Origin of the sequence: Algibacter sp., assembly GCF_039977455.1 — a bacterium.
Taxonomy (GTDB): Bacteria; Bacteroidota; Bacteroidia; order Flavobacteriales; family Flavobacteriaceae; genus Algibacter_B.
Genome location: NZ_JBDWDG010000022.1, coordinates 346028 through 403698, shown reverse-complemented (window position 1 = coordinate 403698; position 57671 = coordinate 346028). Strand labels below are relative to the sequence as shown.

Annotated in this window: 45 protein-coding genes (2 of these 45 running past the window's edge); 35 read left to right on the top strand and 10 right to left on the bottom strand. The window is 33.5% G+C overall.

What is annotated here, in order from left to right:
• From ABJM36_RS10650 to ABJM36_RS10635, 4 genes are all read right to left on the bottom strand, one after another.
• A protein-coding gene (locus ABJM36_RS10650; protein WP_348451430.1) for an alpha-amylase family glycosyl hydrolase crosses the window boundary here: on the bottom strand, positions 1–2603 show its 5' portion. Its footprint begins 289 nt before the window's first position; only the first 2603 of its 2892 coding nucleotides appear in the window; the start codon lies at positions 2601–2603; its stop codon lies beyond the left edge, outside the window.
• Positions 2604–2689: 86 nt separating this feature from the next.
• Positions 2690–4117, bottom strand: coding sequence for a SusE domain-containing protein (locus ABJM36_RS10645; protein ID WP_348451429.1), 1428 nt, complete (start codon positions 4115–4117; stop codon positions 2690–2692).
• A 20-nt stretch (positions 4118–4137) separates the two neighbouring features.
• Complete coding sequence (locus ABJM36_RS10640; protein WP_348451428.1) at positions 4138–5685, bottom strand: RagB/SusD family nutrient uptake outer membrane protein; 1548 nt, start codon at positions 5683–5685, stop codon at positions 4138–4140.
• A gap of 12 nt (positions 5686–5697) precedes the next feature.
• Entirely contained in the window at positions 5698–8802 is a 3105-nt protein-coding gene (locus tag ABJM36_RS10635; RefSeq protein ID WP_348451427.1) for a SusC/RagA family TonB-linked outer membrane protein, read from the bottom strand.
• A 321-nt stretch (positions 8803–9123) separates the two neighbouring features.
• On the opposite strand from ABJM36_RS10635, the gene ABJM36_RS10630 reads away from it, so the two are divergent.
• The 10 genes from ABJM36_RS10630 to ABJM36_RS10585 all read left to right on the top strand — a co-directional run bounded on the left by ABJM36_RS10630 (position 9124) and on the right by ABJM36_RS10585 (position 26260).
• A complete protein-coding gene (locus ABJM36_RS10630; RefSeq protein ID WP_348451426.1) occupies positions 9124–10197 on the top strand; it encodes a LacI family DNA-binding transcriptional regulator in 1074 nt (357 codons plus the stop codon).
• 198 nt (positions 10198–10395) lie between these two features.
• Positions 10396–11757, top strand: a complete 1362-nt coding sequence (locus ABJM36_RS10625) for an MFS transporter (RefSeq protein WP_348451425.1) — start codon at positions 10396–10398, stop codon at positions 11755–11757.
• A 4-nt stretch (positions 11758–11761) separates the two neighbouring features.
• Positions 11762–12439, top strand: coding sequence for a beta-phosphoglucomutase (gene pgmB / locus ABJM36_RS10620; protein ID WP_348451424.1), 678 nt, complete (start codon positions 11762–11764; stop codon positions 12437–12439).
• A 143-nt stretch (positions 12440–12582) separates the two neighbouring features.
• On the top strand, positions 12583–14892 hold the full coding sequence (locus ABJM36_RS10615; protein WP_348451423.1) for a glycoside hydrolase family 65 protein: 2310 nt from the start codon (positions 12583–12585) through the stop codon (positions 14890–14892).
• A gap of 39 nt (positions 14893–14931) precedes the next feature.
• Positions 14932–17049 carry a glycoside hydrolase family 97 protein gene (locus ABJM36_RS10610; RefSeq protein ID WP_348451422.1) on the top strand — a complete coding sequence of 706 codons (2118 nt, stop codon included), beginning with the start codon at positions 14932–14934 and terminating at the stop codon, positions 17047–17049.
• A gap of 11 nt (positions 17050–17060) precedes the next feature.
• Positions 17061–19040 (top strand): glycoside hydrolase family 13 protein, encoded by a 1980-nt coding sequence (locus ABJM36_RS10605; protein ID WP_348451421.1) that lies wholly within the window; start codon positions 17061–17063, stop codon positions 19038–19040.
• 29 nt (positions 19041–19069) lie between these two features.
• Complete coding sequence (locus tag ABJM36_RS10600; RefSeq protein WP_348451420.1) at positions 19070–20251, top strand: alpha/beta hydrolase-fold protein; 1182 nt, start codon at positions 19070–19072, stop codon at positions 20249–20251.
• 1 nt (position 20252) lies between these two features.
• Positions 20253–22130 (top strand): alpha-amylase family protein, encoded by a 1878-nt coding sequence (locus ABJM36_RS10595; RefSeq protein ID WP_348451419.1) that lies wholly within the window; start codon positions 20253–20255, stop codon positions 22128–22130.
• Between the two features lie 4 nt (positions 22131–22134).
• Entirely contained in the window at positions 22135–23787 is a 1653-nt protein-coding gene (locus tag ABJM36_RS10590) for an alpha-amylase family glycosyl hydrolase (RefSeq protein WP_348451418.1), read from the top strand.
• Between the two features lie 100 nt (positions 23788–23887).
• Complete coding sequence (locus ABJM36_RS10585; RefSeq protein ID WP_348451417.1) at positions 23888–26260, top strand: GAF domain-containing protein; 2373 nt, start codon at positions 23888–23890, stop codon at positions 26258–26260.
• A 55-nt stretch (positions 26261–26315) separates the two neighbouring features.
• Here ABJM36_RS10585 and ABJM36_RS10580 read toward each other — a convergent pair whose 3' ends face one another.
• Positions 26316–27512, bottom strand: a complete 1197-nt coding sequence (locus ABJM36_RS10580; RefSeq protein WP_348451416.1) for a Pycsar system effector family protein — start codon at positions 27510–27512, stop codon at positions 26316–26318.
• A 190-nt stretch (positions 27513–27702) separates the two neighbouring features.
• On the opposite strand from ABJM36_RS10580, the gene msrB reads away from it, so the two are divergent.
• The 8 genes from msrB (at position 27703) to trxA (ending at position 37385) form a co-directional block, all read left to right on the top strand.
• Positions 27703–28164, top strand: coding sequence for a peptide-methionine (R)-S-oxide reductase MsrB (gene msrB / locus ABJM36_RS10575; RefSeq protein ID WP_348451415.1), 462 nt, complete (start codon positions 27703–27705; stop codon positions 28162–28164).
• Between the two features lie 322 nt (positions 28165–28486).
• Positions 28487–30049 (top strand): protein adenylyltransferase SelO, encoded by a 1563-nt coding sequence (locus tag ABJM36_RS10570; RefSeq protein ID WP_348451414.1) that lies wholly within the window; start codon positions 28487–28489, stop codon positions 30047–30049.
• A gap of 24 nt (positions 30050–30073) precedes the next feature.
• Positions 30074–30568, top strand: coding sequence for a peptide-methionine (S)-S-oxide reductase MsrA (msrA, locus tag ABJM36_RS10565; protein ID WP_348451413.1), 495 nt, complete (start codon positions 30074–30076; stop codon positions 30566–30568).
• A gap of 36 nt (positions 30569–30604) precedes the next feature.
• Entirely contained in the window at positions 30605–31159 is a 555-nt protein-coding gene (locus ABJM36_RS10560; RefSeq protein WP_348451412.1) for a peptide-methionine (S)-S-oxide reductase, read from the top strand.
• Positions 31116–32336, top strand: coding sequence for an alpha/beta fold hydrolase (locus ABJM36_RS10555; protein ID WP_348451411.1), 1221 nt, complete (start codon positions 31116–31118; stop codon positions 32334–32336). The genes ABJM36_RS10560 and ABJM36_RS10555 overlap by 44 nt, the downstream gene beginning before the upstream one ends.
• The gene (locus tag ABJM36_RS10550) at positions 32336–33301 is read left to right on the top strand and encodes an aldo/keto reductase (protein WP_348451410.1); all 966 of its coding nucleotides are present in this window, start codon (positions 32336–32338) and stop codon (positions 33299–33301) included. Before ABJM36_RS10555 ends, ABJM36_RS10550 begins: the two co-directional genes overlap by 1 nt.
• Before the next feature lie 33 nt (positions 33302–33334).
• On the top strand, positions 33335–37024 hold the full coding sequence (locus tag ABJM36_RS10545; RefSeq protein ID WP_348451409.1) for a metallophosphoesterase: 3690 nt from the start codon (positions 33335–33337) through the stop codon (positions 37022–37024).
• Positions 37025–37085: 61 nt separating this feature from the next.
• The gene (gene trxA / locus ABJM36_RS10540; protein WP_348451408.1) at positions 37086–37385 is read left to right on the top strand and encodes a thioredoxin; all 300 of its coding nucleotides are present in this window, start codon (positions 37086–37088) and stop codon (positions 37383–37385) included.
• A 30-nt stretch (positions 37386–37415) separates the two neighbouring features.
• Here trxA and ABJM36_RS10535 read toward each other — a convergent pair whose 3' ends face one another.
• Positions 37416–38258 carry a hypothetical protein gene (locus tag ABJM36_RS10535; RefSeq protein ID WP_348451407.1) on the bottom strand — a complete coding sequence of 281 codons (843 nt, stop codon included), beginning with the start codon at positions 38256–38258 and terminating at the stop codon, positions 37416–37418.
• Positions 38259–38338: 80 nt separating this feature from the next.
• On the opposite strand from ABJM36_RS10535, the gene ABJM36_RS10530 reads away from it, so the two are divergent.
• The 16 genes from ABJM36_RS10530 to ABJM36_RS10455 all read left to right on the top strand — a co-directional run bounded on the left by ABJM36_RS10530 (position 38339) and on the right by ABJM36_RS10455 (position 53084).
• On the top strand, positions 38339–39211 hold the full coding sequence (locus tag ABJM36_RS10530) for an acyl-CoA thioesterase II (RefSeq protein WP_348451406.1): 873 nt from the start codon (positions 38339–38341) through the stop codon (positions 39209–39211).
• Entirely contained in the window at positions 39201–39887 is a 687-nt protein-coding gene (locus ABJM36_RS10525) for a glycerophosphodiester phosphodiesterase family protein (protein WP_348451405.1), read from the top strand. Before ABJM36_RS10530 ends, ABJM36_RS10525 begins: the two co-directional genes overlap by 11 nt.
• On the top strand, positions 39884–41095 hold the full coding sequence (locus tag ABJM36_RS10520) for an NAD(P)/FAD-dependent oxidoreductase (RefSeq protein ID WP_348451404.1): 1212 nt from the start codon (positions 39884–39886) through the stop codon (positions 41093–41095). The genes ABJM36_RS10525 and ABJM36_RS10520 overlap by 4 nt, the downstream gene beginning before the upstream one ends.
• Before the next feature lie 36 nt (positions 41096–41131).
• Positions 41132–41668 (top strand): DUF1697 domain-containing protein, encoded by a 537-nt coding sequence (locus ABJM36_RS10515; RefSeq protein WP_348451403.1) that lies wholly within the window; start codon positions 41132–41134, stop codon positions 41666–41668.
• Between the two features lie 4 nt (positions 41669–41672).
• Positions 41673–42752, top strand: coding sequence for a diphosphomevalonate decarboxylase (gene mvaD, locus ABJM36_RS10510; RefSeq protein WP_348451402.1), 1080 nt, complete (start codon positions 41673–41675; stop codon positions 42750–42752).
• Between the two features lie 28 nt (positions 42753–42780).
• Positions 42781–43710 carry a mevalonate kinase gene (locus ABJM36_RS10505; RefSeq protein ID WP_348451401.1) on the top strand — a complete coding sequence of 310 codons (930 nt, stop codon included), beginning with the start codon at positions 42781–42783 and terminating at the stop codon, positions 43708–43710.
• Positions 43711–43767: 57 nt separating this feature from the next.
• A complete protein-coding gene (locus tag ABJM36_RS10500; RefSeq protein ID WP_348451400.1) occupies positions 43768–44670 on the top strand; it encodes a geranylgeranylglycerol-phosphate geranylgeranyltransferase in 903 nt (300 codons plus the stop codon).
• Positions 44671–44870: 200 nt separating this feature from the next.
• Positions 44871–45713 (top strand): pseudouridine synthase, encoded by an 843-nt coding sequence (locus ABJM36_RS10495; protein WP_348451399.1) that lies wholly within the window; start codon positions 44871–44873, stop codon positions 45711–45713.
• A gap of 559 nt (positions 45714–46272) precedes the next feature.
• Positions 46273–47721, top strand: coding sequence for an arginine decarboxylase (locus tag ABJM36_RS10490; RefSeq protein ID WP_348451398.1), 1449 nt, complete (start codon positions 46273–46275; stop codon positions 47719–47721).
• Positions 47722–47725: 4 nt separating this feature from the next.
• Positions 47726–48661: an agmatinase gene (gene speB / locus ABJM36_RS10485; RefSeq protein WP_348451397.1), complete on the top strand. Its 936-nt coding sequence runs from the start codon at positions 47726–47728 to the stop codon at positions 48659–48661.
• The gene (locus ABJM36_RS10480; protein ID WP_348451396.1) at positions 48648–49625 is read left to right on the top strand and encodes a deoxyhypusine synthase family protein; all 978 of its coding nucleotides are present in this window, start codon (positions 48648–48650) and stop codon (positions 49623–49625) included. The genes speB and ABJM36_RS10480 overlap by 14 nt, the downstream gene beginning before the upstream one ends.
• 2 nt (positions 49626–49627) lie before the next feature.
• On the top strand, positions 49628–51154 hold the full coding sequence (locus tag ABJM36_RS10475; RefSeq protein WP_348451395.1) for a bifunctional GNAT family N-acetyltransferase/carbon-nitrogen hydrolase family protein: 1527 nt from the start codon (positions 49628–49630) through the stop codon (positions 51152–51154).
• Positions 51155–51202: 48 nt separating this feature from the next.
• A complete protein-coding gene (locus tag ABJM36_RS10470) occupies positions 51203–51526 on the top strand; it encodes a hypothetical protein (protein ID WP_348451394.1) in 324 nt (107 codons plus the stop codon).
• Positions 51527–51537: 11 nt separating this feature from the next.
• Positions 51538–51759: a hypothetical protein gene (locus ABJM36_RS10465; RefSeq protein ID WP_348451393.1), complete on the top strand. Its 222-nt coding sequence runs from the start codon at positions 51538–51540 to the stop codon at positions 51757–51759.
• Between the two features lie 22 nt (positions 51760–51781).
• Positions 51782–52567, top strand: a complete 786-nt coding sequence (locus ABJM36_RS10460) for an RMD1 family protein (RefSeq protein ID WP_348451392.1) — start codon at positions 51782–51784, stop codon at positions 52565–52567.
• 136 nt (positions 52568–52703) lie between these two features.
• On the top strand, positions 52704–53084 hold the full coding sequence (locus tag ABJM36_RS10455; RefSeq protein WP_348451391.1) for a hypothetical protein: 381 nt from the start codon (positions 52704–52706) through the stop codon (positions 53082–53084).
• A gap of 33 nt (positions 53085–53117) precedes the next feature.
• Here the strand turns inward: ABJM36_RS10455 and ABJM36_RS10450 are convergent, their stop codons facing one another.
• A complete protein-coding gene (locus ABJM36_RS10450; protein WP_348451390.1) occupies positions 53118–54578 on the bottom strand; it encodes a mannosyltransferase in 1461 nt (486 codons plus the stop codon).
• A 160-nt stretch (positions 54579–54738) separates the two neighbouring features.
• Between ABJM36_RS10450 and ABJM36_RS10445 the strand changes: the two genes are divergently transcribed.
• Entirely contained in the window at positions 54739–55119 is a 381-nt protein-coding gene (locus ABJM36_RS10445; protein WP_348451389.1) for a nuclear transport factor 2 family protein, read from the top strand.
• A gap of 237 nt (positions 55120–55356) precedes the next feature.
• Here the strand turns inward: ABJM36_RS10445 and ABJM36_RS10440 are convergent, their stop codons facing one another.
• The 3 genes in view from ABJM36_RS10440 to ABJM36_RS10430 are tightly spaced (each overlapping or abutting the next) and all read right to left on the bottom strand, a layout consistent with a single transcriptional unit that may run on beyond the window.
• Entirely contained in the window at positions 55357–56847 is a 1491-nt protein-coding gene (locus ABJM36_RS10440) for a cellulose synthase family protein (RefSeq protein WP_348451388.1), read from the bottom strand.
• Positions 56847–57536 (bottom strand): glycosyltransferase family 2 protein, encoded by a 690-nt coding sequence (locus tag ABJM36_RS10435; protein ID WP_348451387.1) that lies wholly within the window; start codon positions 57534–57536, stop codon positions 56847–56849. Before ABJM36_RS10435 ends, ABJM36_RS10440 begins: the two co-directional genes overlap by 1 nt.
• Positions 57533–57671 carry the final stretch of a hypothetical protein gene (locus tag ABJM36_RS10430; protein ID WP_348451386.1) on the bottom strand. It continues 338 nt past the right edge of the window, so the window shows 139 of its 477 coding nt (coding positions 339–477); its start codon lies beyond the right edge, outside the window — the gene reads right to left on this strand; its stop codon occupies positions 57533–57535. The genes ABJM36_RS10435 and ABJM36_RS10430 overlap by 4 nt, the downstream gene beginning before the upstream one ends.

The window sequence follows — 57671 nt, the reverse complement described above, 5'->3', positions numbered from 1 at the left end:
CCAGGAGAAAGATTTATTGAGGTTGTTGAACCATCAATTGTTATTGGTGTGCTCGATTCATTCATTAAATCATACCAATCTTCAGAATATGGGAAATTTGGATTTACAGTTTGATTTGTTACTGAAAAGTTTGCAATTACAATAACATTTTTAAGTTCAGGACCTGAAGTGTTTTCATCTCCAGTATAAATACTTATTCTTGGTGTTTGTATTCCTGAAGTTATATTGTAATCACCTTCAAAAACAGCTTCGTTTATTTTAAGAGCATTTAATCTTGACCAATCCTTGTAAACTTGACTTCTGTTAGCATCACCTAACCAGTTATTGGTCCATTGTGGTTGAGGTTTGGTATCTAATTTGCAATCGCCATCATTATTACTATCATAATCGGTATTAACAACGCCATTAGAACACGTCCAAATAGAATTTTCCATACCTAATTCTGCAAAATGCCAAATCATTTTTGGTCCAGGAATAGTTAGCGATATGGCGCCCAGAGCAGACATTCTTGTTAATGCTGTATTTAAATCTTTGACATCATGAGCAGAGTTTGTGCTAATACCATATTCTGTCATTTCATACATGATCCTGTCCTTATCATGGCTTTCTGGGTAACCAAGGGTACGTTTTTCAGTAAAATTATGAGCATTATGTCCTATTTTGTCAAAGTTTATGTCGGTTGATTGTCCTTGAGCCAAGTTTTTGTAAGGTGTCCACATTTCGCTCCACATCATAACACCCTTAGGAATGGCATCTCCAATTCTGTAATTAGCCCACTGTTGCTCTTCATCATTTGCACCTAAATGTTCAAATATCACATAATGGGTTCCATCTAAACCCCATGAATAATCGGCATACTCTTTTAATACATCAACACGATCTTGCTTGTAGCTATTTGTACAGCCCTCGTCACCAGAAGAGCATTGTTGCGTAAACCCTTTCGTTAAATCCCAACGAAAACCATCAATGTTAAATTCCTCTATCCAATGCTTAACTACGCGTTTTGTATAGACTTTTGTAAACGAGTTTGAATGATCGAAATCAGAACCAACACTATAAGCATGTTTTGCCGTTTCATTAAAATATGGATTTTCTGAACTTGGTTCTCCCCAACCATCATTATCAGGGTCGTTCATCCACATACGTACCATTGGGTTTCTACCAAAAGCATGATTTAAAGCAACGTCTAATATCACAGCAATACCATTTTGGTGACAAACATCAACAAGTTCTTTAAATTTATCTTCGGTTCCATAAAACTTATCTAAAGCCATATGAAATGAGGTGTTGTAGCCCCAGCTTTCATTACCTTCAAATTCCATTACTGGCATGAGTTCTATTGCATTAATATTTAAATTTTTAAAATAATCTATTTTATCAATAAGGTCTTGAAAGTTTCTATCGGCATCAAAATCTCGAATTAATACTTCATAAATAACCAAATCTTCCTTTTTAGGTTTTTCGAAATTGGTAATCTGCCAGTTATATGGTGTTTTTCCTGTTTGTAAAACAGTTACTTCTCGCTCTTGGCCTTCGGGATATGCCGGTAAATTGGGATAGGTAGTTGTTGGAATATAAGGATCATCAAATGGAGATAAAACTAAAGTTGAGTAGGGGTCTGCTATTTTTACTAACGCAGGCGAGTTTGCAATTGGTGTTTTATCAACTACCCAGTATTGATAGGTTTCAATTTGCATTTCGGTTAATCCCGATAAGGTAATCCAAAATTTATTGTTTCGAGAAGGATCTCGTTTCATAGCGTAACTAGCATCTGGTTGCCAATTATTAAAACTTCCTGCCACGTAAACAAAATCTTTACCAGGAGCATAAAGTACTAATGTGGCTGTAGATTTAGTTGGATCTGTATCATCATAAGTTATGCCATCCAAATAGTCTTCAGGCATGATGCTAAATTCTGTGCCAGGGTCAACAATAACAGAAAATGATTTTGTTTTGGTTACGCCACCAACAGTAACTTCAAGGGTGTAATTTTTATTAGTAGTTATATCCATATCTGTATATGAATAAGATGTTATTCCAGACTGTGAATTAATAACGCTACCATCTGCCTTTAAAACATAATTAGCATTTCCTCCAGTATTTGAAGCGGTTATATTAAGATTGCTACCTGATGCTAATATGTTAGTGGTGTTGGTTGGAGCGGTAAGTGATACTTGAAAAGCACCAACATTTTCTAGAATATCTTGAGATTTTTTATCACCAGAACCATCTTTAGCTTTAACTAAAAAGCCAATTCTTCCTATGTTAGTTCTTGAGAAAAAAGATGTAGGTACAAAGGAAATAGAATAGGTGTCTGAACCACTATTATAGGTTAGTTTATTTATTTCACTTGAATTGTCCCAAGCGCCGTTTGTAGGGCAACCTTGTTCGTTGGTTAAATCTGTATCAAAAGACCAAGCCCAAAGATAAAGTTCATGTCCTGTTACGCCCCAAGTAACTTCATTAATGCTACTACCTTGAATAGTAATTGTAATATTATCACTTTCTTCAAAAGGAGAGGGTGAAATAGAATGTGTCACGGTTTGTTGCTGTGAGAAACACCAATTTGTAAATAGAAAAAAAATAAGCACTAGTTTTTTCATAGCTATTCAGTTTTATAAAAAGAGGTTGCAAATAATTAACCTGCAACCTCATTTAGATATTAAAATTTTTATAATTAAATAAAAGATTACTGTCTTTTTCCAAATAAATATTTAGGACCAGAAGGGTCGTTAAAATCAATAGAGATTACATAGTTTCCAGCAACAACAGGGATGTTATTGTCAGCATCTTGATCTAAAACATTGTCTAAATCGGCATCACCATAATCACCACCCCAATCATTATTTTTTCTAATTTTAATTTCACCATCAAGAAGCGTAATGTTTTCAGCAAACCACACACCAGGCTGTATTTCTGTTAACGCAGCATCAGAGACTTTTACATCTGGAGTGTCTACATTACCATCATGATCCCACAGATCTTGTCCCCAATTATTGTACCCAGATCCTGCTAAACCTAAAACTTCAGTTTCTTCAATTGTATAAGAATTGTCTTTTAGATCTAAAGTCACTAAATAATGGCCTTCTGTAACAGCAATATTATTGTCTGCATCAGCATCTAAAATACCATCTAAGTTAGCATCTCCTAAATCACCACCCCAAGTATTATTCATTCTGAATTTTATTTCTCCTTCATAAAGTTTAACACTTGCTTTAAAAGTATCAGTTGTATAATCATAATAAAGTTTTGCATCTGAGACACCAGGAGTATTTCCCCAATTGTTAATTCCGCTACCTACCAGTCCCCATGAGAAAGGTTCAATTGTGTAAGAATTATCATTGGTGTTTATTGTTATTTTATAATCCCCGGCTGTAACAGGAATATTATTTTCTGGATCAGCATCTAAAATGCCATCTAAGTTAGCGTCTCCTAAATCACCACCCCAAGCATTATTTTCACGGAATTTTATATCACCTTTAAGTAAATTAACGTAGGATACTATTATTCCAGGAGTTGCAGTTGTGTAAAAAGGAGCATCTTTTGGAGCAGGGTAAGTACTGCTATCAGCCCAATTATTGTAACCTGAACCTACAATACCCCACGAAGCAACTTCAAAAGCACCACCGCCTCCAACAACTTCTTCAGGTAAAACAACAGTAAGTTCTTGGGTTGCAGAGTAGGTAGGAAGTCCTTCTGTGCCAATAAATCCTTTTACTCTAAAGTAAAGTGTTCCTGTATTTGGTAAATCTGTATTAGGATCGTTATCCAACCCTGCAGCTTCGGCAAAAGCTAACATTTTTCCAATGGTAACGGCGAGTTCATTTCCATCTGTAGTGCCTACTGTAGTGGCATCTGTAAAATCACCTAAAATGGAGTTTTCTAGTTCGTAAGTCGTGTTTGTTGGTACACCATAATTAGCATCTTTCCAAGTAAAACGCTCGCCTAAGTTATTTGAAGCGCCTGCGGTTAATACATATTCATCTAAAAAAGAATTAGAGAACACAATACCTTGTATAGGTGCTTGAGCAGTGAATACTAAATCGTCTTCCTGATCACAAGCATTGAAGCCAATAAGAGCTATTAATAAAAGCGCTAAAAATTTAATATTTTTCATAATAGTTTATGTTTAGTTTTTTAAAATCCTGGGTTTTGAGTTAAATTCGGGTTAGCCTGTAAAGCAGACGATGGAATTGGATATAATTTATAAGTTGTTGGAATTGATGTGCCATCTTTTACACCACCCTTCCATGGCCATAAATATGTATTACCTGTAAACATGCCAAATCTTATTAAATCAGTACGTCTGTGGCCTTCAAGGTTTAATTCTCTTGCACGTTCGTTAATGATGAATTGTTCAGTTAAATCATTTTGAGTAATAACACTTGCATTCGATCTTTCACGAACCTCATTTACGTATTGTACAGCTGTTCCTATATTTGCTCCAGCAGCACCTCTAACAGCACATTCTGCATACATTAAATAAGCATCGGCTAGTCTGAATAATGGAAAGTCTGTAGAAGAAAAACTAGAAGGTAAAGATGAGCCAACAAAATTTGTGTTTCTAAATTTAATAGAAGGATACCCATCTGTCCACTCTTTGTAATCTTCCATTTCATAGTTATGTCCATCGGTCCAAAATAGGGATGCTCTAACATCTGTTGAAGTGTTTAAATCTCCAAATAACCCATACCAAGCTTTACTAGATCTATGTCCTCCCCAGCCTTCGGTTGCTCCAAATTGAGCTAAAGGAGTTGTATCTGCATTTAAACTTCCATTTACTATATACGTGGTGTTTCCAAAACTTTGGCTTACTTGAGAATCTGCAATTAAAGGGAATATAATTTCAGTAGATGAATCATTATCAGCAGAAAATATACTTATAAAATCGTCTGCTAAGGCATAAGGTCCTTCTGTAATTACTTTATTGGCATATATAGCTGCCTTATCATATGCAGGAGTTCCTGTATAAACTTCGGCGTTCAAATATAATTTTGCTAATAACATTTGTGCTGCTCCCTTTGTAGCTCTACCATAGGTGTTAGTTGGAGGTAAAATAGCCTCTATTTCTAAAAGTTCAGATTCAACAAAATCAAATAATTCTTGTCTAGATGCTTCGGGTAGCGATTCCGATTGTCCAAAATTTTCTTCAGTTGCTAGAACCCCTTTTCCAAATACATCAATTAAATAAAAGTTAGCTAACGCTCTAATAAAACGTACTTCTGATATGATTCCATCTTTATTATCTACATCCACATTAGGAAGTATAGAAAGTAAGTTGTTACACTGCGGAATAGTAAAGAAAATTCTGTTGTATAGATACCTGAAAAATTTATTGTCTGGTGTCCAGTCTGTTGTAGTGGTTAACTGGTCTAATCCATTATCTCCCCATCTGTTTTTCATAGCGTCTGCTGCAAAATCTTGTAAATTTACAATCCCTCTTAGAAAAGGGGATTCTCCAGCATCATCACTAATATCTGAACTTCCTGAACCATCAGCACCAGAAAGGGCGAATGACCCATAAAGTCTAGATAAGATGCCTTCTACGGCTTGCGGATCTTGCTCTAGAACTTCCTCTAACGATAATTCTATTAAGGGTTTAGTATTTAAATCATCTGTACAACTAATGTTAACAGCGAATATTACCACCAAACCAAATAGTAATTTTAAAATTTTATTTTTCATAATTTTTTTAGTTTAAAAATCAATATTAACACCTAAATTATATATCGTAGCTCTTGGATAGAAGTTGTTATCTATACCCGAAAAATTCTCTGGATCTTGTCCAGAATAATTAGTAATTAAGAACGGGTTGTTAACAGCTCCATAAATTTTTAAAGAAGCATTTTTTATAACATTAGTTAGGGTATGTCCAAGTACAATATTTTCGCATCTTAGGAACGATGCACCTTCAAGAAAATAATCGGAGTATTGGACAGGGTCTACAATGTCGGTAAATACTGGATTAGCCTCCCCCGAAAAGAAATTCAAGGTGTTATTAAACGAATTACCATCTAAGGATAGTGCATTGTCTATAGCGCCATGTGTTAATCGTCTAGAGTTATATATTTCTCCATCTAACTGACCTCTAAAACTTGCGCTGAAATCCCAGTTTTTATAGTTCATATTAAAACCGAAACCAAAAGTCCAGTTAGGTTGAATGGCTCTATAGTATCTATCTGCTTCGGTTATTCTACCATCATCATTTAAATCGACGAATGATCCTAGTACAGGGTTTCCGGCAGTATCATATACTTGTTTTAATACCCAAGCAGAACCAGCTTGTTCTCCTAAAGCATGTCTTAATAAAATATTACCCGTTCCAATTGCAAGTCCGCCATTTGGTGCGTTAATTTGTTCAACACCCTTTAAGTCGGTTACTTCAGATATATTATAGGAAATATTTCCATTAAAAGATAAATTAAAAGCTTCATTTTGAACCGGATTCAAGTTTAAGTTTAACTCAAAACCTTTACTTTCTGTAGAACCTACATTTTGAATAACTTGATCACTTAAAGCTTGCCCTGGAGGCACTCCTGTTAATACTAGTAAATCTGAAGTTTCTCTTTTAAAGATATCAAATGAACCTGAAAGAAAACTATTTTTAAAGAAATCAAAATCTACTCCAGCATTATAGGTTATTGTTTTTTCCCAAGTTAAATCAGGATTGAACTCTTTGGCATTATATAAATTAACGCCGGATATGTATTGGCTTTCAGGCGATCCAATTTCGAATAAAGGAATTGAAGGATAAAACCCTACTTGTCCAGAAATATCTTGCTGGCCAGTTTCTCCCCAACCAAATCTTAATTTAAAATCGTTAACAAAGGTTACGTCTTTCAAGAAGTTTTCTTCTTTTACTTTCCAAGCTAAGGCCGCAGAAGGGAAGTAACCCCAACGATTTTCTTCTGTAAAGAAGGAGGAACCATCTGCCCTTAAGGATGCAGTAAGAAGATATTTGTTAGCTAAATTAATATTAGCACGTCCAAAAAACGACTGAAGATTTAATTCGTTAAAATATCTGTTGTTAGGGTTTAAAGGGTCAAAATTTAGAACTCTTTCGCCACTAACAGGATCGTTTTCATATTCATCTTTATTACCGTCATTTTTAAAATTCTGGTATGAATATCCTGCCTGAACATCAAAATTATTAATAAATAAATTTTCAAATTCTTTTCGATATGCCAGGTAAGATTCCATGGTCACGTTTGTGATATGTTGTCTTTCTCCAAAACTTTTACCAGGATTGAATATAAATGTGCCAGCAGGTACATTAGGATCTGGAACCAAAGTATAGGAGTTAATGGCATTATTGGTGAAATTTTCTGTTATCTCAGCTCTAGAGGCTTCCAAACCTAAATTAATAATAGCACGTAATTCTGGTAAAAAGTGCATCTTATAATCTAATTCAATATTTCCAAGAATACGATTTACTTTTTCTGGGCGAGATCTTTGAAGTAAAACACCTAAAGGGTTACCTGCACCAATTTTTGCGTTGGGATCATTAGGATTATCAGGGGCTTGTAATTGTTGGTAGAAACCATCAAAAATAGAATTTTTATCGTAAATAGGTTTTGTTGGGTCCATAGATATGGCACCTCCTAAAGCAGCTCCATCATCTATAGAGTTTTTGTCAACAACGGTCCCTTTGGCATTAATATCAACTTTTAAATGATCATCAAAAAACTTAGGTGTTAATCTTAAGGATGCTGTAATTCTTTCATAGTCATTAGTTCTAACTACGCCTTCTGTTTCATTATACCCAATAGAAGCTCGAACAGGAATTTTTTCAAATAAATTAGCTCTTACTCCAAAATTGTAATCTTTGGTTACCGCTGTTCTGTAAATGACATCTTGCCAATCTGTATTGTAAATAGCTCTGTCACCATTTGGTGTACTAATAATTTGAGAAATAGGTTGGTTTGTATCCACACTACCTATAGGAACACCTAAAGCGGCCAAATTGTCTGGAAAGTAAGTTTGAGCAAATTGAACAAATTCGTCGCCATTCATTACTTGAACTTGATCACTTGTACCAATATTACTTAAAGAGGTTCTTGCAGAAAAGTTAAATTTAGCGTCTCCCGAAGTTCCTTTTTTAGTGGTGATAATAAGTACACCATTAGAGGCACGCGAACCATAAATGGCAGTTGCCGAGGCATCTTTAAGAATACTGAAACTTGCAATATCGTTTGGGTTGATTAAACTCAAAGGGTTGCCAACACCTGCAACACCACCATTGTCTAATGGAACCCCATCAATAACAATTAAAGGTGCATTGTTTCCAGAAAGTGATGAGCCACCTCTAATACGAATATTTGGGGCAGCATCTGGTTGTCCGCCAGCACTTGTAATTCTTACACCAGCAGCTTTACCTTGTAACAATTGATCTGGAGATACAACGGCTCCTTGATTAAATTCTTTCGACGAAATAACATCAACAGCACCAGTTAAGTCTTCTTTTTTAACGCTACCATAACCTATAATAACGATTTCATCTAATTGCGATGTGTCTTCGGTTAATTGTATGTCTAGTTGTGTTTGTCCGGAGTAGGTTACCTCTTTAGATTGATAACCAATATAGGAAAATACAATAACGTCTCCGTTATTTACTTCAATGCGATAGTTTCCGTCAAAGTCTGTTGCGGTACCATTATTGGTTCCTTTTATAACAACATTAACTCCAGGGAGAGGAATTGAAGTAGATTGTTCTGTCACTGATCCTGATAATGGCGTTTGCCCAAATAAATAGACGGGAGCCATAAACAGAAAAAACAGTAAACTATTAATAGTTGTTTTCATACAAATTAGTTTAAGTAATTAGTTGTTTTAGTTCGGTTATATTTTCACTTCTCAAATCAAACCTATGTAAAGAATTCGTAAAGAAATAATTTAACATTACGAAATATTTTACGAAAACGTTTTCGTGTTGACAACTTTACATGTTTTAAGTCTTAAAATAAGAATATCATATATTTCAAGCTGTTTTAAATAATCTTATATCTTTACAGAAACAATAGAATTATTACTATTTTAGTTTGAAAAACGAGTTGATAGAAATCTTTATTTTATCAAATTTATTAACACGAAATTTCTTATTTAGTAATAGCATATTTCAATTATATGAAAAGAAAGATAACATTAAAGCAAATTGCTAAGGAGTTAGATGTCTCTGTTTCAACGGTTTCTAAGGCGCTTAGTAATAGCAAAGAGATTAGCGAAGACACTACACAAAAAATCCAAGCTTTTGCCAAACTATATAACTATAAACCCAATAATATTGCGCTTAGTTTAAAGAATAGAAAAACTAAAACTATAGGTATTTTAATACCAGAAATTGTACATCACTTTTTTTCTACGGTTATTCGAGGTATAGAGCGAGTTGCCAATCGCCGAGGTTATAATGTTATTGTAGGGCTATCAAATGAGTCCTTTACAAAAGAAATTATAAACATGGAAATGCTTGCTAATGGCAGTATTGATGGGTTTATCCTTTCTATTTCAAAAGAAACTTTACTAAAGCAAGATTACCATCATTTTAACGCTACAATAAACCAAGGCATGCCTATTGTGATGTTTGATAGAGTTGTAAATGAAGTAGATTGCGACAAGGTAATCGTAGATGATTTTAATGGAGCCGTAAAAGCAGTAAAAAAGCTTATTGAAAACCAGTGTAAACATATTGCTTTAATTACCACCTTGGATTACGTTAGTGTAGGTAGATTAAGAACTCAAGGGTATTTGGAAGCATTACAAAATAATGGAATAGAAGCTGATTCTAATCTGATATTAAAAATTGACGACAGCTTAGATGTTGAAAATAATTTAGACATTTTGGAAACAGAAATAGCCCAATTTTTTAAATCTAACCCTAATATTGATGGTGTTTTTGCCGTGAATGAACTTTATGCGGTCTCAGCTATGAAAGTAGCAAGGAAACTTGGATTAAAAATACCAGACGACGTTCAGGTTATTGGATTTACTGATGGCGTACTGTCAAAACATGCAACCCCAAGCCTTACAACGGTTAGCCAGCATGGGCAGAAAATAGGTGAACAATCTGCCAATTTATTGATTGATAGGTTGGAAGCCGAAGACGCAGAACCTGAGCAATACTTTACAAATACCGAGAAAAAACGTGATTTTATAAAGGTGGTTATTGAGACAGAAATTATTGAAAGAGAATCTACTAAATAGTTTCGTAGAATACTTTGGGTAAATAAAATTAATTAGGAAAAACGAAATTCTTTTATATCTTTGACTCGAAATCAAAACTTATATTTTCACTTCTCACAATAAGTTTTGATAAGTAGTATCAATTAGAAATGTTGATTTTTTCTATTCAAATTGATACAAAACCGCTTATCAAATAGTATTAATTTAATATACTATTTAATGGAAAAGCGCAGATTAAGTTTCTGGCAAATTTGGAACATGAGTTTCGGGTTTCTAGGGATACAAATGGGGTTTGCACTCCAAAATGCCAACGCAAGTAGAATACTTCAAATTTTCGGAGCCGATGTTCACGAACTATCATGGTTTTGGATAATTGCCCCTTTAATGGGCTTAATTGTTCAACCCATTATAGGGCATTATAGCGATAAAACCTGGGGTAGATTTGGTAGACGAAAACCTTACTTTTTAGTAGGTGCCATTTTAGCTTCGGTAGGTTTAGTTCTTATGCCACAAGCAGATATTTTTATTGCCTTTTTGCCTGCCTTATGGGTTGGAGCAGGAATGTTAATGATTATGGATGCTTCCTTCAATATTGCTATGGAACCTTTTCGAGCATTAGTAGGAGATAACTTAAGAACCGATCAACGTACCTTAGGGTTTAGCGTGCAAACGGCACTTATTGGTTTTGGGGCAGTTATTGGCTCTTGGTTGCCTTATGCATTGACCAATTGGTTTGGAGTATCTAATGAAACAATTCAAGGTGCTGTGCCCTTTAATTTGATTCTATCGTTTATTATTGGAGCTATTATATTAGTAGTTTCAATTTTAATTACGGTGGCTACTACTAAAGAATATTCGCCAGAAGAACTTGATAGTTTTGAAGATGAACAGGTTCATTCAGAAACGTTAGCTAAAAACGACCAAAAAGAGAAATCGAGTTTGTTGGATATTTTTGAGGATTTCAAAAAGATGCCAACTACCATGCGTCAATTAAGTTGGGTGCAATTCTTTTCCTGGTTCGGGCTTTTTGGTATGTGGGTGTTTGCTACACCTGCCATTGCACAACATATTTACGGGTTACCATTTACAGATAGTAGTAGTTCTGCATATCAAGATGCAGGAGATTGGATAGGTATTCTTTTTGGTGTTTATAACCTAGTATCTGCGTTTTACGCTTTTGCATTACCCTATATAGCTAAAAAAATTGGCCGCAAAAAAACACATTCAATATCTCTTATTATTGGAGGCTTAGGCTTATTGTCCATCTACATTATGCCAGATAAAAATTGGCTTATTGTTTCTATGGTGGGCGTAGGAATTGCTTGGGCAAGCATTTTAGCAATGCCTTATGCTATTTTGGCGGGATCTATTTCACCAAAGAAAATGGGCGTTTACATGGGTATATTTAATTTCTTTATTGTTATTCCTCAAATAATCAATGCCTTAATTGGCGGTCCACTTGTAAAATACGCGTATGGCAACCAAGCCATATTTGCTTTAATGATGAGTGGTATTAGTTTTTTAATTGCAGCATCTTTAGTATATAAAGTAAAAGATGTTGATGATATAATTCAATCATAAAATCATGAACAAAATAGGCGTTATATTCGATTTGGACGGTGTTATTGTAGACACTGCTAAATATCATTTTTTAGCTTGGAAAGGGGTGGCAAATCATTTAGGATTTGAGTTTACCGAAGCGCATAACGAATTACTAAAAGGTGTAAGTCGTGTTAGGTCATTAGAAATTCTTTTAGATATCGGGAAGGTGAAACTTTCCGAAGCAAAAAAACAAGAATTTTTAATTAGTAAAAACGAAGAATACCTCAAGTATATCACTAAAATGGGACCTGAAGAAATTTTACCAGGAGCAAGTAAGCTACTCGATACACTTGATGAATTAGGAATACAATATGTATTGGGGTCGGCAAGTAAAAATGCACCTTTAATTTTAAGACAGGTTAATTTATACGAAAGGTTTATAGGTATTGTTGATGGAAACAGCGTTTCTAAAGCTAAACCAGATCCAGAAGTGTTTTTAATTGGAGCAAAAAAATTAAATCTTAAACCCGAACACTGTGTTGTTTTTGAAGATGCCATTGCGGGCATAGATGCTGCAAATACCGCACATATGATTTCTATTGGTATTGGTGATAAACAAACCCTCAGTAATGCCGATTTTAATTTTAAAAATTTAACCGAAATAACCTCAGACTTTATCAAATCATTGATAAAAAAAACACAGACTATCAAACAGAAGTAAAAGGACTCATTTCAAGTTTATTCTTGAGGGGTTCTAGTGTTCATGTTAATAAAATAAAAAATAATAATCGAGAAATAGATTTATTAGAATGCCAAGTCTAACAGCAAAGCGGTCTAAAGTCCATTCTCTATCATCTTAAAAAAATGAATCAAGATTATATAAAACCAGATAATTGGTCCATCATTGAAGAAGGTTTTGATGCAACTCATGTAAAATCTTCAGAAAGTATTTTCAGTATTGGCAATGGTGCCATGGGACAACGTGCAAATTTTGAAGAAACATACTCCGGTGATACCTTTCAAGGGAGCTATATCGCGGGCGTTTACTACCCCGATAAAACTCGTGTGGGTTGGTGGAAAAATGGCTATCCAGAATACTTTGCTAAAGTGTTAAATGCACCAAATTGGATTGGAATTAACGTGACCGTTAACGGTGAGTCGTTAGATTTAAACACTTGTAAATCTGTTGAGAATTTTAAACGAGAACTCAATATGAAAGAGGGCTGGTTATCAAGATCTTTTATAGCGACCTTACCTAATAATGTTCAAGTTGAGGTGGCAGTAAAGCGTTTTTTAAGTTTAGAAATAGATGAAATAGGAGCTATAAATTACGAGGTAACTCCCATAAATAGCGATGCTGAAATTATATTTCAACCTTATTTAGATTCTGGAATTACCAATGAAGATACCAATTGGGACGATAAGTTTTGGGACACAACCCATGTAAATCATCTCAACCATCAAGCTTTTATTGAAGCAAAAACAATGAAAACCCATTTCCATACGTGTACATTTATGGAATCGGAAGTTTTTCTTTCTGGTAAATCCGTCTTGGTGGAGCCTAGTGTTACAGTGGATTCTAATCAAGTGTCGTTTAGTTATGCGCAAGCAGTAAAAAAAGGGAATACCTATAGCATTCAAAAATTTGGTGGCTATACAGTCGATAGAAATCATGACAAATCCAATTTAGTAAAAGTTGCAAAAGAAGTTTTAAAAACTGCAATAAAAAAAGGATTTAATCAATTACTTGAAGACCAAAAGCAAGCATGGGGGAAAATTTGGGAAATAGCCGATATTACTATTGATGGCGATGTAAAAGCCCAACAAGGAATTCGCTTCAATATTTTCCAACTAAACCAAACGTATTTAGGTAAAGATTCAAAATTGAATATAGGGCCTAAAGGTTTTACAGGTGAAAAATATGGAGGAAGTACCTATTGGGATACCGAAGCGTATTGCATCCCATTTTATATGGCAACTAAAGATCAAAAGGTTGCTAGAACACTTTTAGAGTACCGATATAATCATTTAGATAAAGCCATCGAAAATGCTGAAAAGTTAGGTTTTAAAAACGGAGCAGCTTTATATCCAATGGTAACCATGAATGGTGAAGAATGCCATAACGAATGGGAAATTACCTTTGAAGAAATTCATAGAAACGGCGCTATTGCTTTTGCAATTTATAACTACTATCGCTATACTGGAGACTATAGTTATATTCCAGAAAAAGGACTAGAAGTTTTAATTGGTATTGCTCGTTTTTGGCAACAACGTGCTACGTTTTCGGCAGATAAAAACCAGTATGTTATTCTTGGTGTAACTGGTCCAAATGAATATGAAAATAACGTAAATAATAACTGGTATACTAATTATTTAGCAAAATGGTGTATAGATTTTACGCTTGAGCAAATTGAAAAAATTGAAACAGAATATGTTTCAGATTTTTCTAGAATTGCCAAAAAAGTAAAACTATCTAAAAAAGAATTGGCGCTTTGGAAAGCGGTTGCAGATAACATGTACTTTCCATATTCTGAAAAGCATCAAGTGTATTTACAGCAAGATGGATTTTTAGATAAAGAATTGATTTCTGTTGAAAAATTATCAAAATCAGAAAGACCTATAAATCAAAAATGGAGTTGGGATAGAATTTTGCGTTCGCCATACATAAAACAAGCAGATACCTTACAAGGGTTTTACTTTTTTGAAGATCAATTTTCTGATGAAACTTTAGAACGTCATTTCGATTTTTATGAGCCATTAACAGTTCATGAAAGTTCTTTGTCTCCATGTGTACATAGTATTCAAGCTGCAAAATTAAATAGGATGGAGCAAGCTTACACATTCTATTTGCGTACTTCAAGATTAGATTTAGACGATTATAATCACGAAGTACACGAAGGTCTACATATTACTTCTATGGCAGGAACTTGGATGAGCATAGTTGAAGGTTTTGGTGGTATGCGCGTTAAAAACAATAGGCTTTCATTTACACCTAAAATTCCAAAACAATGGAACGGTTATTCGTTTAAAGTGAATTTTAGAAATCATATTTTAAAGGTTGAAATCACGCAAAAGCAAACTAATTTCGAAATAATTTGTGGTAATGATTTAGAAATTCTTGTAAATAATAAACCTCTAGTTTTAAAAAGTAAAGGGGTGAAAGTTGTGAGTTAATTTAGTTTATAAAACCATAATCATACTAAAATAAAAAGCATGAAATTTCTATATATTTTAAGTGTAACTGTACTGTTTTCATTTTTAAATCTTGCTAATTCGCAAGAGCTGAAATCACCCAATGGTGAGTTCATTATGAATTTTTCTTTAGAAAATAATGGTATGCCAACCTATCATTTGTCTTATAAGAATATGGTAGTCATAAAACCTAGTCATTTAGGTTTAGAGTTAAAAAATGATGATAAGTCGTTGCTTGACGATTTTAAAATTCTAAAAACTGAAAATTCAACTTTTAACGACACTTGGACACCAGTTTGGGGTGAAGAGAAAGAAATAAGAAATCATTATAATGAATTAGCAATTAGTCTAAAACAAAATGAAACAAATAGAATTGTAGTTATCCGGTTTAGATTATTCAACGAAGGTTTAGGGTTTCGTTATGAGTTTCCACAACAGAAAAATTTGGTGTATTTCATAATTAAAGAAGAGAAGTCACAATTCGCCATGACAGGCGACCATACGGCATTTTGGATTCCGGGAGATTATGATACTCAAGAATACGATTATACGGAAACAAAATTATCTGAAATAAGCTCAAAGTTTGACCAGGCTGTAACAGGAAATGCATCTCAAGAGCAATTTTCTAAAACAGGTGTGCAAACCTCTTTAATGATGAAAACTGCCGACGGTTTATATATTAATTTACACGAAGCTGCACTAATCAATTACTCATGTATGCATTTAAATTTAAACGAAGAAACCATGGTTTTCGAGTCGTGGTTAACACCAGATGTAAATGGCGATAAAGGATATATGCAAGCACCTTGTAATTCGCCTTGGAGAACCATTATGGTAAGTGATGATGCACGAGATATTTTAAATTCAAGAATCACTTTAAACTTAAATGAACCTTGTGAAATTGAAGACACCTCTTGGATTAAACCAGTTAAATATATAGGTGTTTGGTGGGAAATGATAACTGGTAAAAGTTCTTGGGCTTATACTGATGATTTACCTGCAATTCAATTAGGGGTAACAGATTATTCTAAAGTAAAACCAAACACTACACACGCTGCAAACAATACAAAAGTAAAACGCTATATCGATTTTGCTTCAGAACACGGATTTGATGGTGTTTTAGTTGAAGGTTGGAATGAAGGTTGGGAAGATTGGTTTGGGAAATCTAAAGATTATGTTTTTGATTTTGTAACGCCATATCCCGATTTTGATGTTGAGGGTATTCATAAATACGCGAAATCTAAAGGTGTTAAAATGATAATGCATCATGAAACGTCTGGTTCTACAAGAAACTACGAACGCCACATGGATAAAGCGTATCAATTCATGAAAGACAACGGGTATGATGCTGTAAAAAGCGGGTATGTTGGTAATATTTTACCAAGAGGCGAACACCATTATAGTCAGTGGATTGTAAACCATTATCAATACGCTTTTGAAAAAGCGGCTGATTATGAGGTTATGGTAAACGCACACGAAGCGGTAAGACCAACTGGCATTAGTAGAACGTATCCTAATTTAATTGGAAATGAGTCTGCTAGAGGTACCGAGTTTCAGGCGTTTGGTGGTTCAAAACCTAATCATGTTACCATATTACCATTTACAAGACTTATAGGCGGGCCAATGGATTATACCCCAGGGATTTTTGAAATGGATATTAGTAAATTAAATCCTAATAACAATTCGCATGTAAATAGTACCATTGCAAACCAATTGGCATTATATGTTACCATGTATAGTCCGTTGCAAATGGCTGCAGATTTACCTGAGCATTACGAGCAGTTTATGGACGCTTTTCAGTTTATAAAAGATGTGGCAATAGATTGGGATGAAAGTATCTATTTAGAAGCAGAACCAGGAGATTACATCACTGTTGCTAGAAAAGAAAAAGGAAGTCCAGATTGGTTTATAGGTAATGTAAATGGTGTTAGTTCCAGAACATCTAATATTACATTAGATTTTCTTGAAAAAGGAAAAAAATATATGGCTACTATTTATGCCGATGCTAAAAATGCACATTACAAAACCAATCCGCAAGCTTATTCTATTAGTACAAAGAATGTAACAAGTAAATCAAAATTATCTCTTTTATCTGTGCCAGGTGGGGGTTATGCTATTAGTATTAAAGCATTAAATTAAAATTAATAGCTATGAGATATTATTTTAAAATATATAAAAACACTAAACGTTCATTATTCCTTGGGTTGCTATCTGTATTTGCGTTAAATTTATCTTGTAAAAAAGCAGGTGATATAAAAATGGATGAGGTTGAGGAAAATGTTTCAATAATTGAAAAACAGGATGTTAATCGCATTGAGCCTTTAAATTGGTGGGTGGGATTCAAGAATCCTAAACTCCAGTTATTAGTGCATCATCCTAATATTTCGGGTAAAACTGTTCAACTGTCTCATCAAGGAGTCTCTATTGAAAAAGTGCATAAAGCAGATAGTCCAAATTATTTATTTATAGATTTAAATATTTCGGAATCTACAAAAGCTGGGAAATTCAACATCATTTTTAAAGAAGAAAATAAAGAAGATTTAGTACATACTTATGAACTTAAATCAAGAAAAAAATCTTCAGAAGAATATATAGGTTTTAATAGTAGCGATGCTATATATCTAATTACACCAGATAGGTTTTCTAACGGAAATCCTGAGAACGACATTGTTGAAATACTTCATGAGAAAACAATTGATAGGAATGATGATTATGCTCGTCATGGTGGAGATATTCAAGGCATCACCAATCATTTAGATTATATTGAAGAATTAGGATTTACAGCCGTATGGCCATCTCCGTTATTAACCAACGATATGGTACAAGGGTCATACCATGGTTATGCTATGACCGATTTTTACGAGGTAGACCCTCGCTTTGGAACTTTAGAAGAATACAAAAAATTATCAGCTAAATTGTCTGAGAAGGGCATGAAGTTAATTATGGATCAAGTCGCAAACCATTGCGGATTGGAGCATTGGTGGATGAAAGATTTGCCTTTTAAAAATTGGATTAACCATCAAAAATATTACGAGGACCATATTGACAATTGGGATGGCGGCGAAAGTATTATTACTAATCACAGGCGTACAACAAATCAAGACAGGTATGCTTCTAAAATTGACAAGAAAAACATGAATGTAGGTTGGTTTGTAGCTGCTATGCCAGATTTAAACCAACGTAACGCCTTTATGGCGAAATATACCATTCAAAATAGTATTTGGTGGATAGAAACGGCAAATTTAGGTGGTATTCGGCAAGATACTTATCCCTATCCAGATAAAGATTTTATGAGTCGTTGGGCTGGCGAAATTATGAATGAATATCCTAATTTTAGTATTGTTGGAGAAGAGTGGAGTTACAACCCGCTTTTGGTTGGGTATTGGCAAGATGGAGCTCAAAATAGAGATGGATACAAGTCTAATTTAAAATCGCCAATGGATTTTCCAATGCAAAATTTTATTGTTGAAGCGCTAAATGAAGATGAGGAATGGGATAAAGGCCTAGTTAAAATTTATCAAGGTTTAGCCAACGATTTTTATTATGCGAGCCCTAAAGACCTAATGGTTTTTCCTGATAATCATGATATGAGTCGCATATTAACGCAGCTAAAAGGGGATGTTGTAAACACCAAAATGGCACTTAGTTATTTATTGACTTTACCAAGAATTCCTCAAATATATTACGGCACAGAAATTTTAATGAATGATTTTGATAAGCCTGGAGATCATGGAGCAATTCGTTCCGATTTTCCTGGTGGTTGGGAAGGAGATGATGTTAACGCATTTACCGGAGAAGGCTTAAATGAGATACAAATGGACATGCAAGGCTATTTAAAGAAACTTCTAAATTATAGAAAAAATAGCAAAGCCATTCATGATGGTAAAACTCTACATTTTGCTCCTGAAAATGGTATTTATGTGTTGTTTAGAATTCTAAATGATGAAACTGTAATTCATATTATTAATAAAAATGATAAGCCAGTAGAATTAGATTTAAACAGGTTTGAAGAGGTAGGTTTAAAAGGAAAATCCATAAAAAATATAATTACCGATTATCAGTTTTTCTGGGGAGATAATATCACTCTTAACGAAAAAGGGAGTCTCATTTTGACTACTAAATTGTATTAACTCATTTCATTCTTTTACTAATACTCAAAATGAAAAATCAGTTTTTCATAATCTTATTTTTATTTATAGGTATAGCCTGTGGTAATAGTAAGAAACAAGAAGATAACCCGCTTTTAAGTGAAGAGGAGGTTACTTTTATTATTGAAAAATTACCTGTAACACATCAATTTAATGACGATATTTATATCTCTGGAGATTTTGAAGGTTGGTCTGGTGGTAAAGAACAATTCAAACTGAAAAAAGTGAATAAGTTGTATGCAATCACTATTCCCAAATATCAAGAAAACATAAGTTTTAAATTTACAAAGGGACATTGGGAAACCGTAGAGTGCAAAGACAATGGCAATCCTATTGAGAATAGAAGTTATAGGTTTTCAAAATTAAAAGATACAGTGAAAATTAGTATTACAAACTGGACAACAAATAAGCTTCAAAATAAGGTGTCTACTGCTACAGAAAACGTTCAGGTATTTGCCGAAAATTTTGAAATTCCACAATTGAATCGTAAACGTAAAATCAGTATATACTTGCCTCCAAATTATAACACTTCACAAGAAAAATTTCCTGTTTTATATATTCAAGACGGACAAAATGTGTTTGATGTGGCATCATCGTATAGTGGTGAATGGCAGGTAGACGAAACTTTAAATAGTATGTATAAGGAGTCCGGTTTCGGACTTATAGTAGTCGCTATAGATCATGGTGGTGAGAAACGTTTAAATGAGTATTCGGCTTGGGATAATGAGAATTCTGGTAAGGGAGAAGGAAAATTATATTTAGATTTTTTAGTAAACACATTAAAACCCAAAATAGATAATGCGTTTAGAACAAAATCTGATAGCCAAAATACAGCTGTAATGGGGTCGTCATTAGGTGGTTTATTTGCGCATTATGCAGCAATTGTACGTCCAGATGTATTTGGGAAAGCAGGTGTGTTTTCTCCATCTTTTTGGTATGCAAAAGATAGTTTTGAATTTACTAAAGAAAGATCAAATATAGACGCCAGTAAAATATATTATGTAGTTGGAGAAAAGGAGGGTAATAATATGGTTAAACCTATGAAGGAGATGGTTACATTAATGAGGCAAAATGGTTTTCCAGAGCACCAATTATTTAGTGTGGTTGTGCCGGCTGGAACGCATAGCGAATCTTTTTGGAAAAGCGAATTTCAACGTGCAATAGGCTGGTTATTTAATATAAGTAAACAATAAAATGAACTCAATAAATTATACTCTTATAGTAATAGCGATGTTAGGATTAAGTTGTAAACAGGATATAAAAGTGGTTAGTGAAGTTAATGAAGCCACACAGGTTAAGAAAAAAAAATACGTAGTCTACCAGGTTTTTACACGTTTGTTTGGTAATACCATTTCTACTAATAAACCTTGGGGAACCATAGATGAGAATGGTGTTGGTAAATTCAATGATTTTACGGAAAAAGCATTAAAAGAAATTAAGGATTTAGGAGTTTCTCATATTTGGTTTACGGGAGTGCCTCATCATGGTGTTATTAGAGATTATACCAAGTTTGGTATTTCAAACGATGATCCAGATGTTATTAAAGGACGCGCTGGTTCTCCTTATGCGGTAAAAGATTACTACAATGTAAATCCTGATTTAGCAGATAATGTTACAAATAGATTGCAGGAATTTCAAGCACTTATAAACCGGACACATCAATCTGGACTAAAAGTGATAATCGATATAGTCCCCAATCATGTAGCACGAAATTATAAAAGTATTTCTAAGCCAAAAGGCGTCAAAGATTTTGGTGAAGATGACGATGTATCTGTGGTGTATAAGGTAAATAATAATTTTTATTATAATCCCAATGAAACGTTTAAGGTACCAATATGGAAAAATGGTTATTTGCCTTTAGGTCCTGAAAAACATGCTTTAAAAGATGGTAAATTCCGCGAAAATCCTGCAAAATGGACAGGCAATGGGTCTAGATTATCTCAACCGGATATGAATGATTGGTATGAAACCGTGAAAGTTAATTATGGTATTTCGCCTGAAGGTAAAAAGGATTTTGATGCACTTCCTATTGGTTTTGAAAATGAAGGTTATGAGAAACATTATGAGTTTTGGAATGATAAATCAGTTCCAAGCTCTTGGGTAAAGTTTAAAGATATTGCCTTGTATTGGTTAAAAATGGGGGTTGATGGCTTTCGTTACGATATGGCAGAAATGGTGCCTGTTGAGTTTTGGAGTTATATGAACTCGAGTATTAAAATGATAAACCCTGATGCTTTTCTATTAGCTGAAGTGTATAATCCATCGCTGTATAGAGATTATATTAAAAAAGGGAAAATGGATTATTTATATGATAAAGTCCAATTGTATGATACTATAAAAAGCGTGATGAAAGGTAGAGGGAAAACAGATTATATTCCACCCATTCTCAACGATTTAAAAGATATAGAGCATCACATGTTACATTTCTTAGAGAATCATGACGAACAACGTTTAGCAAGTTCAGGTTTTGCCGGAAGTCCAGAAAAAGGAAAACCCGCAATGGTTGTTTCTGCAACTTCTACAACGGCACCAATTATGATTTATTTTGGTCAGGAAGTGGGGGAAGATGGCTCAGAAAATGCTGGGTTTGGGACGTCCACAAGAACATCTATATTCGATTACGTAGGTGTGCCAGCCCATCAACGTTGGGTAAATAATAAAAAGTTTGATGGTGGACAATTAACCAAAGATGAAAAGGAATTAAGAGATTTTTATAAGCGCCTTCTAAATTTTACAATAAATAGTAGTGCTTTGGTTGGCGATTATCAAGACATTCATTTGTATAACAGAGAAAATACAGAAGGATATAATGATAAAATGCTGTCATTTGTACGTTGGAGTGATGATGAAAAGCTAATTGTTATTTCAAATTTTGATAATAATGCGGGTTTTGAATTTGAATTAAAAATACCGAAAAATGTAGTCGAAAATTGGCGTTTGGATGAGAAGGGGTATAACGTTCAAGACCAATTATACCATGAATTCAAATCTACTTTAAAAGTTGAAGATGGTATTGGCACTGTTAAAATAAAGCTAGATGCTTTGGAGTCTTTCGTTTTAAAAATTAAATAAAAGTATGAAGTATTTAGTATTTGTAATATCATTTTTTGTGTTTTTTAATTGTGATGACAAAAAAAGTATTCCTCCAGAAAAACCAGAAACACCTTTCGTTTGGGAAGCTGCTAACGTATATTTTTTATTGATAGACCGTTTTAATAATGGCGATAGATCAAATGATATTAATTTTGGTAGAACTGCAAAAACAGGAAAACTTCGCGGGTTTGAAGGAGGTGATATTAAAGGCGTTACTCAAAAGATAAATGAAGGGTATTTTACCAATTTAGGAATTAATGCCATTTGGATGACACCAATTGTAGAGCAAATTCATGGAGGCACAGATGAAGGCACAGGTTTAAGTTATGGTTTTCATGGGTATTGGGCGAGCGATTGGACCACTTTAGATCCTAATTTTGGAACTAAGCAAGATTTACATGAACTAGTAGAAACAGCTCATAAACATGGTATTCGTATTTTGTTAGATGCAGTAATAAATCATACGGGACCAGTAACAGAAAAAGATCCTATTTGGCCTTCGGAATGGGTGCGGACAGAACCTCAATGCGATTATCAATCATACAATAATACTATTGCCTGCACTTTAGTTAAAAACCTCCCAGACATTAAAACAGAAAGTGATGAAGCGGTTAACTTACCACCACACTTAGTTAATAAATGGCAAACTGAAGGTAGATATGGTAACGAAGTAGCAGAATTAGATGCGTTTTTTGAAAGAACAAATTATCCTAGAGCGCCTCGTTTTTATATCATGAAATGGCTCACAGATTATATTACAGAATTTGGAATTGACGGATATCGAGTTGATACAGTTAAACATGTTGAAGAAAATGTTTGGCAAGAATTTAAGCAAGAATGTGATTTCGCTTTCGCTGAATACAAAAAAAGCCATCCTGATAAAGTACTAGACGATAACGATTTTTATTTATTGGGAGAGGTTTATAATTACGGAATTTCAGCAACCAAAGCATTCGATTTTGGCGACAAGAAAGTTAATTATTTTGATAATGCTTTTAACGCACTTATTAATTTTGAAATGAAATGGGATACAGCTCAAATGGCCACAGAAGTGCACTTTAAAAAATATTCCGATATACTTAATTCAGAATTAAAAGGTTATAGTATATTAAATTATTTAAGTTCTCATGATGATGGTCAACCATTTGATGCCGTTAGAGAAAAGCCATTTGAAACCGCTACAAGGTTACTATTATGTCCAGGTGCCTCTCAAGTTTATTATGGTGATGAATCTGCGAGATCGCTTGTTATTGAAGACGCTGTTGGTGATGCCACATTGCGTTCTTTCATGAATTGGGATGCCATTCAAAACAATCCAGAAACACAATCCATTTTAAAGCATTGGCAAAAACTAGGGCAATTTCGAGGAAACCATCCAGCAGTTGGAGCCGGTATACATCAAATGATAACCGATACACCTTATGTGTTTTATAGAAGTTTTTCAAAAGGTAATTATAGAGATTTAGTGGTTGTTGGATTACATTTGCCATTCGGGAAAAAAGTATTAGATGTTTCTAAGGTATTTGAAAATGGAGATACACTACGGGACGCTTATTCAGGTTTTTCGAATAGAGTTTCTGACGGAAAAATCACCATTGATTCTAAGTTTAATATGGTTCTCCTAGAAAAACCATAAGAAACCTTGATTTATAGGTAACAATTGGCAAGTTAGGAAGTCTAAATGTTAACGACTAAAGTTAATATTTGTAACTTTGTATTCTAAGCATCTTAACATTATGGATATTAATGACAATATCGAATCCCCTTTACACCTTAAGGTTAGTTTTAATAAATTATTAGAGCATTATGAAGCCTTAGCTAGTAGTAATGATGCATTTGTTGTGGCAAAGGCTAATCATATTTTAAATACTGCCGTGCGTTATCCTGAGTTAAAAGAGGGCTTTAGTGATATGTCTATTTTGGACTCTAGAGCTAAAGAAATACAATTAATTCTGCATGATTCGTTTAGTCCACTATTAACTAAAAACGAAATAAAAACAGCTTCGGTTCCGCTTCATAATTTAATATTTAATGCTTCAGAACGTTTTCAGAATATTATTAAAACGGCGGGAGAAAACTTTGATCTTCAAATTAAAAACTTACCGGAAGACGACACATACATATTAGCTTGTACAATAATTTTAAATTATTGTTATGGTTATAACTTAAATTTTAAAAGACCTTTTTATTACGAAATACCGGATGCTAAAGGCATACTGCATTATTATAAAATATTATATAATGCAGATTTTTGTGAAATAATCCCAAATGAAAATGCAAAATTAATTACCGAAGAGGATTATAATGAGTTGCTAGATAATTTTGAAAATATAGCGCTTTGGAAAGAGAAATTCCCTCCAAATAGTTACACCTTTAAAGGGTTTGTAATCTCAAATATTTTTGATGTTACGGATGATCAATCTATATCTAATATAAAGTCAAGTTTAATTGGAGATGAAAAGCGGAAAAACGAGAGTTTTATGAAAGGTTTTCATGAAATTTTTAGGTCGCTTCTAAGATTAAAGGATATTAAAGTTGGGTTTTCAATTTATAATAAAGAAGATGAGGTTTTTGAGCGTGTTTATGGCGCAGGAATGAAAAGCTATCTTTTAGGAGATAGAGATAAGGAAAATTGTGCCGATGCCCTATGTAATTGGTCTTACAACAGGTTATTACGAGAAAATAAATATTTCTCAATATCCGATGTAGATAAAATGTTTGAAATAGCAAAGGGTCGAGCACCACATGTTACAAGTTTGCATGAGCAAGGTCTAAAGAGTGCTATTTTTGCCCCAATTGCAAATAAAGAAGGGTTAATGGGGATTATAGAGATAGTATCCCGTAAACCAAGAGTTTTAAACAGTGTAAATGCGAATAAACTAGCAGATGTTATGCCGTATATTATATCGGCTGTAGAACGTTCAAAAAATGAAGAAGAAAATTTAATTGAAGCTATTATTCAAAAAGAATGTACTTCAATTCACTCTAGTGTACATTGGCGATTTAAAAAGGAAGCAAAGGCGTTTATAAATTCTGAAATAAAGGGAGAAGAAGCTGCTTTTAAAAAGATAGCTTTTGAAAACGTTTATCCGCTTTATGGACAAATAGATATTAAAGGGTCGTCTGAAGCTAGAAATACAGCAACTAGTCTAGATTTATCACTTCAGCTAAATGCTGTTAAAGAAATATTTTCTAAAATCTCAGAAATTCAACCTTTACCAATTTATGAGCAATTTATTTTTCAAATAGATGAGTACTTACTTGGTTTAGAATCCCATTTTCAAGTGGATAGCGAACAACAAATATCTGAGTTTTTTAAACAAGATATCGAGCCGTTATTAAAACATATTTATACTAATGATGACTTAAAACAAGATATAGATGCTTATTTTAATAGTATTGACGATAAAGTAAATGTGCTGTATAAACATAGAAAAGATTATGATAACACCATTTCTAAAATTAATAAAGAAATGGCTTCGTTATTAGATAAAAAGCAAGTTGAAGCACAACTTATGTATCCGCATTATTTTGAGCGTTTTAAAACTGATGGTGTCGAGCATAATATGTATATAGGCGAGTCTATTACTAAAGAAGATTCATTCAATCCTATGTATCTTTATAATTTGCGTTTGTGGCAACTACAAGTTATGTGCGAAATGGAAAATGCTTATTACCAAATGCAATCTAAATTTCCAGTAGCTTTAAATGTGGCCTCTATGATTTTAGTTTTTAATCAACCCTTGTCCATAAGTTTTAGAATGGATGAAAAACAGTTTGATGTTGATGGTACCTATAATGCACGTTACGAAATTGTAAAAAAGCGCGTGGATAAGGCCTTTATAAAAGGAACTACAGATCGCGTTACTCAAAAAGGAAAAATAAGTATTGTTTACTCTCAAAAACAGGATGAAATAGAATATTTAAGGTATATAAAGTTTCTACAATCTAAAAACTACTTAGATGAAGATGTTGAGATTGTAGAACTTGAAGATTTACAAGCTGTAACAGGACTTAAAGCGATTCGAGTTAGTGTGCTTTATCATAAAAATGAAGCCGATAAATCTTTTTATTCCTATGAGGATTTAATGAAGGAAATTAAAGCTTAGTTTTAAAAACTAAGCTTTAATAATAAAAACAGGAATTTTAAAGTAAAATAAGGATTTATAAAACTACTCCAGAATACTTAAATGCAATAGCAAATGCAAGTACACTTACTATAATTCCAATCATAAAAACGGTATATGTAAGTCTTAGTATTTTGTATTTTTTATCTAATACTAATCCTAAAAAGTATAAGTCTTTTTTCATTGAAGAATATAGGTAATCGCGGTCTTCCATCATTTCTCCCATGGCCCATTCAAAATCATTTAAAGACATTTTGTGAAAGTTCCCAAAAAACAAAAGGTTTACTTTTTTGTTAGCAACATCTTCTTTTGTAAATTTTCCTCGTGTTACATTAGGTCGTGTTGCTAAAATGGATAAAACAATAGAAACTACAGTGAAAAACACAAAAATAACCGTTGGGATAATAAGGTAGTGATTTGAGGCATTATCTAATTTAGAAACTAAATTTGATAATACCATAGATATGATAATAGCATTAACAGAAAGTAAAATATTGGCCTTTGTATCGGCAATATTACTTAAAGTAATATGGTTTTTTAAGGTTACCCGAAACATAGTTTCAATACCTCGTTCTGGTAATTCAATTTTACTTTTCTTAAAGCTTAATTCCTTCTTTTTCTGGGCTAGTTTTTTTTCTGCACTTACTAATTTAGTTCTGGTTGTTATTAGTTTCGCTAAGTTTTTCCCTTTTCGTTTATCCCAGATACTTGCAGCTTCGGGCGTGTAAAAACGGTGTTTAGTCGATAAGAATTCAATGTTTTCATCTAGCCATTTTATTTCATCAAAGGTCTTGTTAAATAGCAATTCCCATTCTTTTCTTAGTAATTCTGAAATTTCAAAGTAGTTTTTGCTTCCAATGTGAGCGCAGTCGGCATCTCTGAGTATGCGTTCTAAAAAAGTATTTGGTACGGCATCCATTTTGGTTGCTAATATTAAATCGCAAATTACTTTTATGTCGTTTTTGGAGCATTTTTCACCGTCTAAAAAAGTTTTTGCTATTTTAATACTTTCGTCCTCATGCTTAGTAGTCCCTTTGGTATATCCAGTGTCATGCAACCAAGCAGCAGTTACAAGTAGTGTTTTATTATCTTCATCAATATTGCAAAGTTTGGCTAGTGTTTTTGCATCTTCAACGACGCGTTGTGTATGTGTAATGTTATGATAAGTAAAGGAGGTTGCTAACTTTTCATTTAAAAGATTAATTACAAATTTTTCAGTCGCTTCAATCAGCATATTAGAAGATATAAATGTTTATTAAGTAAAAATACTAAACTTTAAGGTAAAGTCGAGCTAACGTTTTATTTGTCGTATTATTTTCAATTACTTTTCAAAAATTATAGAATGTAAGTTTTTCAATTTAGAATCGACTATCTTTACATAGAAAAAGCATAATATTTACAATAAAAAATAAAGGATTCATGCTATGCTAACTTGGAAAAAAATTATTAATTTCTCTGTAAAAGGAAACCCAATTCCCGACAAACGTGTTGAAAAAACAGAGGCCGAATGGAAGGCGCAATTAACTCCAGAACAATTTAGAATAACAAGATTAAAAGGTACAGAACGTCCGCATAGTGGTGCGCTTTGCAGTATGCACGAAGCGGGGAAGTATAACTGCGTTTGCTGTGATACGCCATTGTTCGATTCTACAATTAAATTCGAGTCTGGTACAGGGTGGCCAAGTTTTACGCAGCCTATAAAGGAAAATGCTATAAAATATGAACGTGATACTGCATTCGGTATGGTGCGTGTAGAGGTAATGTGTAATACTTGCGATGGGCATTTAGGGCATGTGTTTCCTGATGGTCCGGAACCTAGTGGTTTGCGTTATTGTGTAAATTCAGAATCTATGCAATTAGATAAAGGTATCGTAAACGAAAATTAAGTGCAGTTAAAATTACGTGTTTAAAGCTTTTAATTTCTTGTCTTAATGGCTTTTGCTTACAATTTATTATGTCAGACCTAATGTTGCAAAAGGTGTTTGGAAGGTTTTAATTTGAACTATTAAATTTGGTGTTTTGAATTAAATAATGCTTTCACTGAAGGTTTTTAAGGCCTTTGTGCAAACAAGAAACTTGATTATCCAACTATAGGTATTAGACAAAAAAAGTAATAAATCCTTCTGGTTCTAATTTGGAAAAGAGGATTTTTACATTAATTTAAAATAGCCAACGCGATGATTTCGCGTAGACTTTTAAGGAAAACAAATGAATTTAAACATAAAAGATATATTTAATAAAAAATTACCCGCCGACCCTATTTTAGAAAATACGAGGAGGCAGGTGGCTAAGGCCTGTTTTTCTTATGTTCAGCCAAAGCAGACTTTAAAGCCAGAACTATTACATGCTTCTCCAGAAATGCTCGAAAATTTAGGGCTATCTAAAGCCGATTCAAATAGCGAGGATTTTTTAAAGGTTTTTACAGGAAATCAAGTATATCAAAACACAAAACCTTATGCCATGTGTTATGGCGGACATCAATTTGGTAATTGGGCTGGACAGTTAGGCGATGGTCGTGCAATAAATTTATTTGAAGTAGAGCATAAAAACAAGACTTGGCAGGTGCAACTTAAAGGAGCAGGCGAAACGCCTTATTCTAGAACGGCCGATGGTTTAGCGGTATTACGTTCTTCGATTAGAGAATATTTATGTAGCGAAGCTATGTTTCATTTAGGGGTGCCTACAACACGAGCCTTGTCTTTATCATTATCTGGAAATCAAGTAATGCGCGATGTTATGTATAATGGCAATTCGGCTTACGAGAAAGGAGCCATTGTTTGCAGAACTGCAGAGTCTTTTTTACGTTTTGGAAGCTATCAAATTTTGGCATCAAGACAAGATAATAAGACGCTTAAAACTTTGGTAGATTATACTATAAGACATCATTTTTCACAGTTAGGAACACCATCAAAAGAAACTTACATCGCATTTTTTAAAAAAGTTTCCGAGCGTACTTTAAATATGATTATCCATTGGCAACGTGTTGGTTTTGTGCATGGTGTTATGAATACCGATAATATGTCTATTCTTGGATTAACTATCGATTATGGGCCTTATGGTTGGTTAGAGGGTTATGATTACGGGTGGACACCAAATACTACGGATAGGCAGCATAAACGGTATCGTTTCGGGAATCAAGCTAATATTGGTTTATGGAATTTATTGCAATTAGCAAATGCCATTTATCCTTTAATTGAAGAGGCCAATCCTTTAGAAGCTATTTTAAATCAATATAAAACCGATTTTGAATTGAAGTTGCTTAGCATGATGCGGGCTAAATTAGGCTTGCATAATGAAGATGAAAACGACCAAAAATTTATTTTAGAGTTAAAAGATATTTTGCATCAAACAGAAACCGATATGACCATTTTCTTTAGAAATTTAAGTAATTTTAAAAAGGAAAATCCTCAAGAAGGGCTTCAGGTTGTTAAGGATGCATTTTATAAACCTGAAGAAATAGTAGGAGATTTAGAAAGCAGATGGACTAATTGGTTTAAAAGTTATGCCAAACGGTTAGGTACCGAAAGTGGGGGCGACGAAGACAGGAGAAAAAAAATGAACACGGTTAACCCGAAATATGTTTTAAGAAATTATATGGCGCAATTAGCTATTGATGATGCCGATAAAGGTGACTATAAATTAATAGATCAATTGTTTAATATGCTTAAAAAACCGTATAATGAGCAACCAGAATATCAACAATGGTTTGCAAAACGTCCAGAATGGGCACGACATAAAGTTGGTTGTTCCATGTTATCATGCAGTTCATAAAACATTAAAATAAAACATAAAGTAATGAGTAGTTATAAAAAAGCATACATAGCAGGTGGCTGTTTTTGGGGGATGGAAGATTTATTTAGAACACGCCCTGGGATTAAAGACACCGAAGTTGGATATATTGGTGGTGAAAATGATAATCCTACCTATAAAAACCATCCTGGTCATGCCGAAGGGATTGAGTTAACTTATGATCCTAACGAAACATCTTTTAAAGCCATTTTAGATTATTTTTTCAGAATTCATAACCCTACAACTATCGACAGGCAAGGAAATGATAAAGGGTCTAGTTATAGATCGGCTATATTTTTTCAAAATGAAGACGAAAAAAAGGAAGCGGAAGACATGATAAAAATTGTTAATGACTCTGGTAAATGGGAGGCCGATGCAGTAACCACTTTAGAGCCGTATTCAACCTTTTGGAAAGCCGAACCAGAACATCAGGATTATTTAGTAAGAATACCAAATGGTTATACTTGCCATTTTGAAAGGTTTGAGGAGAGTTTTATATAAAACGACTTTTAGATTTTTATGGTTTAATAAATTAATTTGAAAACATTTAATAAAATAGCTTTAGGAGGCGGATGCCATTGGTGCACAGAAGCGGTGTTTCAATCCTTAATTGGTGTTTTAAAAGTAGAACAAGGTTTTGTGGCTTCAACAGAAACTAATAGTGCGTTTTCCGAAGCTGTTATAATTCATTTTAATCCAGAAATAATTAACCTTAAAATACTAATTGAAATCCATTTACATACACATAAAAGCACATCTAGTCACTCTATGCGCAACAAATACCGTTCAGCAGTTTATGTGTTTTCAGAAAAGCAAAAAATAGTTTCAAAACAAATTATAACATCGTTTCAAAGTCAATTTAAAAATCAATTGATAACAGAAGTTTTACCCTTTGCATCATTTAAAGCCTCAAGAGAGCAAATTCAAAATTACTATTATAGTAATCCTGAAAAGCCTTTTTGTAAAGCATTTATTAATCCGAAGTTAAAAATTCTATTAGTTAAGTTTTCAAAATATACTAATCAAAAAAGATTAAAACGTTTAAATAATGAGCAGTTTAAAACTGAATATTCAGAACAAGAAAGGGCATAAATTGCAGGCGTTTTTAGAATTACCTGCCGATCAAAAACCACAGCACTATGCTGTTTTTGCGCATTGTTTTACTTGTAGTAGCACTTTAAGTGCAGTTAGAAATATAAGCAGGTCGCTTACTAGCCATGGTTTTGGTGTGTTGCGTTTCGATTTTACTGGATTAGGCAGAAGCGAAGGCGAATTTGCCGAAAGTCATTTTTCTGCAAATGTGGACGACTTACTAGCAGTTAACGATTTTTTAAAAACAAATTACCAAGCGCCAAGTGTATTGGTGGGGCATTCTCTAGGTGGTGCTGCAGTTATAGTGGCGGCTTCAAAACTAGACAATATAAAAGCTGTAGCAACTATAGGGGCACCAGCAACAGCAAGTCATGTTACACATTTGTTTTCTCATGATATTAATGAGGTTAAAGAAAAGGGAGAAGTTGAGGTGAATATTGGGGGGCGACCATTTAAAATTAATGAAGAGTTTGTAAAGGACTTTAGTAAAATTGATTTACCAGAAATAACAAAAAACTTGCGTAAGCCAATATTAATTATGCATGCACCATTTGATAGCATTGTGGGGATTGATAATGCACATAAATTGTATCATGATGCTCACCATCCAAAAAGTTTTGTGAGTTTAGATACCGCAGATCATTTATTGTCCGATTCTAAGGACAGTAGGTATGTGGGGAATATGATTGGCACATGGGTGCAACGCTATTTTGTGCAAGAAGATAATAGCATGCTAGATACCAAAGGCGAACAATTAGTGGCACATTTAAACCTAATTGAGGATAACTTTACAACCTCTATTCAAACTAAAAAACATAATTTAATTGCAGATGAGCCAGAACAAGTTGGTGGTGACGATTTTGGCCCATCACCTTACGATCTTTTAAGTGCGGGATTAGCGGCTTGTACAGTTATGACGCTTAAGATGTATGCTCAGCGTAAAAAATGGGATTTACAAGAAGTGTATGTATATATTACCTATTCTAAAAAGCATAGCGACGATTTAATGCTAGATTTAGATAAGCCAAAACAGATAGATCATGTACAAAAAAGATTAAAGTTTATTGGTGATTTAGACGACAAGCAAAAGGCACGTCTAAAAGAAATAGCAGCCAAATGTCCAGTTCATAGAACACTAACAAGCGATACCGTAATTGAAACCCAAGTTATAGAATAATGAAGCACAGTTCGAAAACAAAAATAGGTTTAGGTTTAGCAGCGTTAGGCAGACCTGAATATATAAACATAAGGCCAAGTAGTTTAAGTGATAAGACAAAAGAAACCTTTAAAAATAATGCGCTTTCGGTTTTAGATGAAGCTTATAATTTAGGTGTTCGCTATTTTGATACCGCACCATCGTATGGAAAAGGCGAAGCTTTTTTAAAGGAATGGGACTTTAATAATAAGCATCCAGATGTTATTTTAGGAACAAAATGGGGGTATACGTATGTGGCTAATTGGGAACTTGGTTATCATGGTAAACATGAAATTAAAGAACACTCGCTCGAAAAATTAGTAGAGCAATGGCAAGTTTCAAAACACATGTTGCCCAATTTAAAATATTATCAAATACATTCAGCAACCTTTGATAGTGGCGTTTTAGAAAACCAAGACGTATTAAATCGATTACACCAAATACAAAAGGAGACTGGATTAAAAATAGGCATAACCACTAGCGGTGCGAACCAAAAGGATGTTATTGAAGCGGCTTTAAAAGTTAAGATTAACGGTAGTTGTTTGTTTGATAGTTTTCAAGTAACTTATAATGTGTTTGAGCAGTCTACATTTTCAGTTTTAAAAGAGGTTTTAAGCCTAGACAAAACCATTATTATAAAAGAAGCTTTAGCAAATGGGCGGGTTTTTAAAAATGTAGAATTTCAGCACTATGAAAACGCATACAGAATTTTAGAAGCCTTGTCTGTAAGGTATAAAGCAGGTGTTGATGCTATTGCTTTACGTTTTGTAATCGATAATTTACACCCCACTTATTTATTAAGTGGAGCATCTAATAAAACGCAATTAGCACAAAATTTAAAAGCTTTAGATTTTAGTTTTACTAAAACGGAACTGAAAGAACTTCAGGGCCTAAAAGTGTCTTCTAAAAACTATTGGGAAGAACGAAGTGCGTTACTCTGGAACTAGCTAAAACGACAATATTACATAAATTCAATTAAAATGAAATTTCCTAAAATAGCTTTACTATTTGTTATCATAACCTTATTAAATGCCTGTGCAACTTATAAAACCCAGTATAATAATTTGGATACTAGTTTTAGTTTTCCAGAAAAGGAAATTGCACATTCTTTTTATTTAATTGGCGATGGTGGTAATTCGCCAATGGGCTCTATATCTCAAGGTGTAAAAGCCTTTAAAACAGAATTGGATAAAGCACCTAAAAATAGTACCGCTATTTTTTTAGGTGATAATATTTATCCTAAAGGCTTGCCAAGTAAAAATGATAAAAAACGAGCATTTGCAGAATATCAATTACAGGTTCAAACGGAGGCTGTAAAAGATTTTAAAGGCGAAACTATTTTTATACCTGGTAATCATGATTGGTATAGTGAAGGACTAAAAGGTCTAAAACGTCAAGAAAAATATATTGAAGATGCACTAGGGAAAAATACATTTTTACCCGAAAATGGTTGTCCGTTAGAAAAAGTTGAAATCTCTGATGATATTGTTTTAATTATTGTTGATACCGAGTGGTATTTAACCAATTGGGATAAACACCCAACAATAAATGATGATTGCGAAATTAAATCGCGATTTAAATTTTTCGAAGAATTTGAAAGCTTAATTAAAAAAGCTCGAGGCAAAACGACTATTGTCGCCATGCATCATCCCATGTTTACAAACGGACCTCATGGAGGTAAGTATGATTTTAAGTCGCATTTAAAACCCGTTCCAGTTTTAGGAACACTAAAAAATTTAATAAGGAAAACAAGTGGTATATCGCCAGCCGATGTTCAAAATAAAAATTATAATGCCTTTAAAAAGCGTATTGTAACCCTAGCTCAAGAAAATGATAAAACCATTTTTGTGTCTGGGCATGAGCATAGTTTGCAATATTTGGTGCACGATAATTTACCTCAAATTATTAGTGGTTCGGGGTCAAAATCTACAGCAACTCGAAATGTAAACGATGCCTTTTCTTCAAGCGATTCGGGTTATGCGCGCTTAGATGTTTTTACCGATGGGTCATCTGTGGTTCGGTTTTATTCAGCTAAAAATGACAATGTGATTTTTCAAACACAAGTGTTTTCAGAGGGTAAAACAGAATATCAATTCGATTATAAGACTTTTCCTGATCAAAAATCGGCATCAGTTTATTCTGAAGATGAAGTTTCAAAAAGTGGATTTCATAACTATGTTTGGGGCAATCGTTATAGGTCTTATTATGGCACTAAAGTAAAGGTGCCTACAGTTAATTTGGATACTATGTTTGGTGGCTTAAAACCTTATAGAAAAGGTGGTGGGCATCAATCAAAATCATTACAATTAATTAATAAAGAAGGCAAGCGCTACGTTATGCGTGCTATTAGAAAAAGTGCTACGGTTTATTTGCAAGCAATGGCCTTTAAAGACCAATATATTGAGGGGCAGTTTGAGGGCACAGCAACCGAAAATTTACTTTTAGATTTTTACACAGGATCACACCCTTATGCGCCATTTGTAACTGGAGGTTTGTCTGATGCAGTTAATCTTTATCACACCAATCCAGTATTGTACTATGTGCCAAAACAAAAAACTTTAGCAGGTTTTAATAAGGATTTTGGAGATGAATTATATATGATAGAAGAACATGTTTCCGATGGACATGGCGATATACAAAGTTTTGGAAATGCGAACAAAATTGAGAGTACCGACGATCTAATGAAAAATTTGCGAAAAGATGAAAAATATACCGTTGATGACACTATGTTTTTAAGAGCCCGCTTATTCGATATGGTTATTGGAGACTGGGATAGACATGTTGATCAATGGAGATGGGCAGAGTTTATAGAAAATGATAAGGTCATTTATAAACCAATTCCTAGAGATAGGGATCAAGCGTTTTCTATTATGGGAGATGGAGCTTTAATGAATATAGCCACCAGAATAATTCCAACTTTAAAACTAATGGAAGGGTTTAAAGACGATATTAGAAATGTAAAAGGGTTTAACTCGAGTCCTTTTTCTTTAGATGTGATGCTGCTAAACAAAACCTCAAGAAAAGATTGGAGAGAACAGGTAGCATTTCTACAAAAAAACTTAACCGATAACGTTATCGATAATGCTTTTAAAGCTTTTCCTAAAGAAGTTCAAGACGAAACGATTAATAAGATAAAATATGTGTTAAAATCACGACTTGAAAATCTTCCTGAAATAGCAAATGCTTATTATGATGCATTAATTAAAATACCGGTGATAAGAGGAACGGACAAAGATGATTTTTTTGAAATTGAACGCTTGCCTAATGGAAACACCAAGGTAACCGTAAATCGTATTAAAAATGGAGAGAAAGGAATTGAAATATATCAAAAAACATACAATAAGTCACATACAAAGGAAATTTGGCTTTATGGTTTAGATGATGATGATGTATTTAGGGTTTCTGGAAAGGGTGATAAGCTTATTACATTAAGGTTAGTTGGTAATCAAAATAACGATACTTATACCATAGAAAATGGTAAAAAAGTTAAAATGTATGATTATAAATCGAAGAAAAACACATTTACAACTAATAAGGGGAGCAAGGGTTTAATTGATGATTACGAAACCAATGTTTATAATTACACAAAACCTAAAATTAGTATCAACCAATTTACGCCAGTAATAGGTGCGAATCCCGACGACGGTTTTAAAATAGGGTTTGTTAATGTACTGACTAATTATGGGTTTGAGCGTAACCCGTTTAGTGCACAACATACCTTTTCAGGAGCCTATTATTTTGCTACAAGTGGATATGATTTTGAGTATAATGGTGAGTTTGCTAATGTGGTAGGGAAATGGAATTTAGGGTTAAAGGCTAAATTTACTAGCCCTAACTATGCTGTAAATTTCTTTGGTTATGGAAATAGTACGCCAAATTTAAATATTGACGATGAGGAAACATTCGATTTAGATTATAATCGTGTAAAATTAAGCACGTTAAAATTCGCGCCTAGTTTAAACTGGCGTGGAAAATTAGGAGCACATTTTATGTTAGGTGTAAGTTATGAATCTATAGAAGTAGAAGAAACAAGCGATAGGTTTATAAATGATTTTTATGTGGCCAATAGTGAAGAAAACCAAAAAGATTTTATTGGTGTTGAAGCAAAATATAGTTTTCAAAATAAAGACAATGAAGCATTTCCTACTTTAGGCATTCAAACGGCCTTACAGTTAGGCTACACTGCCAATTTAGAGGATTCTAAAGGGTTTGCTTACTTTATTCCAGAATTAGGGTTCGATTATAAATTAATTGCAAATGGTCAATTGGTTTTGGCAACAAAAGCGAAAGCACATTTTATTTTTAATGATAATTTCGAGTTTTATCAAGCTGCTAGTATAGGAGCAAATAATGGACTACGTGGTTATAGAAACGAACGCTTTTCCGGTAAAAAATCATTTTATCAAAGTACAGATTTACGTTTAAACCTTCGTAAGTTTAAAACAGGATTGTTGCCTTTAAATATAGGTGTGTATACTGGTTTTGATTATGGTAGAGTTTGGGTTGATAACGATTTTGTTGAAAATAGTACTTTTAATTCTAATAGATGGAACACCTCAGTAGGTGGTGGGGTTTTTGCCAATGCTGCAGATGTTGTTACTTTTAATTTATCGGCTTTTAATAGCGATGATGGTTTGCGTTTTGCGTTTAAAGTTGGTTTTGGTTTTTAGAATGAAAAGAGTGTAATTTTAAGTTGATAATTTCGACTAATATTTCAATAAATTATAATTTATGAAAAGTAGTTTTAAAGATATAATCACTTCGGAAGAGGTTGTTTTAGTGGATTTTTTTGGAACATGGTGCGGACCATGTCAAGCACTTATGCCTATTTTAAAGGATGTTAAAGCACAGTTGGGTGATGCAGTAAAAATAGTTAAAGTAGATATTGATAAAAATCAAGAACTGGCTAATAAGTATCAAGTACGTAGTGTGCCTACAATGATTTTGTTTAAAACGGGTATTCCTAAATGGAGGCAATCTGGCGTGTTACAAAAAAATGATATTATTAATGTTATTCAGACTCATAGTTAATGGTTTCCTTGTAACTTATACAGCTTAAAATTAATTCAATTTTAAGCTGTATAAGTTACCACCTGTGCCATGAGCTTTTTCGTCCGTTATTAAAAGTGTATTGTTGTCGGCAAAACAAACGCCTTCTTTTTGAGAGTATAAACTAAAATCATAGCGCTTAACCTGTCCTGTAAAAAAGTCATCTGATGTAAAGTTAGAAAAAACAATCGCCGCATTGGGCGAAAGTAAGACGACGTGTTTACCATCTTCGCTAATGTCAGCCGATGTAATCCAACAGCCATGATCTTCACAAGAGGTAAACGAATTGATGTACTCTGCAACATGATGCCCCTGTGTAGCCGGTATTTTGTATAAATCAGTCTTCCCAAAATTCCCACGAACCCGACTTTTTGTAAATAGATAAAGGTTATTGTTAAAATAAAAAAACGATTCGCAATCAAAAAACATCTTTTTCTTTTTAGGAGGAAATTTGTTTTGATTGGGATATTTAAAGGAAATACGTTCAATGTCAATTTTACTATCCTTATCTAAATCTGCGACATTAACTTTCAAAATTGTAAGATTAGTTCTTTTATTTAGGTTGTTTCCAAAATCGCCAATGTAAATGTTTCCTACATTATCTGATGATAAATCTTCCCAATCGTGGTTTTTAGCATTAATTTTTAATTCTTTTTTGATATTTCCTTTTTTATTTATTCCGTAAATTCTAGCTTTGTTGCCACTATCATTTAGCATCCAAATTAAGTTGGTGTTTTGGGTAGTTTCAGTTCCCGAAACTTCGTTTAAGGTTTTTGGAAGGTCTGTGATAATATTTAGATTACCGGTTTCACAGCTAGAAATAATCAAGAAAAATAAGGTTAGAAGTTTGTTCATTTTAGGTAGTCAAAATTTATAGTGGTAAATTTACACACATATTTTAGATATTATAATTTATTGATTAATTAAGATAAGATATGACCACAGTTAACGACTTATTACAGCTTTTAGTATTAGAAAAAATAAGCGATAACGAATTTAATGGGGTTAGTAGAACTGTTGGAAGTCCAATTGTTTTTGGTGGACAGGTTTTGGCTCAAGCTATAAATGCAGCAAGTCGGACAATTACAAATCAAAGAGTTTTACATTCTATGCATGCTTATTTTTTAGAGGCAGGCGATTTGGAGTTGCCAATAACATATAATGTAAGTGTTGTAAGAGATGGGGGAAGTTTTTCTGTAAGACGTGTTACAGCACATCAAAAAGACACAACAATCTTTATTTTATCGGCCTCTTTTCATAAAAAAGAAGCGGGTTATAACCATCAGATTGAAATAAAATCAAATATAAAACAACCGGAAGAGTTGTTAAGTTGGACAGACATGTATAAAAAATATGGTGAAAATTTGCCAAAAGGAATAAAATCTTTTTTGTCAATTAAGCGCCCTATTGAATTTAAACCAACGACCTTTGTAAATCCGTTAGAAAAAAAAGATTTATCACCAAATTATGATGTTTGGTTTAAATTAAATGGTGAAATTAAAGGGTTAGATTTGGTAACAAAACAGCAGATTCTAACTTATATTTCGGATTATAATATTTTAACATCAACATTAAATCCTCATGCAAGTAAAGCGCATTGGGGAAATACAATAACAGCTAGTTTAGACCATTCCATGTGGTTTTTTCGAGAATTTGATTTTTCAGACTGGTTGCTTTATACTATGGAATCGCCTAGCGCAGCGAGCGCAAGAGGATTTGCAAGAGGTAATATTTTTACCAGAGATGGTAAATTAATAGCCACGGTGGCTCAAGAAGGATTAATAAGACCTATTAAAAATGACAAGTAATATTTTAAAAATCGGACATAGAGGAGCCAAAGGGCATTTAACCGAAAACACTTTAGAATCTATAAAAAAAGGACTAAGCTTAAAGGTAGATGGCATTGAAATCGATGTACATCGCTGCGCTACGGGTCAGTTAGTCGTTTTTCATGATTTTACTGTTGATAGAATTACTGATGGTACTGGCGAGGTTGCTAAACATTCGCTTAATGCTTTAAAAAGACTTAAAACCAAAGGGACTTATCAAATTCCTTCGTTAGCAGAAGTTTTGGCTTTTGTTGATAATAAGTGCTTATTAAATATAGAATTAAAGGGGCAGGATACGGCTAAAGAAGCAGCTAGAATTATTACCTTTTATGTAGATAAAAAAGGTTGGGAATATGATAATATTTTGGTGTCTAGTTTCCAAGAAGACTTGCTTAAAGAAGTTTACGAAATAAATGATAAAATTCCTTTAGGTGTTCTTACAGATAGAAATTTAAATAGAGCTGTAACGTTCGCTAAAACAATAAATGCTGTTGGTATTCATGCAGATTACACTATGCTAACAGAAGAAATTGTTACAGAATTAAAAGAAGATTTTAAGGTGTTTGCCTTTACCGTAAATAATTTAAAACCTTTAGAGCGTATAAAATCTTATGGCGTTGATGGTATAATTTCTGATTATCCAGATAGAATATGACGTCCAAAGACGTTATTGTAGTAGGTGGTGGTGCTGCAGGTTTTTTTGCAGCTATCAATATTGCAGAACAAAACCCTACTTTAAAAGTTGCGATTTTAGAGCGTAGTAAGGAAGGTTTAGCGAAAGTTAAAGTTTCTGGTGGCGGACGCTGTAACGTAACACATGCCGAATTTATTCCTAAAGAATTAACACAAAACTATCCGCGAGGCGAAAAAGAACTTTTAGGTCCTTTTCATCAGTTTATGACGGGTGATACTATAGAGTGGTTTGAAAAGCGTGGTGTTAAGCTTAAAATAGAGGATGATGGTAGAATGTTTCCTGTATCCAATTCATCGCAAACCATAATTGATTGCTTTTTAAATGAAGCAGAAAAGCATCAGGTTGAAGTTTTATACAGCCATATTGTAAAATCTATAGAACCTCAAGAATCACATTTTAAAATTGAAACCTCTCAAGGTGATTTTTTAACTCATAAACTTCTTATCTCTACAGGAAGTAACCCTAAAATTTGGAGCCTATTAGAAAGGTTAGGGCATACCATATCGCAACCTGTACCCTCTTTATTTACTTTCAATATAAAAGACGAACGGATACAGGATATTCCTGGTGTAGTAGCCCAAGATGTGGAAATTAAGGTTTTAGAAACCAATTTGTGGAGCGAGGGCCCTTTGTTAATTACACATTGGGGCATGAGCGCACCTTCTATTTTAAAACTGTCTGCTTTTGGAGCTCTAGAATTAGCAAAACGAGATTATAAATTTCAAATTGAAATTAATTTTATAAGGCAAACATTCAATGATTGTTTGGAGGTTTTAAAAGCTCTTAAACAGGATTTTGCGAAGAAAACTGTGTTTAAATCTACCCAGTTTGATATTCCTAAGCGTTTATGGCATAAGTTGGTATGGGCTTCGGGTATGGAAATAGAAACCCGTTGGGCAGATTTAAATAAAGAAAAATTAGCGAACTTAGCAGGTCAACTTACTCAAGCCGTTTTTAACGTAGAAGGTAAAAGTACGTTTAAAGAAGAGTTTGTAACCGCCGGTGGGATTAACCTTAAAGAAATTGATTTTAAAACCTTTGAGAGTAAATACATTAAAAACTTGTATTTTGCGGGTGAAGTCATTAATGTGGATGCTATTACAGGTGGTTTTAATTTTCAAAATGCATGGACAGGCGCATATATTGCAGCTAAAAATATTGCGCAATAGGTTTCATAGTTGCACTATTCTTTTTAAAACAGAATAATGAAAACATACATCGCACTTTTAAGAGGAATAAACGTTAGCGGGAAGAAAATAATTCCTATGGCAGCGCTTAGAGATTTACTTTTGAAAAATGGCTTAGAAAATGTGCAAACTTACATACAAAGCGGAAATGTGGTTTTTCAATCTTCAGAAGACATAAAGAAAACGTTAGAAACAACAATTCATAATGCAATCCAATCTCAATTTGGATTTGAAGTACCGGTTTTAATAATAACTCCGAAAGAATTACAATACGTTTTTGATAAATGCCCGTTTCCCGAAGAAGAGAAAGTAAATAGTTATTTCATGCTGCCTTATAATAAGCCAAATGAAACATTAGTGGAAGAGGTTTCGAAATTATCGTATCCTAATGAAACGTTTACTATTACTGATAATGCCATCTATTTTCATAGTTGGGTAGGTTACGGAAAAGCTAAATGCAGTAATAATTTTTTCGAACGAAAATTAAAAATTACAGCTACGGCAAGAAATTATAAAACTATAGTAAAGTTACTATCTTTGTCAGTTGATAATTAAATTTATGGTAGAAGAAAATTTCATTCCAAAAAAATATACAAATTCAATTGAAAACGGAAGTTTTACCTGGTCTTCACCTAGTAATATCGCGTTAGTTAAATATTGGGGAAAAAAGGAACATCAAATTCCAGAAAACCCATCTATAAGTTTTACTCTAAACCATTGTAAAACAACAACCAAAGTTGGTTTTTCTAAAAAAGAGGATGCCGATAATTTTTCGTTTGATATTTTTCTAGATAATGAGAAAAAGGATGATTTTAAACCAAAAATTGAAACCTTTTTTAAGCGTATAGAAATTTACTTGCCGTTTTTGAAAGCTTATCATTTTAAAATAGAAACATCAAATACATTTCCGCATAGTTCTGGAATTGCATCTTCGGCCTCAGGCATGAGTGCCTTAGCATTATGTTTAATGAGTGTTGAGAAGGAGTTACTACAAGATGTTTCAGAAGAAAATTTTACTAAAAAAGCATCCTTTTTAGCACGTTTAGGATCAGGAAGTGCTTGCCGAAGTTTAGAAGGCGATTTGGTAGTTTGGGGAAGTCATGAGGCCATTGAAGGTAGTTCAGACTTATTCGGTGTAAAATATCCTTATCAAGTACATCCAAATTTTAAAAATTATCAAGACACTATTTTGTTGGTCGATAAAGGTGAAAAGCAGGTAAGCAGTACTATTGGGCATAATTTAATGCATGGGCACCCGTTTGCTCAAGAACGTTTTAAACAAGCTAATAAAAATCTTTCAGATATGATTTCAATTTTGAAAGATGGAGATTTAGATAAATTTATAGCACTTGTTGAAAGCGAGGCATTAACGCTACACGCTATGATGATGACAAGTATGCCATACTTTATTTTGATGAAACCGAACACATTAAAAATTATTAATAAAATTTGGACATACCGCGAAGTTTCTGGATCAAAAGTTTGTTTTACGCTTGATGCTGGAGCAAATGTACATATGCTTTATCCGGAAAATGAAGCTGAGAATATACAGGAGTTCATTAAAAGCGAGTTAGTTACCTATTGTCAAAAAGACGAGTATATTAACGATAAAATTGGTTTTGGAGCCAAACTGTTGTAAATTTGCATAACCAATTCAGAAGCTGCTTATGAAAGGACCTCTATTTTATTCAAAAATTTTACTCTTTGGAGAGTATGGAATCATTAAGGATTCCAAAGGTTTATCTATTCCATATAGTTTTTATAATGGGGCTTTAAAGAGAGATGAAAATCCTTCTGAGGTGGCTATTAAGTCAAACGAAAGTTTAAAACGCTTTGCTGCACACATTCAAGGTATAGATCATGAAATTGTTCGTTTTGATAATGAGCGTTTGCAAGCCGACGTAAATTCAGGTATGTATTTTGATTCTTCAATTCCACAAGGATACGGAGTGGGAAGTAGTGGTGCTCTAGTGGCTGCACTTTATGATAAATATGCCTGCGATAAAATAACGGTTTTAGAAAATTTAACCAGAGAGAAACTATTAAAGTTAAAAACTATATTTTCTGCAATGGAATCTTTTTTCCACGGAAAATCTTCAGGTTTAGATCCTTTAAATAGCTATTTAAGTATTCCAATCCTTATCAATTCTAAAGATCATATTGAGGCCACAGGCATACCAGCACAACAAAGTTCTGGTAAAGGCGCTGTGTTTTTAATAGATAGTGGAATAATTGGAGAAACAGCACCAATGGTAAGTTTGTTTATGGAAAGCATGAAACAAGAAGGTTTCAGGAAAATGCTTAAAAATCAGTTTATAAAACATACCGATGCCTGTGTTGAAGATTTCTTAAAAGGCGACGTAAAATCATTATTTTCCAATACTAAGCAATTATCAAAAGTAGTTTTAAATCATTTTAAACCTATGATTCCTAAACAGTTTCATGAACTTTGGAAAAAAGGGTTGGACACCAACGATTATTATTTAAAACTTTGTGGTTCTGGTGGCGGAGGCTATATTCTAGGTTTTACCGAAGATTTCCAAAAGGCAAAACATGCCTTGTCCGCTTATAAACTAGAAGTCGTTTATAACTTCTAAGCAACGTAAATTGTTATCCTAAATTTTGTTTCAGGATCTATCCAATTACATTTTAATATGCTATCAAGAAGACAGAAACATATACTCGTTAAATTTTTCAGTTTGTTTTCTGTGGTTCGAGGCTACAATATTCTTATAATTGTAATTGCCCAATATTTAACTGCCGTATATATTTTGGCGCATGATATTCCGGTTAAAGAGGTTGTACTCGATTTAAATTTACTCATGTTAGTATTAGCGTCGGCAGCCACAATTGCAGGAGGCTATATTATTAATAGCTTTTACGACTCCGAAAAAGATTTAATAAATCGTCCTATAAAATCTAGGTTGGATAGGCTGGTAAGTCAAAACACCAAACTCTCATTTTATTTTGTGCTTAATTTTATTGCGGTAATTATGGCAAGTTATGCCTCGTTTAAAGCCGTAATATTTTTTTCAATTTACATTTTCGGAATATGGTTTTATTCTCACAAGCTAAAAAAAATGCCATTTATAGGTAATTTAACCTCTGCAGTGCTTACCATTACGCCCTTTTTTGCCATTTTTATGTATTACAAAAACTTCGAAACCGTAATTTTTGTACACGCCATTTTCCTGTTTTTAATGATTTCCATGCGCGAACTCACTAAGGATTTAGAAAACATCAAAGGCGATATCGCACAAGGCTATGTCACTATTCCGGTAGCTTACGGTGAAAAAATGTCTAAAATACTTCTTAGTATTTTGGCGGCACTAACATTAGTGCCAACCTATTTGCTACTGTATCGTTTCGAGGTAGGACACATGTATTATTTCTTTTATTTAAGCTTTGTATTACTGCTTATATTTCTATTTATGCTATGGAAATCAAAAACCAAAATACACTATTTAATATTGCATAATATATTGAAATTCATTATTCTTACAGGGGTGTTTAGCATCCTGTTAATCGATATAAGTGTTATATTAAACCGAATATAATTATTTAAGGGCTGCCTGCGGGCAGGGAGGTTACCAAAAGGGGGTAGGCTTGCTCCAGTCGCTTTTTTATGTTGCATTAGTGGAACAACACAAAAAGAGCTTCAACAAAAGCCTTAATCCTTAACGCAGAAGTAACAAAACTTCAAAACAAAAATTAACAATCATAATATTAAGTATATCTTTGCACAAAATATTAAGTCATGAAAAGACAACAAGGGAGTAAAGGAAAAGGAAAACCATCAGGTCGCGGAAATGGAAATACGCGCTCTACAAGTTTTGCAAGAGGGAATGCACCTATAAAAAAGACAAATCCAACGCCAAAAAAATCTGGTAACCCAGATGAGATTAGGCTAAATAAATTTATAGCCAATTCTGGTATTTGCTCGCGTCGTGAAGCTGACGAGCATATTGCCATTGGATTAGTAACCGTTAACGGTAAAGTAATTACCGAAATGGGGTATAAAGTAAAATTGTCAGATGAGGTTCGTTACGATGGTGCAAGCATAAGACCAGAAAAGAAAGCCTATGTGCTACTTAATAAGCCAAAAGGATTCGCAACTACTACTAGCGAGGGTAAAGGTAGAACGGTAATGGATTTAGTTGCTAACGCAACAACATCACGTATTAAGCCAATTGGGCGTTTAGGACGAAACTCCAAAGGCTTATTGTTATTTACTAATGATGATACGGTTGCTAGTAAGTTTACAAACTCTAAAAACGGTGTACCGCGTTTATTTCATATTGAATTGGATAAAAATCTAAAACTAGAAGATTTAAAAAAGATTCAAGCAGGATTTAAAGTAGAAGGAAAATTGGTTGAAGTTGAGGAAATTAGCTATATAGACGGTGCATCAAAAAAAGAAATTGGTTTAAAAATCAAGAATACAGGAAACACAATAATCCGTACTATTTTTGAATATTTCCATTACGATATTATTAGTTTAGACTGTGTGGCTATTGGTCATTTAACAAAAAAGGATATTCCTCGAGGGCATTGGAAACATTTAACCGAGCAAGAATTGAATACTTTAAAAATGCTTTAAAAAGTTTAGGTTTAAAATTTTATTTCGGTATTTATAACACATCAACCCCTTCCGGTTTTTAAAACCTGAAGGGGCTTTTTTTGTATTAGGGATTATGGCATAAAGCCAATCCTAAGCGATCCCGAAAGTTAAAGTGCTAAACTTGGTTTAGTGTCTAAACCTTGTTTGAGTAATGATAGTAACGTTTTGGTAATGAAGTGTCTACGTGTTAAATAAAAAAACATTAAAAAAAGTAAAAAATAGTTTGGGGTATTAAAAAATAAATTACATTTGCGCTGTTTTTTAAGCAATAAAACTTAAAAAGTAGCTGAACACTTTGAACCCTGTTTCTATGTTCGGGCTTTTGAAAATTAGGAAGTCATATTCAAAAGCAGCTTACAGATTAAGCGACCGAATTTTAAAGCTAACTTCCGTTTCTCCTATACATGCTATACAGCATAAATATGCTTTTGTGCCTACTACTCAAAAGGAATTTCGTATTTGATATTGTTAATTTTTTATTGGCTTAACGTGTAGTTAATACACCAATCACATCTTTAACATTTATTAAAATAAAACATTGAATACAAAATATATTGATTTAATCAATCAGACTTTTGATTTTCCTCAGGACGAATTTAAAGTTGATAAAGGACAGTTGCATTTTCATGATATTGACTTAATGCAATTAACAAAGCAGTATGGCGCACCGCTAAAATTCACCTATTTACCACAAATATCTAACAATATTATGCGTGCTAAAAAGTGGTTTGCAGACGCTATTGAGAAACACAATTATAAAGGTAAGTACAATTATTGCTATTGCACTAAAAGTAGCCATTTTAAGCATATCTTAAATGAAGCTTTAAAAAATGAAATTCATATTGAAACCTCGTCGGCTTTTGATATTGATATTGTTGAGCGCTTAAAAGAAGAAGGTAAAATTACCAACAACACCTATGTGATTAGCAACGGTTTTAAACGTGCCCAGTATGTTACCAATATTGCACGTTTAATTAATAATGGGCATAAAAATGCTATCCCGATAATTGATAATTACGAGGAAATAGATTTGCTGTCTCAAGAAATTAACGGCAAATTTAATGTTGGAATCCGTATTGCTTCAGAGGAGGAACCTAAATTTGAGTTTTATACCTCGCGTTTAGGAATTGGATATAAAAATATTGTTCCTTTTTATAAAAGTCAGATTGCTAATAATGAAAACGTAGAGCTAAAAATGTTACACTTTTTTATTAATACAGGAATTCGCGATAATGCCTATTATTGGAATGAGCTTTTAAAGTGTTTAAAAGTCTATACAAGCCTAAAAAAGATTTGCCCAACGCTGGATAGTTTAAATATTGGTGGTGGATTTCCTATAAAGAGCTCGTTAGCTTTCGATTTTGATTACGAGTATATGGTTGATGAGATTATCAATCAAATTAAATTAACTTGTGAAGAAGAAGGTGTTGATGTGCCAAATATTTTTACAGAATTTGGAAGCTTTACCGTTGGTGAAAGTGGTGGTGCTATTTACGAAGTCTTGTACCAAAAACAACAAAACGATCGTGAAAAGTGGAATATGATAAACTCGTCTTTCATTACAACATTACCAGATACTTGGGCTATTAATAAACGTTTTATACTATTAGCGGTAAACCGTTGGCAAGATAGCTACGAGCGTGTTTTACTAGGTGGTTTAACTTGCGATAGTGACGATTATTATAATAGCGAACAGCACATGAACGCTATTTATATGCCAAAATATAATAAAGATAAACCATTGTATATCGGGTTTTTTAATACTGGTGCTTACCAAGAAACAATTGGTGGTTTTGGCGGTTTACAACACTGTTTAATTCCGTCTCCAAAGCATGTTTTAATTGATAGAGATGCCGAAGGAAATTTAACGACTGAGTTATTTAGCGAACAACAAAAAAGTGAAGATTTACTTAAAATTTTAGGTTATGCTAAGTCTCAAGAAATAAAAAAAGAAGTAGCGATTGAAGTAACTGAAATACAAGGATAAACAGATGAAAAATACATACGCAGGTATTCCTGAAGAGTTAGCCAAATTAGAACAAGCAAAAATTGTTTTAATTCCTGTGCCTTATGATGGTACAAGTACATGGCAAAAAGGTGCCGATAAAGGCCCAAAGGCTTTTTTAGAGGCTTCTGAAAACATGGAGCTTTATGATATTGAAACCGGTACAGAAGTTTATAAACAAGGTGTGTTTTTAGCTGATGCAGTTACGGAAAATGCTTCGCCTGAAACTATGGTTGAGGCGGTGCACCAAGCCACTAAAAAATATATTAAAAAAAATAAGTTTGTAACCGTTTTTGGAGGTGAGCACTCGGTTTCTATAGGGACTATTCGTGCTTTTAATGAGATGTATCCTAGTTTAACGGTGTTGCATATTGATGCACATGCCGATTTAAGAAAAGAATATGATGGCTCAGCTTGCAATCATGCTTGTGCGGTTTATGAAGCTAGCCAAAATACAAACCTTATTCAGGTAGGGATTCGCTCTATGGACAGTATCGAAAAATCGGTAATGGATAAGGAGAAAACCTATTTTGCACATGAAATGGCTATGGATGATACCTGGATGGATTCGGCTATCGATCAAATGACCGAAAATGTTTTTATCACGTTCGATTTAGATGCTTTCGATCCTTCAATTTTACCTAGTACAGGGACTCCAGAACCAGGTGGGTTATTATGGTATGAAACCCTAGAGTTCTTAAAGCAAGTGTTTGAAGAAAAGAACGTGGTAGGATTTGATATTGTAGAATTATGCCCGAATAAAAAAGAAAAATCATCAGACTTTTTAGCCGCAAAATTATACTATAAAATGTTAAGCTATAAGTTTGTTAATGATGCTGCTGAAGCTATATATGATAACCATTACGAAAACCTAAAACAAAAAACGAATACTTTAAAATTTACTGACGATGACAACTACTAAAGGACCAATTTCTCAATTTATTGAAACGCATTATTTGCATTTTAATGCAGCTGCCTTGGTGGATGCTGCTAAGGGTTATGAAGCACAGTTAGAGTCTGGTGCTAAAATGTTAGTGTCGCTTGCAGGTGCTATGAGTACTGCCGAATTAGGTAAAAGTTTTGCTGAAATGATTCGTCAAGATAAAGTACATATTATTTCTTGTACGGGTGCCAATTTAGAAGAGGATATCATGAACTTGGTAGCGCATTCACATTACAAACGTGTGCCAAATTATCGCGATTTAACACCTCAAGAAGAATGGGATTTGTTAGAAAAGGGATTAAACCGTGTAACCGATACTTGTATCCCAGAGCATGAAGCATTCCGTCGTTTACAAGAGCATATCTATAAAATTTGGAAAGATGCCGAAGCTAAAGGTGAGCGTTATCTACCACATGAATATATGTACAAAATGCTATTATCTGGTGTGTTAGAGCAATATTACGAAATCGATTTAAAGGATTCCTGGATGTATGCTGCGGCCGAAAAAAACTTGCCAATAGTTTGCCCAGGTTGGGAAGATAGTACAATGGGAAATATTTTTGCAAGCTACGTTTTAAAAGGCGACTTAAAAGCAAGTACGATGAAATCGGGTATAGAATACATGACATTTTTAGCAGATTGGTATACAGGTAACTCATCAAAAGGTATTGGGTTTTTCCAAATTGGTGGTGGTATTGCTGGCGATTTTCCAATATGTGTGGTGCCAATGTTATATCAAGATATGGAGCGTACAGATACGCCGTTTTGGAGCTATTTTTGTCAAATTTCAGATTCTACAACAAGTTATGGGTCGTATTCTGGAGCAGTGCCAAACGAAAAAATTACTTGGGGTAAATTAGATATAAATACACCAAAATTTATTGTAGAAAGTGATGCTACTATTGTTGCGCCTTTAATTTTTGCTTACCTTTTGGGTCAGTAGTCATGGATGCAAAAAAAATAGAAAATATCGAGCTTAAATATTTAACTGTTGATGATTATCAACAGTTAAAAGAAGCCACATTAGAATCTTATGCTGGTGTGCTAGATTCGTATTGGAAAAAAGACCATATTATTCAATTAACATCCATTTTTCCGGAAGGACAAGTGGTTATAAAAATCGATGGCGATATTGCTGGTTGTGCATTGTCTCTTATTGTAGATTATGATAAGATTGATGATAATCATACCTATGCGGATATTATTGCGGGAGAATCTTTTAAAAATCACGATCCAGAAGGTGATGTTTTGTATGGTATTGATGTTTTTATAAAACCTGAGTATAGAGGCTTGCGTTTAGGTAGACGTTTGTATGATTACAGAAAAGAAATCTGTGAAAACCTGAATTTAAAAAGTATCATATTTGGTGGTAGAATGCCAAATTATCATAAGCATAAGGAGTTTTCACCAAAGGATTATATTGAAAAAGTTAAGCGCAAGGAAATTCATGATCCTGTTCTAAATTTTCAAATCTCAAACGATTTTCACCCTGTTCGTATTTTAAAAGGCTATTTAGAAGGCGATACGGCATCAAACGAGTACGCCGTATTAATGGAATGGGATAATATTTATTATACCAAACCAACACGAAAAGCGGCTTCTGTTAAATCGGTAGTGCGATTGGGTTTAATCCAATGGCAAATGCGACCGTATAAAGCTTTGGACGATTTAATGCAACAGGTTGAGTATTTTATTGATAGTGTGGCAGCCTATCGATCGGATTTTGCAGTATTTCCAGAGTTTTTTAACGCCCCGTTGATGGCAGAGTTTAACCATTTACATGAACCTGAAGCCATTAGAAAATTAGCAGAATTCACAGAAATTATAATAAACAAATTAAAGCAATTATCTATTTCGTATAATATTAATATTATTTCTGGAAGTATGCCAGAAGTTGTTGATGATAAGTTATACAATGTTGGTTATTTATGCAGAAGAGACGGAAGTTTTGAGCGTTACGAAAAAATTCATGTCACACCAGACGAAGCTAAAGTTTGGGGTATGCAACGTGGTAATACACTAAAAACTTATGATACCGATTGTGGAAAAATAGGGGTTTTAATTTGTTACGATTCTGAGTTTCCAGAACTATCGCGTTTACTTTCAGATGAAGGTATGGATATTTTGTTTATACCGTTTTTAACAGACACTCAAAACGGGTATTCTCGTGTACGTTTATGTGCCCAGGCTAGAGCGATTGAAAACGAATGTTATGTAGCTATTGCAGGAAGCGTAGGGAATTTACCTAACGTAAATAATATGGATATTCAATACGCTCAATCGGCAGTATTTACGCCATGTGATTTTTCGTTTCCTAGTAATGGAATAAAAGCAGAAGCAACACCAAATACCGAAATGATTTTGGTTGCCGATGTAGACTTAAGTTTGTTAAGAGAGTTACATTCTTTCGGTGCCGTTAAAAATTTAAAAGATAGAAGAAAAGATTTTTATGATGTTATTCGTGTTAAATAATGATAAATAGTATATTTATAACATCTAGAACCCCCAACTTTAGGAATAATGAAAAATAGAAATAATAATTTAAAACGTGTTATTGTCGATTTTAAAAAGTTGACACCAGAAATATTAGCTTTACTAGTAGAACGTTATCCTGATGGTTATGATGATGACGATGTAATCTCTTTTAAAAACCAGCATAACGAACTTGTTGAGGCTGTAGAGGTTATTACAGAAGATACTAAGTATTTGGTAAAAGTAAGTACCAAGTTATCGGTAACTATGGAAAATTATGATGAGGATGACTATGAAGATTTTGATAATAACGATCCGGAAGCAATACAGCCTCCAGATTTAGCTAATGAAGAAACAGAAGACAACGATTAAATATAACTATTATGAGAACTGCCGCTTTTAAATCTTACAAAAACGGTTATTACAATTTTTGGTTTGAAAACGGAGAGGAGCTAGCCTTTGAAGAGGTACACCCTCGCGTTTTAACGCAATATGATTTACAAAATGATGAATCTTTAATTGATAAGAATTTCAGAATTACCTTTGTAGAAGATGGAGATGATGAAAATCCAATTTATAGAGTTCAAAGTTTAAAACCCATTTAAAATACATAGTTTATAGCATAAAATGTATACCGTAGTTGCTTACCAAGTAGCTAGTGCTATCAATATAAAAACTAGTAAACATAAGTTGCCGTGGCAATTAGTGTTTCAAGATAGCGACGAACTTTACTATAAAAGTTCAGAAAATCAATTTGTTTACATTTTTCAGTATGGTATGGTTAGTTTTTTCAATATGAATGATGTTGAAATTGCTAGCATATTACAAGAAATAAAACCTTTTAGCACCAATTATTTTACTGAAAAATTATCAGATTCGGTTGAAATTTTTATTCAGCCTAATACTCAAAAAGTACAATTTGATAGTGTAATATTACCAAGTTTAGATGAAGAAATGATTCGTTTGGTATTATTGAATATCTCACAATCTGTGGCTTTAGATCGTTATTCTGAAATTACAGAGGAGTTACTTTTAGAAACTAATAAACACACCTCATTTCTAGAAGAAAAAGGAAAACTTGATATTTCTGGTAATAAGTTAAAGCGTTTTATAGGCAAGGTTTTAAATATTAAAAATAAAATTTTAGAAAACCTATATATTTTTGATTCGCCAGAAATAACTTGGGAAAACGAACAGCTTAATAAGCTAAATCAAGATTTAAAACGCACCTTCGATTTACAAGATAGATACCGCCTAATTCATGACCGTATAGAAATTATTAAAGAAAATCTCGAACTCTTTAAAGATATTATGGATCATAAAGAAAGTAGCCGGTTAGAATGGATTATTATTATCCTAATTGTTATCGAGGTTATAGATTTATTTATTGCAAAATTGTCAGGTTTAATCTAATCTAGTTGTTAGAATAAATCGTATATTAAAGTGCTGGCATTCAGTAGTTTTGTGGTTGTGATTATTAAGGTGTTGGAACTTTAAATTTATAGTATCCAAAAACAAATTTGAGTTAAATTTTAAATTGTAAAAAAAGATGAAAACAAAAAAGTTAATCGTGTTAAGTGGTTTATTATTGGTTTTTTTATCGCTGTCTAGCTTTAAAAGTGAGGCCTGTTTACATACCAATTTGATAAGCATTTCAGAGCAGGATGGTTTACTTGTGTATGCCACATTCGATGGGAAAGAGGATTATGGTTATAACTTTATCACTAAAGATAGAGAAGGGGAAGAGAAAACCATAACCTTTCATAAAGTAGAAGAAACGGTATTAGGGGTTTTTAATTTAGCGGATGAAAAGTTAATAGGTACAAAGTTTAAGGTAACATTTAATCGTGTTATTACCTTCTCAAAAGATGAAGACGGAATAGATGATCAAGATGAAACTAATACCATAATAAAGTTAGAAAAACTATAGGTATTCTTAGGTTTAAAATAACAAAAAAATGAATTAGGCTTCCAAGGAACTGGAAGTCTTTTTTATAAATACTTCCCAAATAAATACGCCAAAAACTATTAGATATTCTACGCCAATTACCAAAAGGTTTTCAGATTTATCCATAGAGTTTACGTTTACATAGGCTAAATAACTTAAAATAATCACGAAGCTCCATATTAAAGGGTATTTATACTTTGTAAACACCGATAATATTAAAAGCATAGCAATATACCAAGGGTGAACCGTTGTGGCTGTAAAATAATAAAATGAAAGCGCAATTAACATGGCTGAAATCAACTCTATTATGGTTTTGTTTTTCCTGAAAAAACTTAAAATTATTACAAAACAAACTACAAGTATCGATGTGGCTTTACCAATAATGGCAATTTCATTATAACCCCTAAACAAGTAGCCAATTTCTCTGGCTATATAATATAAACTAGCATTAAACTCGAAATTACCAAACCATAATGCCACTGTTTTACTGTAGTTGTTAATAAATTCTGAGGAATAAAAAGGCATAAAAAGTAGGAGTGTGGTGAGTATAACTATGGCGTAAAAACCAATTAGTTTAGTCATGCCTCTCCACAAATCATGGCGAGGTGTTAGCGACAAAGCTAGCTGGGTTTTGGATAATGCTACGTCATTGGTAGAGACGTCGCTATTGCTCACTTGACGTAATTTTAGGGGTGTTTTTTTTATGATATTCGCATCTCCAAAAACAAACCACTGATAAAATAACGGTAAGAACATAAGTGGAATTAGTTTAGTGGCCACAGAGAGTGCAAAAACAACCCCAGAGAGCATCCATTTGTTTGTGTAGAGTAAATATATACTCCAAACTAGAAAGAACACCATAACTCCCTCAAAATGCAAATTACCCGTTAGTTCTATTATAATAAACGGGTTTAATACATACCAGAATATGTTGTGCGAAGGAAGCTTAAGTTTTTCCAAAAGTTTTGAACCAAAGTGGAGTGTGCCAAAATCGGCAGCAATTATAAGCAAGCGCATAACTATAACCGAACCTAAAATGCTTTTACTAGCAAATAAGGCAGCAATAGTAAAACATAGTTGATTTATTGGCGGGTAGTTGGTAAAATGGCGGGCGTTTAAATCCCCCATACCTGCGCGAAGTTCTACAGCTTGGGTTACAGGAAATTGACCTTGGCTTATAAAAGATTCTACGGTGTGTAAATACGGGTTTATGCCTTCCAAAACCATGCGGCCATCCCAAATAAAACGATAGAAATCTTGCGATAAATTGGGTAGGGCAAAAATAAAGATAGCTCGAAACCCAAAGGCTAAATAAGTTAAAGCCTTGGTGTTGTGTTTTAAGTGTATAATAATATTATAAAATAAAACAAACAAGCTTGTATAAAGCATGATTAGTTTAGAATAATCTGTTCTTACCAAATTGTATGCAAATGCCCAATAAAATAACAGGCTAGAAACGGCCATTAGCAATGGCATTTTGTTTAGTTTAATAAACGATGGGTTTAAAAGCATGGATCAAATATAATACTAATTGTTTGTAGCGTTTAGTAAAAAAAGCTTACTTGAATTTGAAAAATAAATCTAGTACCTTCGTTTAAGGCTGGGTATATAACATTGAATTTGAAAAAATGAACTAATGTGTAAAACTGAAATCGCTAAGAACTATTTGAAGCATCTCGAAAGTAGAGATATGGAAAAGGTAATTGATATGTTTAATGACAAAGGGACGGTTGAATCGCCAATATATGGGGTGAAAAAAGCAGGAGAGTTTTATCGTGAACTAAATAGTGATACTTTAAGTTCCGAGCTTTATCTAAAAGGAGTTTTTGAAGAAAAGGAGTCGAATAGTTTGGCGCTTTATTTTACTTATAAATGGATTTTAAAAAGTAAAAAGAAAGTCGAATTCGATGTGGTCGATATTATAGAACTTGATTCGGAAAATAAAATAAAGACACTGAAAATAATATACGATACTGTTGTTTCTAGAAACTTAATTAATGAATTAAACCAGAAATAATAGCTTGTTTTCTGGGTTATTTGTTATGTGATTAGCGATTAAGGAACCTTCTAGAAAACCATTTTATTTTTATATAAGGTACTCAAATATACCCGCGCTAGGGATAGTAGAGGAAAGCTTACCGTCCGAGGTAGGAGGACTTATAACCTTTCGACTTCGCTCAAGGCAGGCTACAAGCTCGTTTCTTTAGGTAACTCCCAATTAATAAAGATGTCCTTCTATATTGGAATGGCAAAATTAAACTTTAGATGCTAAGGATTTAAAAAAGACATAACCAAAGCCTATACATAACATCAAATGAAACGGGAAGAGCCCGAAATCCCCTCCTTGGTTGCCGACTATAAAGGCGCTATACATGCCAAAACCGAAATAAAGCATAAGGAGCCCCTCGAAAATAACGTTAATAGATATGTTTCGTTTTATGTATTTGTTGTTTTTCCAGTTGTCTTTATACTTACTAATGTTAAATTTTGGTGTACGTACAAATTCTGATTTTTTACCCCAATGGCCTTCTAAAACGGCAATGGAATTGTGTAGTGAAAAGCCCATAGCTATTGAGAAAAATACGAAAAACATACCTATATAGTGCACAAAGTTTTTAAAGCCGCTACCATAAATGTTTTTGTACATAAACCAGTAACACACAAAAAAGATTATGGTACTCATAACAAAGAAACTCATAACGTAAAAATACGGACGTAAATGGGCGTATTCGTTTTTTATATAAAGCATGGGGATGCTTAAAACACCAACAATAAGTACGTTTAAAAACATGGTGCTGTTTAATAAATGCAGTAAGCCGTGTATTTTGGTTTTTGCCGAAATATTTTTGCTTTTTATGACACGACCAAGCATTTTTTGGAAATTTTCGGCACCACCTTTATTCCATCTAAATTGTTGTGAACGTGCTGCGCTTATTACTATAGGAAGTTCGGCAGGGGTTTCAACATGTTCTAAATATTTAAATTTCCAGTTTTTAAGTTGTGCGCGGTAGCTAAGATCTAAATCCTCGGTTAGGGTGTCGCCTTCCCAATTTCCGGCATCGATAATACATGCTTTACGCCAAAGTCCTGCAGTACCATTAAAATTTATGAAATGGCCTTTACTGTTTCGGCCAACTTGTTCTAAGGTAAAGTGTGCATCTAGCGCAAAGGCTTGAATTCTAGTTAGTATAGAATAATTGCGGTTTATGTGCCCCCAACGGGTTTGTACTACCCCAACGGCTTCGTCCTTAAAATAAGGTACGGTGCGTTTTAACCAATCGGCTTCTGGTAAAAAATCGGAATCGAAAATGGCAATAATACTACCTTTTGCTATTTTTAAACCTTCTTTTAAAGCGCCTGCCTTAAAGCCTTTGCGGTCTGTTCTTGTTATTTGTTTTATATCTAAGCCTTGGGCTTGAAGTTTTTGAATTTGTTTTAGAGTGGTTTCTAAGGTTTCGTCGGTGGAGTCGTCTAAAACTTGAATTTCTAACTTGTTTTTTGGATAATCTATTTTTGCAATATTATCGAGTAATCGTTCCATAACATACATTTCGTTATACACCGGAAGTTGAATGGTGATATATGGAATTTCCTCTGGATTTGATAAATTGAATTTTGGAGAAGTGTCTTTAACCTTCTTTGAAGATAAATAGTTAAATAGCAGGTTGAGTTGTGCTAATGCATACATGAAAATGAGCAAAAGTGAAATGGTGTATATAACTATAACAACGGTTTCTAATATCATTATTTAAAACTGTATTTAAAAATCCAACCTAAGATTTTTATGCCTGCAAATATAGCACCTTTTACGGTACCTGAAACTTTTGATACACCTATTCTGTTACGATAATTTACTGGTATTTCGGTATATGTGAGTTTTTGTTTAAGTGCTTTAAGTTGCATTTCTACGGTCCATCCGTAGGTTTTGTCTTGCATATTTAGAGCCAGTAGTTTATCGTATTTTATAGCTCTAAATGGCCCTAAATCTGAAAATTTTGCCCCAAAAAACAACTTCATTAATGTGGTAGCTAGCCAGTTACCAAAAACTTGAGGAACAGTCATAGAACCTTTTTCTCGGAGTTGTTTTGTGCGGGAGCCAATTACAAAATCGATATTATCATTAATTATGGGCGCCACTATTTTTGTGAGTTCTTCTGGGTAATCGCTATAATCGCCATCTAGAAAAACTACAATATCTGGTTTTTCGGTTTGGTTGGCAATATGTTGCATGCCTTTTAAACAAGCATAACCATAACCTTTATTAGATTCTTTTAAAACGGTAGCGCCTGCTTTTTTGGCATTGGCTTCCGTATTGTCGGTAGAGTTATTACTCACCACAATAACCTCGTTAACGGTTTTAGGAATATCGTTAATTACATGGGCAATAGAATCTGCTTCGTTGTAAGCAGGAATGATCACTTTTATTTGGGTCATTTAAGATCGCTAAATTTATTGTCTTTTTTAAAGGATGCAAAGGTAGTCCATTCTTTTATTTTTTTTCCTGCTTTATATTTTGATGCGGAAATAAGTTTTTCGTTTTTATACATAAGGCAAAATCCGTTTTTTTGA

What these genes read in the sequence shown, in the direction of transcription:
- ABJM36_RS10605 (WP_348451421.1), top strand. Translation starts at nt 17,061, where the DNA reads ATGAGATATTATTTTAAAATATATAAAAACACTAAACGTTCATTATTC.
- ABJM36_RS10550 (WP_348451410.1), top strand. Translation starts at nt 32,336, where the DNA reads ATGAAGCACAGTTCGAAAACAAAAATAGGTTTAGGTTTAGCAGCGTTA.
- ABJM36_RS10640 (WP_348451428.1), bottom strand. Translation starts at nt 5,685, where the DNA reads ATGAAAAATAAAATTTTAAAATTACTATTTGGTTTGGTGGTAATATTC.
- ABJM36_RS10450 (WP_348451390.1), bottom strand. Translation starts at nt 54,578, where the DNA reads ATGCCATTGCTAATGGCCGTTTCTAGCCTGTTATTTTATTGGGCATTT.
- ABJM36_RS10520 (WP_348451404.1), top strand. Translation starts at nt 39,884, where the DNA reads ATGACGTCCAAAGACGTTATTGTAGTAGGTGGTGGTGCTGCAGGTTTT.
- ABJM36_RS10615 (WP_348451423.1), top strand. Translation starts at nt 12,583, where the DNA reads ATGAATCAAGATTATATAAAACCAGATAATTGGTCCATCATTGAAGAA.
- ABJM36_RS10445 (WP_348451389.1), top strand. Translation starts at nt 54,739, where the DNA reads ATGTGTAAAACTGAAATCGCTAAGAACTATTTGAAGCATCTCGAAAGT.
- ABJM36_RS10570 (WP_348451414.1), top strand. Translation starts at nt 28,487, where the DNA reads ATGAATTTAAACATAAAAGATATATTTAATAAAAAATTACCCGCCGAC.
- msrB (WP_348451415.1), top strand. Translation starts at nt 27,703, where the DNA reads ATGCTAACTTGGAAAAAAATTATTAATTTCTCTGTAAAAGGAAACCCA.
- ABJM36_RS10545 (WP_348451409.1), top strand. Translation starts at nt 33,335, where the DNA reads ATGAAATTTCCTAAAATAGCTTTACTATTTGTTATCATAACCTTATTA.
- ABJM36_RS10465 (WP_348451393.1), top strand. Translation starts at nt 51,538, where the DNA reads ATGAGAACTGCCGCTTTTAAATCTTACAAAAACGGTTATTACAATTTT.
- msrA (WP_348451413.1), top strand. Translation starts at nt 30,074, where the DNA reads ATGAGTAGTTATAAAAAAGCATACATAGCAGGTGGCTGTTTTTGGGGG.
- ABJM36_RS10460 (WP_348451392.1), top strand. Translation starts at nt 51,782, where the DNA reads ATGTATACCGTAGTTGCTTACCAAGTAGCTAGTGCTATCAATATAAAA.
- ABJM36_RS10435 (WP_348451387.1), bottom strand. Translation starts at nt 57,536, where the DNA reads ATGACCCAAATAAAAGTGATCATTCCTGCTTACAACGAAGCAGATTCT.
- ABJM36_RS10645 (WP_348451429.1), bottom strand. Translation starts at nt 4,117, where the DNA reads ATGAAAAATATTAAATTTTTAGCGCTTTTATTAATAGCTCTTATTGGC.
- ABJM36_RS10505 (WP_348451401.1), top strand. Translation starts at nt 42,781, where the DNA reads ATGAAAGGACCTCTATTTTATTCAAAAATTTTACTCTTTGGAGAGTAT.
- ABJM36_RS10525 (WP_348451405.1), top strand. Translation starts at nt 39,201, where the DNA reads ATGACAAGTAATATTTTAAAAATCGGACATAGAGGAGCCAAAGGGCAT.
- ABJM36_RS10580 (WP_348451416.1), bottom strand. Translation starts at nt 27,512, where the DNA reads ATGCTGATTGAAGCGACTGAAAAATTTGTAATTAATCTTTTAAATGAA.
- ABJM36_RS10495 (WP_348451399.1), top strand. Translation starts at nt 44,871, where the DNA reads ATGAAAAGACAACAAGGGAGTAAAGGAAAAGGAAAACCATCAGGTCGC.
- ABJM36_RS10585 (WP_348451417.1), top strand. Translation starts at nt 23,888, where the DNA reads ATGGATATTAATGACAATATCGAATCCCCTTTACACCTTAAGGTTAGT.
- ABJM36_RS10555 (WP_348451411.1), top strand. Translation starts at nt 31,116, where the DNA reads ATGAGCAGTTTAAAACTGAATATTCAGAACAAGAAAGGGCATAAATTG.
- trxA (WP_348451408.1), top strand. Translation starts at nt 37,086, where the DNA reads ATGAAAAGTAGTTTTAAAGATATAATCACTTCGGAAGAGGTTGTTTTA.
- ABJM36_RS10590 (WP_348451418.1), top strand. Translation starts at nt 22,135, where the DNA reads ATGAAGTATTTAGTATTTGTAATATCATTTTTTGTGTTTTTTAATTGT.
- mvaD (WP_348451402.1), top strand. Translation starts at nt 41,673, where the DNA reads ATGGTAGAAGAAAATTTCATTCCAAAAAAATATACAAATTCAATTGAA.
- ABJM36_RS10595 (WP_348451419.1), top strand. Translation starts at nt 20,253, where the DNA reads ATGAACTCAATAAATTATACTCTTATAGTAATAGCGATGTTAGGATTA.
- ABJM36_RS10535 (WP_348451407.1), bottom strand. Translation starts at nt 38,258, where the DNA reads ATGAACAAACTTCTAACCTTATTTTTCTTGATTATTTCTAGCTGTGAA.
- ABJM36_RS10630 (WP_348451426.1), top strand. Translation starts at nt 9,124, where the DNA reads ATGAAAAGAAAGATAACATTAAAGCAAATTGCTAAGGAGTTAGATGTC.
- ABJM36_RS10500 (WP_348451400.1), top strand. Translation starts at nt 43,768, where the DNA reads ATGCTATCAAGAAGACAGAAACATATACTCGTTAAATTTTTCAGTTTG.
- ABJM36_RS10610 (WP_348451422.1), top strand. Translation starts at nt 14,932, where the DNA reads ATGAAATTTCTATATATTTTAAGTGTAACTGTACTGTTTTCATTTTTA.
- ABJM36_RS10515 (WP_348451403.1), top strand. Translation starts at nt 41,132, where the DNA reads ATGAAAACATACATCGCACTTTTAAGAGGAATAAACGTTAGCGGGAAG.
- ABJM36_RS10600 (WP_348451420.1), top strand. Translation starts at nt 19,070, where the DNA reads ATGAAAAATCAGTTTTTCATAATCTTATTTTTATTTATAGGTATAGCC.
- ABJM36_RS10440 (WP_348451388.1), bottom strand. Translation starts at nt 56,847, where the DNA reads ATGATATTAGAAACCGTTGTTATAGTTATATACACCATTTCACTTTTG.
- ABJM36_RS10475 (WP_348451395.1), top strand. Translation starts at nt 49,628, where the DNA reads ATGGATGCAAAAAAAATAGAAAATATCGAGCTTAAATATTTAACTGTT.
- ABJM36_RS10480 (WP_348451396.1), top strand. Translation starts at nt 48,648, where the DNA reads ATGACAACTACTAAAGGACCAATTTCTCAATTTATTGAAACGCATTAT.
- pgmB (WP_348451424.1), top strand. Translation starts at nt 11,762, where the DNA reads ATGAACAAAATAGGCGTTATATTCGATTTGGACGGTGTTATTGTAGAC.
- ABJM36_RS10455 (WP_348451391.1), top strand. Translation starts at nt 52,704, where the DNA reads ATGAAAACAAAAAAGTTAATCGTGTTAAGTGGTTTATTATTGGTTTTT.
- speB (WP_348451397.1), top strand. Translation starts at nt 47,726, where the DNA reads ATGAAAAATACATACGCAGGTATTCCTGAAGAGTTAGCCAAATTAGAA.
- ABJM36_RS10470 (WP_348451394.1), top strand. Translation starts at nt 51,203, where the DNA reads ATGAAAAATAGAAATAATAATTTAAAACGTGTTATTGTCGATTTTAAA.
- ABJM36_RS10530 (WP_348451406.1), top strand. Translation starts at nt 38,339, where the DNA reads ATGACCACAGTTAACGACTTATTACAGCTTTTAGTATTAGAAAAAATA.
- ABJM36_RS10625 (WP_348451425.1), top strand. Translation starts at nt 10,396, where the DNA reads ATGGAAAAGCGCAGATTAAGTTTCTGGCAAATTTGGAACATGAGTTTC.
- ABJM36_RS10635 (WP_348451427.1), bottom strand. Translation starts at nt 8,802, where the DNA reads ATGAAAACAACTATTAATAGTTTACTGTTTTTTCTGTTTATGGCTCCC.